Source organism: Halobaculum sp. D14, assembly GCF_051195135.1.
Classification (GTDB): domain Archaea; phylum Halobacteriota; class Halobacteria; order Halobacteriales; family Haloferacaceae; genus JBNTKA01.
This window is the reverse complement of record NZ_JBNTKA010000004.1, coordinates 1-54,561: the sequence shown is the minus strand read 5'-3', so window position 1 is coordinate 54,561 and position 54,561 is coordinate 1. Positions and strand designations below refer to the sequence as shown.

The following is a 54,561-nucleotide window of genomic DNA, read 5'->3' as shown; positions in this document are numbered from 1 at the left end:
GGACTCGACCGCGGACGAGGAGCCGGGGAGCGACGCGGACGGGCCGGCCGGAGCGGACGCCGAATCCGCGTCCGCGGACGCCGCGTCGGCGTTCACGATCGACGAGTTCTACGACGCCGTCGAGGACGCCGAGCGACCCGTCCTGACGGCGTCGCAGGTGGCCCGCCGCGCCGAGCTGACGCAGGTGGAGGCGCGCGACGCGCTCGACGCGCTCTCCGACGACGGCGTCGTCGACCGCGTCGACGTCGAGACCGACCCGGTCGTGTTCTACCCGTCGACGTGGGGCGACCTCGCCGAACGCGAGCGGGTCATCCTGTTTCCGGACCGCCGCGAAATCGTCGTCGACCAGCCGACCCAGTACACCCGTGCGCGGCTCTCGCAGTTCGCCCACCTCGTCGACTCCACCGGGACGGACCCGGGGACGCGCGGCTACCTCTACAGGATTCGGCAGGAGGACGTCTGGGCGGCGCCGTTCGACGACCTCACCGAGTTGCTGGCGCGGATGCGGTCGGTGCTCCCGCGGCGGAGCCCGCACCTCGAATCGTGGGTGGAAGACCAGTGGAAGCGCGCCCGGCAGTTCACGCTCCGCACCCACGAGGACGGCTACGTCGTCCTCGAGGCCGCCCGCGAGGAACTGATGGGGAACGTCGCGCGGCAGAAACTCGGCGACGACCACCTCCGCGCGGACATCTCCGACACCGAATCGTGGGTGAACCGCGAGGAACTCGGCGCGGTCAAACGCATCCTCTACGAGGCCGGCTACCCGGTCAGCGACGAGCGCGACCTCGAAACCGGCGACCCGCTCGACGTCGACCTCGACGTCGACCTCCGGGCGTACCAGCGCGACTGGCGCGACCGATTCCTGGAGCAGCGCGCCGGCGTCTTCGTCGGCCCGCCCGGCTCCGGGAAGACCATCGCGGCCATCTCGGTGCTCGCGGCCGTCGGCGGCGAAACCCTGATTCTGGTGCCGTCACGCGAACTCGCCGGGCAGTGGAAGGCCGAACTGCTCGAACACACCGACCTCGACGAGTCGCAGGTCGGCGAGTACCACGGAGGCGAGAAGTCGATTCGGCCGGTGACGGTCGCCACCTACCAGACCGCCGGAATGGACCGCCACCGGTCGCTGTTCGACTCCCGGGAGTGGGGGCTCATCGTCTACGACGAAGTGCAGCACATCCCGTCGGACGTCTACCGGCGCTCGGCGGACCTCCAGACGAAACACCGACTCGGCCTCAGCGCCACGCCGGTCCGTGAGGACGACCGCGAACAGGAGATATTCACGCTCATCGGCCCGCCCATCGGCACGGACTGGGGCGCGCTGTTCGACGCCGGCTTCGTCCAGGAGCCGGAAGTCGAGATTCGGTACGTCCCGTGGCGGCACGACGACGCCGAAAACGAGTGGCGGAGCGCCGACCGGCGCGAAAAGCACCGCGTCGCCGCGCAGAACCCGGCGAAGGCCGACGAGGTCAGGGCGCTCCGCGCCCAGCACGCCGACGCCAAAGCGCTCGTGTTCGTCGACTACCTCGACCAGGGCGAGCGGCTCTCGGAGGCGCTCGGCGTCCCGTTCGTCTCCGGCGAGACGCCCCACCACGTCCGCCAGCGGCTGTTCGAGGAGTTCCGGCAGGGCGACCGGCGGACGCTCATCGTCTCGCGCATCGCCGACGAAGGCATCGACCTGCCGAACGCCGAACTCGCCGTCGTCGCGTCCGGGCTCGGCGGGAGCCGCCGGCAGGGCGCCCAGCGCGCCGGCCGGACGATGCGGCCCGCCGGCTCGGCGATGGTGTACGTTCTCGCGACCCGCGGCACCAGCGAGGAAGACTTCGCGCAGCGACAGATGAACCACCTCGCCGAGAAGGGCGTCCGCGTCCGCGAACGAACCGTCGACTGACGCGCGCTTCCATCGGCCACTTCCACGTCCGACGCGCCCTTCCATCGGCCACTTCCACGTCCGACGCGCGCTTCCATCGGCCCGTCGACTACTACGCCACCGGACGCGGCCCGAACCGACCGCATCCGAACGGCGTCACTCCTCGAACGTCGGCTCGTCCCACCGCTCGTCCGGGTCGACGGCGGAGAGCGCGTGCTCGATTTCGGCCTCGGAGAACTCCGCGTCGTGCAGCAGCATGTTGAGCCGCTGCCACCGCCGGCTCTGTTCGTCCTCGCCCTCCGGTCCGACGCGGGCGCCGTGCGTCTTGAAGAACTGGGCGCCGCGTCCGAGCCTGCTGCCTTCGCCGGTGTGTTTGTCGAACGCGACGTCGTACCCGCCGCCCGGCTCGAAGTCGCCGACCGGAAAGTCCTGTGCGGGCTCGCGTCCCTCCTCGCGGGCTTCGGCGCGCTCCGCCGCGGCGTTTCGGAAGAACTCGTCGGAGTTCGGCGACTCCCGCGACGACCGGGCTCGCGCGCACGCCAGCGCCGCGTGCACCGCGCAGATTCGGCCGCGCCACTCGCTCGGCTCCCAGCGCTCCGTCGCCAGTTCCTCGTACCGCTCCACCAGCAGCGCCGCGTCGTCGCCGGCGCGCAAGTCCTCCACGACGTAGAGGTTCAGCCGGTCCCAGAGGTTCCAGCCGAACCCGGAGCGCGCGAGTTCCCACGCCGCCCACGCCGCGACCTGCTCGTCGCTCCGACGCACCGCCTTCTGCAGCAGGCTCGACACCGCGAACCGGTTGTAGCCGCCGTCCGTCTCGTCGCTGTCTTTCGGCTCCCCGAAGTCGTTCGTCCCGTCGGCGTCCGGCTCGCGGTCCGAGAGCTCACCGTCCGCCCCGAACGTGACCTGCCGGCTCTCGTCGTCTGTCATGCCCGACCGTTCACGGCCGCGCCGATAAACCCCGCGACGGCAGCGTGGTTCGCCGTACCGAACCGGTGGTGAATGAGAATCCTTAAGTCCAGCAGCGGCGCAGATGGAGACAGACCGGCCTTAGCTCAGCCTGGTAGAGCAGCCGACTGTAGATCGGCTTGTCCCCCGTTCAATTCGGGGAGGCCGGACTCCCCTTATCCCCGAAGACGTCGTCGACCACGGCCCAGTATTGGATTCTGTCTGAACTGATTCATGTTCCCCGTTTAGCGACGCTTCGAGGACCCCGGTCGGGTCGGCTGTCGGTCAGCAGTGATGCTCGCTCTCAAGCCGATTCAGGACCGATTCGAGTTTGTCGAGGTCGACGCGCATGTCGAGCCCGTCGGGTTCGCACAGCAGGAACGCGTTCGTGAACCCGAGCGCGTCCGCGAGGACGGTGTAGCACGTGTTGATGTCCGACCCGTACAGCGTCACGACCGTGGCGTCCGTGGCGTAAATCATGTTCGTCAGCCCCGCGCCCATCGGCGCGACGATGTACTCCGCGTTCGCGAACAGCTGCACCTGCTCTTCGACCGACAGCTCCTCCAGAACGTACTTTTCGAACCCGCGTTCGGACAGGACCTCCATGAGCGCCGGTCGGTTCGTGACGCGGCGAGCATCCGCCTGTTCGCGCGAGATGAATATCCGGTTCCGCTGGTCCGTATCCGGCGACACCCGCCTCGTAATCTGCGTGGCGAGCCAGCGATACGCCTCGGGCGAGAAGACGAATCCTGTCTCGTCGGCCGTCAGCGACGTCTCCCTGCGGAGTGACGGGACGACGAGGCGGTCGACGTCGACCCGGCCGCCGCGCCACTGCCGCCACCGGTCCTCGTCGACGCCTGCAAGTTCCAGGGACTGACGCATCCACGTGGACATGTCCGGCGGAACGAGTACGTCGGGTTCGACGTCGAACTCCGCCTCGTATCGGCGGAGCCCTTCGAGTCGGAGGAGGTAGTCCGAGTACCAGTGATAGTATCCGTGCGTCCAGGGACCGACGAGTGACACGACGGTGTCGAGCCGCCGCTCGGCCGTCCGCCGCACCGGAAGTACCCCGTTCGTGGCCGCTCTGAGGACGCTGAGCGAGAACTGCTCGGGCGACCCGACCGAGTTCTCCAGCAGCGGGCCGTCGCCGGTCAGCGCCATCGCGTCCGGCCCGACCAGTTGGACGTCGCTGAACTCCGCCACGAACGGGCGGCTGATTCGGATTCGGCCGAGCTTTCGAGCCATCTTCTCGGGAGGGTCGTCCGGAGAAATCGGGTCGTCGAACGTGAACGCCTCCGCATCCCCGAACCGCCACACCCGTTGCGCGACCTCCTCGTGGTCGTCCCGTGTGACCGCCAAAGCACCGATGGCTGCGGTGGCCGCCCCGCTCCCGACGACCCTGTCGACGGAGCGTGCGGCGTAATACCGGAGCAGTTCGCTCATTGTCGCTCAGTTGGACGAGCCCCGATTATAGCTTTTCACCCGCAGCCGTGGACGGACTCTACGCGTCTCGCCCGGGGGAGGGAGCCGGATAATTCGGAGTTCGCGCAGGGTGGCGCGAGGTGGGTCGAGAGACGAGTGGGCGGGGAAGCGGAGCGGTGGAGGGTAGAGTGGCGGGGCTGCGAAGCCGCGGACGAGCGGTCGGCGCCCGTCATTCGGCCGGTATCCAGGACTCGTGGAGGTGCACCCACTCGACGCCGTTCGGTGCGGCTTCGGCGGGCCGGAACAGCGCGGTGGAGCGCCGGCCGGTCCGGTCGCCGTCGTCGCGCTGCCACTCCTCGTAGGTGAGGAGGCAGTGGTCGTCGCCGTCGTCGCGGACGGTGAGCCGCTCGATGCTGATTTCGAACGGGGGGACGGACCCGGACTTCGACGCGTGCGCGCTGCGGAGCGTCGAGAGCACGGAGTCCTTGTCGCGGCGCTCGCTGCGCGGCGTAATCAACCGAAAGTCGTCGGCGAGCGCGGCTTCCGGGTGGTCGAACGCGGTCTCGGGGAGGCGGCCCGCGAACCAGTCTTCGATGAAGTCGTGGAGCGCTTCGACCTCCGACTCGGCGTCGTCCGCCACTGACATATCGGCGCTACGGCCGGCTCCGTCATCAACGTACGCAATCCGTCGTCCGGCCGTGCGCATCGCCGCTGCGACCAATTTTATACCGGCGGCGACGCGACGTATACATATGGTACATGTAGCAGTTGTCGGTGGCGGCCCCGCTGGGCTGTCGGCAGCACTGTTCGCGGCGAAGAACGGCCTCGACGTGACGGTGTTCGACACCGACGAGACGTGGATGCACAAGGCGCACCTGTTCAACTACCTCGGCGTGGACTCCATCGACGGGAGCAGCTACATCGACGTCGCGCGGAAGCAGGCCGAACGGTTCGGTGCCGACCTGAAGCAGGGGACCGAGGTCACCGACGTGTCGACGGCCGACGGCGGATTCTCGGTCGCCGCCGGCGACGAAGAACTCGACGCTGACTACGTCGTGCTCGCGACCGGCGCGAACCGTGACCTCGCCGAGGACCTCGGCTGTGAGACGACCGACGACGGCGTCGTGGACGTCGACGTGACGATGGAGACCAGCGTCGACGACGCTTACGCCACCGGCGCGATGGTCCGGGCCGAGGAGTGGCAGGCGGTCATCTCCGCCGGCGACGGGGCTGCCGCCGCGCTCAACGTCCTGACGAAGGAGAAGGGCGAGCACTACCACGACTTCGACGTGCCGGCCGACGCGGACGCGGTCGCCGAGTCGCTGACGAACGAACTCGACGACTAAGCCGGTCGCCGGCCGTCGGTCGCACGGCATCGACCGTCGGCTCGTTCTCGCGAACGTTCAAATCAGATGGGGCGTCCAGTCGCCGGTGTGACCTGACGGTTCGACGGTCGGCGCTCCGCGGTTGTGCGGCACTGCCCCGACCGAGCAGCCCCTGCCGCCTGTCCGCTACCGCAAAGCCTACCGAGGAACCGGGATAGCAGCGCCTGTGTCCCGCCTCGTCGCCGCCGGTCGCCTCGAAGAGCGCGTCCCGCCGCACGTCGCGCTCGTCGTCGCGATACTAGCGGTTTCGACGAGCGCCGTCCTCGTCGAGTGGAGCCGCGCCCCGAGCCTGGTGAAGGCGCTGTACCGCGTCGTGTTCACGACCGCGTTCCTCCTCCCGGTCGCGCTGTATCGGTCGACGGACCGCGCGGCGTTCACCGAGATTCGGCCGCGCGACCTGGGGGTCGCCGTCGCGTCCGGGGTCGCACTCGCGATTCACTTCGCGTCGTGGTTCGAGAGCCTGCGGTGGACCAGCGTCGCCGCGAGCGTCACGCTCGTCCAAGCCCAGCCGCTGTTCGTCGCGGCCGGCGCGTGGGCGTGGCTCGACGAGCGCGTGACGCGCCGCACCGCGGCGGGCATCGCGGTCGCAGTCGTCGGGATGCTCGTCATGAGCGGCGGTGATCTACTCGCCGGCGCCGCGTTGACCGGGAAGCGGCCGCTGTACGGGAACGCGCTCGCGGTGCTCGGCGCCGTCACCGCGGCGGGCTACGTGCTCGCCGGCCGGTCGCTCCGACAGCGACTCCCGCTGCTGCCGTACGTCACCGTGGTCTACGTCACCTGCGCCGCGGCGCTGCTCGCGGCGACGCTGACCCGTGGGTATCCGCTGTTCGCGTATCCGCCCCGGGAGTGGCTGCTGTTTCTCGCCATGGCCGCGGGTCCCGGGCTGTTCGGCCACACCGTCCTGAACTGGGTGCTCGCGCACGTCGAATCGAGCGTCGTTTCCGTCTCTCTCCTTGGGGAGCCGGTCGGTAGCACGCTGCTCGCGGCGCTGCTGCTCGCGGAGTATCCGACGCCGGTGACGCTGCTCGGCGGCGCGGTCGTCCTCTTGGGCGTCTGGCTGACGGCGTCGGCTCGACGAAGTGCGGATGCGTCCGCGGAGTGACCGGGTTCACCGGGCGGATGTGCGCTATTCGAGCAGCTGCTTCGTCCGTCTGTGCCGGTCCCGGAACATCGGTTCGAATCCGACGACAGCGAGCGGGCTCACCGCGTCGCCGACCGGGCCTCCGGGAAGCGCGTACGTCACTTCGTCGACGATGATGGTCTCGCCGTCGACGCCGAAGAACCGGTGAGCGTGTCGCCAGTACGGGAACGGGCCGCCGTTCATCTCGTCGACGAAGTAGGCAGCGTCGTCGTCCCGCACTCGTTCGACGATTTCGGTTTTCCAGTGCTGCCGGGGACCGACGCCGAACGGTCGGATGCTGAGTTCGACCCGCGTTCCGGCGTCCAGCACCGACTCGGACCTGTCGGACTCGTCCACCTCCGGCGACTCGTCGTCTGCCGATTCGCGGTCGTTCGGCCGCTCGACGCCGTGAACCCGGAGGTTCATGAACGACGGAGTCAGCGCTTCGAGACCCGCTATCCGGGAGTGAAACGCCCACACCTCGTCCAGCGGCGCGGCCACACGCGTGGCGCGACGGTACGTGTTCACAGGGAGGTGTTCGCGGGCCGGATAGAAACAGTCACCGGCGGTGGACGCCCGGGTGCAGCCGTCGTGCCGGGTCAGTCTCGCCGGCGGCCGGCGTCGGTCGCCGCGTCGCGCGCGCCGAAGGCGAAGACGCCGAGGAGCGCCCCCGCGAGGCCGATCCCGCCGGCGAGCGTAAGCAGGTCTCGGAGGTCGGAGCCGGAGCCGCTCGCCGACCCTCCGCTTCCGCCGACCACGACGGCGCCTTTCATCCCCATCGCCTTGTGCGGGACGCAGGCGTACTTGTGGACGCCCCGTGACTCGAACGTATGCTCGAACGTGAACCCCGACTCGCCCGTGAGTTTGCTCTCGAAGCTCCCGTCGGCCGCGGCGACGTTGTGGCTGCTGCCCTTCCCGGTCCACTCCCAGACGACCGTGGTTCCGGGGTCGACGCGGACGGCCGCCGGACTGAACGCGAAGTTCCCGCCGTTTCCGGCGGCACCGACCGAAATCGTCACGCGCTGCTGGCCGGTCTTGTCGACGGTGCCGTCGAAGTTGCTGACGTTGCTGAACCAGTCCCCGTACTCTGCGGCGACCTGCTGTTCGGTCGTCTGCCCGGTCGCCTCTGCGGTCGAGTCGGCCGTCGTGGTGGCCGCGCTGCCGCCTGAGTCCGGGTTGCCGACGACGACGGCGCCTTTCATCCCCATCGCCTTGTGCGGGACGCAGGCGTACTTGATGATGCCCTCCGACTCGACGGTGTACGAGAACGTCGCGCCGGCTTCGCTGAGCAGGTCGCTCTCGAACGCGCCGGCTTCGTCGACGACGTTGTGCGGGCTTCCCTTCCCGGTCCACTTCCAGACGATTTTCGTCCCTGGGTCGACGCGGACGGCCGCCGGAGCGAACGCGAAGTTCCCGCCGTTTCCGGCGGCGCCGACGGTGATGGTCACGGTTTTCTGGCCGGTCTTGTCGACGGTGCCGTCGAAGTTGCTGACGTTGTCGAACCAGCCGCCGTAGTCGGGGCCGCTCTGGCTCTGTGCAGCTGCGGTGCCGGCTGCGCCGGTGAGGACGCCGGCGGTCGCGGCGCCGGCTGCGCCGCGGAGGACTGTACGCCGCGTGACGGGTCGGGTCTGTGAGGTCGTCATTGTCTCGAAATTAGTGTTGTCGTCGGTGGCAGCTGTCCGGTGGTAATTCGATTACTGCTGGTAGCCGGCGTACTCCATCAGTTTGCTGAAGATGTCGGTCTTCATCGCCTCCTTGTAGACGACGCCGGAGAGCATCCCGCCCGGGTAGGAGTTCCCGTTCATGACGTGGTTCACCTTGTGGCAGTGCATGAGGTAGATGCCGGGGTCGGCGTCGGCGGTGAACTCGATGGTGTGCCGCTCCGCCGGGGCGACGTTGGAGACGTCCATCTCGTGCTGGGCGGCCTCCGGAATCTGGCCGCCGTCCTTCTCGACCCGGCGGAACCGGTGGTTGTGGATGTGCAGCGGGTGGCTCATGTAGCCGCCGTTGACCCAGTGCACCCGGACGGTGTCGCCCTGTTCGACCAGAATCGGCGACCCCTTCTCGGGGTGGAGCGTCCGCGGCGCCACCTTGCCGTTGACGGTGAACACGTCGGGGTTGCGGTTCCGCGGACTGTAGGAGACGTTCTCGCCGGCCATCATCCGGTTGAGCCGCGAGTCCCACTCCTTGACCGTCATGAAGTACTCCTTGTCGGCCTCCTCGTACCCCTTCGGGTCGACGCGGAAGATGCCGTACATCCCCATGTCGATGTGGCGGTGGGTCTGGAAGTGGCAGTGGTAGAAGTGGGTGCCGGGGACGTTCGCGGGCACCGTGTACGTGTGTTTCTCACCGGGGGCGACGCTGATGCCGGTGGTGGTCGGGACGCCGTCGTCCTTCCACGCCTTCTGGACGCCGTGGAAGTGGACCGTGTGCGGCCGCTTCCCGTCCGTGTTGTCGAGCGTGACCTCGATGTCGTTCCCCTCCGTCGTTCGGAGAATCGGCCCGGGGACGCTCGGGTCGCGGTCGTCCGCCTGGAACGCCCACACCCGGGGCAGCTTCACGGGGCCGCCCATCGAGTCGAGCGGATGCGCCTCGTGGACCGCGGGCTGGGTTTTCAGCGTCACCTTGTTCCCCTGTTCGTCGACGTTGACGACCTCTGGCGGCGCGGTCGTCGGCAGGTCCGCCGACGTCTGGGCGGCGGTCGGCGAGTCGCTCGTCTTTGTGCTCGCGCGGCTCGTGGGCGCCTGACAGCCGGCGAGCGCCGCCGCGCCGGCGCCGCCAGTTGCCGCAACGAATTCGCGTCGAGATAGACCTGTTCCGGGTGCGCCGATGCGCTCTCTCATGGGACAGGTGGGTCTACACTACCGACTGAAATAGCGGGTCGGGCCAGTTCCTGCGGCGTGAGAAGGCAACCGAACATGTTCGCCTGCTGCCCCGGGAAGGGGGCGGCGAGGTTATCGCCGGAGGGCCGTCGATCCGACGACGCCGACGGCGGCGCCGAGGGTGAACGCGGGGTAGGTCGCGAGGACCATCGCGACGGGGAACGCGGCGGTGACGGCGACGGCGACCGTCAGGTTCGTCGAGGGGCGAGCGGTGTCTGCGTCGGTGCTGCTGAACGCGGGGGTGTATCGGAGCATCGTCTCTGGGGAGATGGGGTCGGTCGACGGCGGTACAACAGGGGTGGCGCGCCGTCACTCAGCGGGCGAGTGGTGCGACGCGCGCACTGCTGGTCCGGTCCGGCCGCCCGTCCGGGATGGAGCGGGCGAGCCGGCGCCAGCCAGCGAACAACGGAATCGTGGTGTGCACGTCGTCGTCACCTCCGCTTCAGTCGTCAGCGCCCCGTCACTTCAACGTGAGTATACCACGGTAACGAGGAACACGGGCGTCGCTCGTGCGGCGCGGTGCGGTGCGAGCGGACGGGACGCCACTGGCCGAACCCGGGTTCGACGGCGGACCACACCCTTTTAGGAGCGATGACACCGACCCCCCGGGTATGAGCGAGGACTCCGACGAGTTCCGGACGGAATCGGACAGTCTCGGCGAGATGCAGGTGCCGGCGGACGCCTACTGGGGCGCACAGACGCAGCGAGCGCTGGAGAACTTCCCCATCTCGGGCATCACGTTCCCGCGGCGGTTCGTCCGCGCGCTCGGCGTCGTCAAGAAGGCGGCCGCGCGCGCCAACAACGACCTGGGCCACCTCGACGACGACGTCGCCGCGGCCATCACGGACGCCGCGGACGAAGTCATCGCCGGCGACCACGACGACCAGTTCCCGGTCGACGTCTTCCAGACCGGCTCCGGCACGTCGTCGAACATGAACGCGAACGAGGTCATCGCGAACCGCGCCGCCGAACTCATGGGCGAGGCGGTCGGCGACCGCGTCGTCCACCCGAACGACCACGTGAACTTCGGGCAGTCGAGCAACGACGTCATCCCGACCGCGATGCACGTCGCCGCGCTCGAAGCCGTCGAGAAGGACCTGCTGCCGGCGCTCGAAGAACTCCACGCCGCCCTGGAGGAGAAGGAGTCGGAGTTCGACGGCGTCGTCAAGACCGGTCGAACCCACCTGCAGGACGCGACGCCGGTCCGGCTCGGCCAGGAGTTCGGCGGCTACCGCGCGCAGGTCCAGAAGGGCATCAAGCGCGTCAACGACGTCCGGTACCACCTCCGCGAACTCGCGCTCGGCGGCACCGCCGTCGGCACCGGCCTGAACACGGACCCCGAGTTCCCGGAGCTCGCCGCGGAGTACATCTCCGAGGAGACGAACACGCAGTTCCGCGAGGCGGACAACCACTTCGAGGCGCAGGCTGCCCACGACGCCATGTCGGAGGCGCACGGCGCGCTCCGCACGGTCGCCGGCAGCCTCAACAAGATCGCGAACGACCTGCGGCTGCTCGCCTCCGGGCCGCGCAACGGACTCGGCGAAATCGAGCAGCCCGAGAACCAGCCCGGCAGCAGCATCATGCCCGGGAAAATCAATCCGGTCGTCGCCGAGGCGGTGAATCAGGTCCACAAGCAGGTCGTCGGGAACGACGCCGCCGTCTCCGCCGGCGCCGCGGAGGGCCAGATCGACCTGAACCTCTACAAGCCGGTGTTGGCGCACAACTTCCTGGAGTCCGCGGCGCTGCTCGCGAACGCCAGCGGCGTCTTCGCCGACCGGTTCGTCGCGAAACTGGAGGCCAACGAGGAGCACTGTGAGACGCGCGTCGAGCAGTCGATGGCGCTCGCCACCGCGCTCAACCCCGCCATCGGCTACGACAAGGCCAGCGAGGTCGCGAAGACGGCGATGAAGTCCGGGAAGACCATCCGCGAGGTCGTCCTCGAGAAGGGCTACCTGACCGAGGAGGAGGCCGACGAGGTGCTCGACCCCGAGAAGATGACCCACCGCGGCATCCTCGGCGACGAGGAGTAACGCTCACCGGGCCCCGTTTTCCGGTCAGTCGTCGCTGTTCTCGTCACCGAACTGCTCGTCCGCGTCGACGGCGTCTCGCCACATCGTCTCCGGGTAGCGGTCGCCGCGGTCGGCGAGCAGAATCACGACCACGTCGTCCGCGTCGAGTTCTCCCCGTTCGGCCAGCCGGGCCGTGAGCGCGGCTGCTGCGCCCGACGACTCGCCGACGAGGAAGTCGCCGTCGACGCGGAGCCGGTCGCGAACCGCCGCCTCGTCGTGTCGGCCGGTGCGGTGGATTCGCGGGTCCTCGTCGGCGTAGCGGTCGCGGAGCCGCCGCCCCCAGTCGTGGGCGTCGTCGCCGCTGACCGTGTACTCGTCGTCGAGCAGCGCGCGCTCGAACGCCTCGGTCGGCTCGCCGTGCGCGCCGGGGCGGTGGCGGAGCCCCTCGATGCCGTGGACCGCCGCCGGTTCGAAGCCGACGGCGCGAGTCCCGTCCGGGAGCACGCGGGCGACGCCGGTGGCGGTCCCGCCGGTGCCGACGCCGAGCACCGCGGCGGTGACGTCGCCGTCGGTCTGCGCGACGATTTCCCGTCCCGTCCGCTCGTGGGCGGCCGGGTTCGCCGGGTTGACGTACTGGTTCGGGAAGTAGTAGCGTTCGCCGTGCCGGTCGCACAGTTCGCGGGTCCGCGATATCTTCGCGAAGTACGGCAGCGACGGGTCGACGAACCGGACGGTCGCGCCGGCGTCGCGGATCGCGGCGACCTTCCCGGCGCCGACGTCAGACCGGGCGACGATTTCGGCGTCGTAGCCGCGGGCGGCGGCGACGCGCGCCACCGCGGACCCGGTGTTTCCGCTCGACGGCTCGATGACCGTCGCGTCGCCGTCGAGGTCGCCGCGGCGCTCCGCCCGGTCCAGCATCGACACGGCGATTCGGGACTTGACGGTGCCGCCGAGCGGCGCGTCCGGGAAGTTCAGCCACTCCACCTTCCCGTACACCGTCGGCGCGACGCCGAGGTCCAGTTCGACGAGCGGCGTGTCACCGACCGCCGACACCTCGTACTGCGCCGGGCCGCTCATGGCTCCCGCATCGGCGTCGACCCGGAAATCGGTGTGGGCCGCCGACTCCCCCGCGGTCGCCGCGGCGTCCCGTCAGACACCGTCTTCGAGCCGTTCGTACCGCTCCTCGTACCGGGCCTTGCAGGTGGGGCAGCAGAACTGCCGGAGGTCGCCGCCGATTCGGGCGGTGACGCCCTCGCTGGTGACGGTGTTGCCGCACTCGGCGCAGCTCAGTTCGAACCCGGTGGCGTCGACGCTCGGCGTCCAGTCGACGTCGGAGACGAGGTCGACCGCGTAGTCGCGGACGCCGTCGTCGCCGACGACCGACTCCACCCACTCGTGGACCGCGTCGTGGTCGAGGCGGACGAACGCGACGACGTCGCCGTCGGCGGTCGTGAACAGGTGCTCCACCTCGTCGGCGTCCCGCAGCGCGTCGGCGGCGTCGTCGACGCGGTCGGGTCGCAGGTCGAATCGGAGCAGCATCGGGACGCCGCCGCGGAGCGTCGACCGGTCGACGTCGATGGTGAATCCGCGGATGACGCCGGCCTCCCGGAGCCGGGACACGCGGTCGGAGACGGCGGGCGGCGACAGGTCGACCGCGTCGCCGATTTCGCTGTACGGCCGCCGGCTGTCCTCCGCGAGCAGCCGGAGAATCCGGGCGTCTGTCTCGTCGAGGTCGCGCATACCGACGGTTCGACGGAGCCGCGGAAATGCGTTCCGTCGCGGGCGCCGCGACTCACACCCTTTTTGCCCCCGGCCGCCGCAGCACCGCTAATGACCGACCGCGACTACGACTCGCTGGGGCTGGTCGCCGGGCTGGAGATCCACCAGCAGCTCGACACGGCAACGAAGCTGTTCTGCGAGTCGCCGACGACGCTGCGGGAACCGGAGGAGGCCGACCGGACCATCACGCGCTACCTGCACCCGACGAAGTCCGAACTCGGCGAAATCGACGAGGCGGCGCTCGAAGAGTCACAGGTCGACCGCGAGTTCGAGTACCTCGCGTACGACACGACCTGCCTCGTCGAGGAGGACGACGAGCCGCCGCGGGAGGTCGACGGGGAGGCGCTCGACGTCGCGATGCAGATCGCGGACCTGCTCGACGCGACGGTCGTCGACCAGGCGCACGTGATGCGGAAAATCGTCATCGACGGGTCGAACACCTCCGGGTTCCAGCGGTCGATGCTGCTGGCGCGCGACGGCGAACTCGACACCGAGTACGGCCCCGTCGGCGTCGAGGACATGATGCTCGAAGAGGAGTCCGCCAAACGCGTCGAGGAGACCGACGACGGCGTCCGCTACTCGCTCGACCGGCTCGGGATTCCGCTGGTCGAAATCGGGACGAAGCCGGACATCTCGTCGCCGGCGCAGGCGCACGCCGCCGCCCAGCGCATCGGCATGCTGCTCCGGTCGACCGGCGCCGTCAAGCGCGGCCTCGGCACGATTCGGCAGGACGTGAACGTCTCCATCGCCGACGGCGCCCGCGTCGAAATCAAGGGCGTGCAGGCGCTCGACCAGATACGGGACCTCGTCGAACTGGAGGTCGACCGGCAGGTCGAACTGGTCGACGTCGCCGAGGAGCTCCGCGACCGGGACGCCGCCGTCGCCGACCCAGTCGACGTCACGGACGTCTTCGCCGACACCGACTCCGGCGTCATCGCCGGCGCGCTCGACGACGGCGGCGTCGTGAAAGCAGTGCGGCTCGACGGCTTCGACGGCCTCGTCGGCCGCGAGATTCAACCGGACCGCCGGCTCGGCACGGAGCTGTCGGACCACGCGAAGCGGCACGGCGCCGGCGGCGTGTTCCACACCGACGAACTGCCGGCGTACGGCGTCACCGCCGACGAGGTCGTGGCGCTCCGGGACGCCGTCGACGCCGACACCCGGGACGCGGTCGTGCTGGTCGCCGACGACCCCGAAACCGCCGAGCTCGCCATCGACGCCGCCGCCGAGCGCGCCGCCGCCGCCATCGACGGCGTCCCGGAGGAGACGCGCGCCGCGAACGACGACGGCACGACGCGGTACATGCGCCCGCTGCCCGGCGCGGCGCGGCTCTACCCGGAGACTGACGTCCCGCCGGTCGAACCGGACCCCTCCGAGGTCGAGAAGCCGGAGCTGCTCACCGAGAAGGTCGACCGCTACCAGGAGGAGTACGGCCTCGACGCCGGCCTCGCCGAGCAGGTCGCGTACGGCCGCCGGATGCCGCTGTTCGAGGAGGCCGTCGCCGAGGGCGTCGACCCGACGTTCGCCGCGACGACGCTGGAGTCCACCGTGACGGAGCTCCGCCGCGACGACGTCCCGGTCGGCGAACTGACCGACGAGCACTTCCTCGACGTGTTCCGGCTCGTCGAGGAGGGCACGCTCGCGAAGGAAGGCGTCAACGAGGTGCTGACGACGCTCGCCGAGCAGCCGTCGCTGACCGCCGAGGAGGCCATCGAGGAGGCCGGTCTCGGCGGCGTCACTGAGGAGGAGGTGCGTGAAGCCGTCGCCGAAGTCGTCGACCGGAACGCCGAACAGGTCGAATCCGAGGGGATGGCCGCCTTCTCCGCGCTGATGGGCGAGGCGATGGGCGCGCTCCGCGGAAAGGCCGACGGCGAAGTCGTCTCCGACGCGCTCCGCGACGAGATTCAGCGCCGGCTCTGAACCGCCCGCCCCACCGGATTCGCCGAGCAACTCGGTCGGTGCGTCGCCGGCTCGGCGCTCTGTGAACCCGTACCGTTTTATTCGCGACCCGTCGAGGGTCGGTGTGCGCGTCCAAGAGGAACTGGCGAACCCGTTCGGGATGGACGAGGGCTGTGAGAACTGCCCGGAACTCGCGTCGTGCCGCGACGACGTCGTCCACGGCTACGGCGACGCCGGCGGCGACGTCGTCGTCGTCGGCGAGACACCGACGGCGGCGGCGGAAGCGCGCGGCGTCCCGTTCACGGGCGACGGCGAGGGCCGGCGGCTCCAGCGGATTCTCGGCGACCTCGGGCTGTCGCGCTCGCCGCCGGACGCCGCGGAGCCGAACCTGCAGAACGTCTACCTGACGTACCTGACGCGGTGTCGCCACCCGGACCGGGCGGCGACGACGGAGGAGGAGCGCGCCTGCGAGCCGTACCTGAACGCGGAGCTCCGCATGATAAACCCCGAACTCATCGTGCCGGTCGGGCAGCGGGCGCTGGAGGCGCTCGCCGTCGAGTACACGACGCGGGCGCCGTCGGACTTCGACGCCGAGGCGGAGCACGCGACGACGGTGCGCGGCCGCGGCTTCGAACTGCTCCCGATGAAGGCGCTCGGCGACCTCACCGACGCGGACGCCGACGCGTTCGTCGAACACGTCACGGAGAACGTCTTCTCGCGCGACTACCGGCAGACGAAGGGGCGTCGGAGCCGCTGAGCCGCGGGACCGCCGAGCCGCCGAGGTACCGAGCCGCGAACCGCTGCACTGTCGGCGCCCGACCACCGAGGAGTCGTGGCCCGTTCGCTCGCCGCGATTTGAGAAACCCTTAGGCGGCCGCCGACGTTGCCTCCGGTATGACTGTTGTCGCCGTGCTCGCGGACCCGCCGCGGCCCGGACTCGTGCTCGACGGCCTCGTCGACTCGTCGCCGCTGTCCGCAGAACAGGCCGCGTCGCTGTACGGCGCGATGCTGAAGGACACGTTCCGCGCCGTCGAGCGCAGCGGCGGCGACCTGCTCGTCAACTTCCGGCCGGACGACCTGCTCCCCGACGAGCACGTCGCGGAGACGGCGAGCGAGGCGGCGCTCCGGACGCTCGCCGGCGACGCCCTCGACGACATCACGGACGCCCGGTTCGAACCGCAGGTCGGCTCCACGGAGTCGGCGCGCGCCGGCAACACCGCGACCCACCTGCTGCGGGAGGAGGACGTCAGGTCCGTCGCGGTCGTCCGCGGCACCGCGCCGCTTCTCACCCGGTCGCTCGTCGACTCGGCGGCGATGAAGCTCCGGACGAACGAGACCGTCCTCGGCCCGGCGACGCGCGGCCGCGTCTACTTCGCCGGGTTCACCGAGCCGGTCGACTTCGAGGACGCCTTGGGCGAGGACGAACTGGAGACGCTGACGGCGCGCAGCGCCGACGCCGGCAACGACGTCGAGTACCTCCCGCTGCAGGTCGGCGTCGCCGACGCGGCCGACCTCCGCGACCTCCTCCCGGTGCTGTGGAGCCGCCTCGACGCCGAGCGCGCCGTCCCCGAACACACCGCGACGGTCGTCCACGACCTCGGACTCCGGGTGCGGGACGGCGAAGTCGTCATCGACACTCCTTAGGTGGGGAGCCCCGAAGTCGGCGACGCGGTGGGATGGCAGAGTGGCCCATTGCGCCTGCCTTGAAAGCAGGTGGCGCAAGCCTCCTGGGTTCGAATCCCAGTCCCACCGACCCGCGTTTTCGACGCCGCCCACCGAGGCGGAGTCCGCCGCGAACCGACCGGCAGGCACGGAACGAATAACCGACCGGCAGGCACGGAACGAATAACCGACCGGCAGGCACGGAACGAATCGGTCAGTGGCGGGTCCGTGCGTGGCGCGCGTCGCTCGCGCTGCGTCGCGAGCGGTGCGCGCGAGGGATGAGCCCGGAGCGAGCACCGCGAGCGACGGGCGAATCGGCTGGGGAGGCCGCGCGAGCACCGCGAGCGCGAGCGGCCGCGGCGCGGACCGGACGGACACGCGCCGAGTCACGGCGGTCCGCGGAGCGCTCCCGCAGAGCACTCCCGCAGCGCAATCCCGCAACGCCCAAACGGCCGCCCCATGTACGTCCAGAGAAGAATGGAGCCGAAACGCGAGATGACGTCGGTCGACCTCACCGCGCTCGTCGGCGAGCTGCAGCGCTACGAGGGCGCGAAGGTCGACAAGGTCTACCTCTACGGCGACGATTTGGTGCGGTTCAAGCTCCGTGACTTCGACCGCGGCCGCGTGGAGCTGCTGGTGGAGACTGGCGAAGTGAAGCGGTGTCACGTCGCGGCGGCGGAGCACGTCCCGGACGCGCCGGGCCGCCCACCGGAGTTCGCGAAGACGCTGCGCGCACAGATCGGCGGCGGCGACTTCGTCGACATCTCCCAGTACGAGTTCGACCGCATCCTCACTTTCGAGTTCGAGCGGCCCGACCAGGATACGACGGTGGTCGCGGAGCTGTTCGGGGAGGGGAACGTCGCGGTGCTCGACGAGAACAACGAGGTGCAGCGCAGCCTCGAAACCGTCCGGCTGAAATCCCGGACGGTCGCGCCGGGTAGCCAGTACGAGTACCCCGGGAGCCGGCTGAACCCGCTCGACGTCCGCTTCGAGGCGTTCGAAGCGAAGATGCGCGAATCAGACACCGACGTCGTGCGGACGCTCGCGACCCAGCTCAACCTCGGCGGGCTCTACGGCGAGGAGTTCTGTACGCGCGCCGGCGTCGACAAGACGACCGACATCGACGACGTCACCGACGAGGAACTGCGCGCCATCCACGACGCGATGGAGCGGCTCGCAGAGCGGCTCCGCTCGGGCGACCTCGACCCGCGCGTCTACCTGGAGGACGGCGACGTCGTCGACGTGACGCCGCTGCCGCTGGAGGAGCGCGACGGCCTGGAGTCTGAGGCGTACGACGACTTCAACGCCGCGCTCGACGCCTACTTCCACCGGCTCGACCTCACCGAAGACGAGGACGTCGACGAGTCCCCGGAGTTCGAAGCCGAGATCGCGAAGCAGAAACGCATCATCGAACAGCAGGAGAACGCCATCGAGGACTTCCGCGAGCAGGCCGAACGCGAGCGCGAGAAAGCCGAGTTGGTGTACGCTCACTACGACCTCGTCGACGACGTGCTCTCGACGGTCCAGCGGGCGCGCGAGGACGGCCGGCCGTGGGACGACATCGCGGAGACGTTCGAAGCGGGCGCCGAACGCGGCATCCCGGAGGCCGAGGCCGTCGAAGACGTCGACGGCGCGAACGGCACCGTGACGCTCCGGCTCGACGACACGGCCGTGACGCTCGACGCCGCGAACGGCCCCGAGAAGAACGCCGACAGGCTGTATCAGGAGGCGAAGCGCATCGAAGAGAAGATGGAGGGCGCGAAGCAGGCTATCGAGAACACCCGCGAGGAGCTCGAAGCCGTCAAGCAGCGCCGCGAAGCGTGGGAGGCCGAGGAGGAGGAATCCGAGGCGGAGGCGCAGGCGGAGGCGGGCGAAGCGGAGGAAGAAGCTGTCGACTGGCTGTCGCGGTCGTCGGTCCCGGTCCGGAAGCAGGACCACTGGTACGACCGGTTCCGGTGGTTCAGGACCTCCGACGGCTTCCTCGTGCTCGGCGGCCGGAACGCCGACCAGAACGAGGAGCTCGTGAAGAACTACATGGACGCCGACGACCTGTTCTTGCACACGCAGGCGCACGGCGGCCCCGTCACGCTCGTCAAGGCGACCGCGCCCTCGGAGCCGGCGCAGGACGTCACCATCCCGGAGCGGAGCCGCGAGGAGGCCGCGCAGTTCGCCGTGTCGTACTCGTCGGTGTGGAAGGACGGCCGCGGCGCCGGCGACGCCTACCTCGTGACGCCCGACCAGGTGTCGAAGACCCCCGAGTCCGGCGAGTACATCGAGAAGGGCGGATTCGTCATCCGCGGCGACCGCGACTACTACCGCGACGTCCCGGCGCGGGTCGCCGTCGGCATCCAGGTGGAGCCGGAGACGCGCGTCATCGGCGGCCCGCCGTCCGCCATCGAACCGGAGGCGGAGACCACCATCGAACTGCAGCCCGGGCAGTTCGCGCAGAACGACGCGGCGATGAAGTGCTACCGGGCGTTCAAGTCCCGCTTCGCCGACGACTCGTTCGTCCGGAAAGTCGCGTCGGCCGACCTGATTCAGGAGTTCCTGCCGCCGGGCGGCAGCGACCTCCTCGGAGTGTAGCCGTGCTGTCCGAGGCGCTCCGCTACCCGTTCGGCGGCGACCGCGGCGACCGCGGCGACGCCGCCGAAACGCTCGCCGTCGGCTTCGGGCTCCACCTGGTCTCCGTCTGGGTGCCGGTGCTGCCGCTCGTCCCCGTGCTCGGCTACCTGCTCCGAGTGCTCCGGCCCGACGCGGCCGACGCGCCGCCGCGGTTCACCGACGTCCCGTCGCTGCTCCGCGACGGCGTCGTCGCCGCCGTCGTCGCCGCCGCGTACCTCGCGGTTCCGGTCGTCGGCCTCGCCATCACCGCCCGCGGACTGTTCCTCGGCGGCCCGGGCGCAGGCGTCGGCCGGCTCGGCGTCATCGTCGGCGGCGCCGCCACCATCCTGTTCGTCTGCTGTTTCACCTACCCGCTCCCCGCGGCGCTCGCCGCGGCGGCCCGCAGCGGCCTCCGCACCGCCTTCGACGTCCGGGCGCTGCTCGGCGTCGTAACGAACGCCCGGTACTTCTACGGCTGGAGCATCGGCGTCGGCGCGCTCGGCGTCGCGGCCGCGTTCGCGACGTCGCCGGCGCGCCCGGTCGCGCTCGTCGGCTACTTCCTGCTGTTTTACGCCGAGGTCGTCGCCGCGGCCGCGGTCCGCGACGCCGTCGGGGGAAAGCGTTTTCTCGGCTCCTGTTGACGGAGACGTATGTTCGAAGACGCTGTCAAGTTCCCCCTCGAAAGCGAGGACCGGGTGTCGACGCTCATCATCGGCGGCGTACTCACCCTGCTGAGCGTACTCATCATCCCGGCGTTCATCGTGCAGGGCTACCTCATCCGGGTGCTTCGGGCGGCGGCGACCGGCGAAGAGGCGGCGCCGTCGTTCACCGACTGGGGCGACCTGTTCGTCGACGGCCTGAAGCTGCTCGTCATCAACTTCGTCTACGGCATCGCCATCATGGTGCCGTTCGTCCTGGTCGTCGTCGTCATCGGCGGCGGCGCCGCGTTCGCCGAGAGCTCCGGCGGCGTCGCCGCGCTCGGCGTCGTGACGCTGCTGCTGTTCGCGCTCGTCACAGTCGTCGCGCTCGTCATCTCGTACGTCATCCCGGCTGCGCTCACCAACTTCGCGCTCGAAGGCTCGCTGAGCGCCGCCTTCGACGTCGACACAATCAAGCAGGTCGCGCTCACCAGCGACTACTTCGTCGGCGTCCTGCTCGGCGTCGTCCTCGGCGGCGTCATCGGCACCATCGCGTCGCCGCTCGTGTTCCTCCTCGTCGGCATCCCGCTGCTGTTCTACGGGCAGGTCGTCACGTACTACTGCTTCGGCCGCGGCTTCGCCGACGCCCGCAGCGGGGCCGGCGCCGGTGCCGCAGGCGGCCCGGTGGCGGACGCGCAGCGCGACGCGTACTGAACGGTCGGGCATTCTTCCGGGGTTCCACGTCGCAGGCGCCGTGTTCGGCGGGCGTCTGAGAAGGCCTTTGTAGCCGCCCGCCGGAGGGTTCCGCATGCGCATCGAAGGCCGCGGACGCGGCGAGGAGGGCCGCACGCGCCTCACGGTCGTCCCGGAGACGACCGACGACCTCTGGCACCTCTCGCACGTCCTCGAACCCGGCGACCTCGTCGAGGCGGACACCACGCGCCGCATCCAGCGCGACGACGAGGCGCTCCGGGACACCGGCGGCGAACGCGAACACATCCACGTCACCATCGAGGTCGAGGACGTCGAGTTCGCCCGGTTCGCGAACCGGCTCCGCGTCGGCGGCGTCATCGTCGACGCCTCCCGCGAGGACCAGCTCGGCCACCACCACACCATCAACGTCGAAGAGCGGAAGGAGCTCACCATCGAAAAGGAGTTCAAGCCCGATCAGCTCGAGCGCGTCCAGGGGGCCGAGGAGGCCACGGGCGCGCCGGACGTCGCCATCGCCACCGTCGAGGAGGGCGCAGCCTACATCCACACCGTCCAGCAGTACGGCACCGAGGAGTACGCCAGCTTCACGAAGCCGACCGGGAAGGGCGACTACGCCCGGCCGCGCGAGGAGCTGTTCGAGGAGCTCGGCGAGGCGCTGTCCCACCTCGACCCCGACGCCATCATCCTCGCCGGCCCGGGGTTCACGAAGAACGACGCCCGCGACTACGTCGCCGAGGAGTTCCGCGACCTCGACGACCGAATCACGGTCGTCGACACCTCCGCCGCCGGCGACCGCGGCGTCCACGAGGTCCTGAAGCGCGGCGCCGTCGCCGACGTCCAAGAGGAGACGCGCATCGCCCGCGAGGCCGAACTCATCGACGAACTCACCGAACGCATCGCGGAGGGCGCGAAGGCGACGTACGGCGTCGAGGAGACGATGGAGGCCGCCGAGTTCGGCGCCGTCGAGACGCTGCTCATCCTCGACGAGCGCCTCCGCGCCGAACGGCAGGGGGAGGGCGACTGGGACGTCGACGCCAACGACCTCATCGAGGAGGTCGAACAGAAAGGCGGCGACGTCGTCGTGTTCTCCGCGGACTTCGCGCCCGGCCAGCAGCTGTCGAACCTCGGCGGCGTCGCCGCGCTCCTCCGCTACCGGCTCCAGTAGCCGCAGGGCCACGGCCGGCAGCCGACACCAGGATTCCTCACGTTCCGGGCGTCTCGGCCCGACGACGCCTCGCGTCCAGCGATGTCCCGGCGTCGTCCGCGCGGCCGTCGCCGTTCGCCGCGTCCCAAACCTACAAGCGCCCCGTCTATAAGGAACGACCATGTTCTACCAGCGGCTGGAGCGTCGGCACCTGATGTGGGCGGTGCTGGCGTTCGGGTTCCTGTTCGTCAACTTCTTCCGGAACTCGACGGCGGTGCTGACCGGCGACCTCGCCGCGACGTTCGACGCGACGGCGGCCGAACTCGGACTGTTGCACTCGTCGTTCTACTACATCTACGCCGCCGCACAGCTCCCCGCGGGGCTCGTCGCGGACCGCTACGGGCCGCGGCGCGTCGTCGGCGCGGGCCTCGTCGGCATGGCGGTCGGCGTCGGCGTGTTCGCCGCGAGCGACTCGCTGGCGGTCGGCTTCCTCGGCCGCTTCCTCGCGGGGCTCGGCGGCAGCGTCATCTACGTCGCCGTCCTCCGGTTCTGCGCGAACTGGTTCGCGCCCGAGGAGTTCGCGACGATGACCGGCTTCACCATCGCCGCGGCGGGGCTCGGCGGCGTCCTGGCGACGACGCCGCTCGCGGTCGCCGCCGGGATGGCCGGGTGGCGGTCGGTGCTGTTCGCCGCCGCCGCGACGATGCTGCTCGTCGCGGTCGCCGTGTTCGTCGGCGTCGAGGACCGGCCGGAGGCCGCGGACGCCGTCGCCGGCGGGCAGGTCGCGGGCGACGACCGAACCGCGGCGGGGCTCGGCGAGGTGCTCGCGGGCGCCCGGCGCGTGCTCTCCGACCTCGACACGTGGCTGATGGGCGTCATGCTGTTCCTCGTCATCGGGCTGAACTTCACGGTCGTCGGGCTGTGGGGCGTCCCGTACATCGTCCACGTGTACGACGCCTCGGTGGCGACGGCGGCGACGGCGGTGCTCGCCGCCAACGTCGGCTTCGCGCTCGGCTCGCCGGCGTTCGGCGCGCTCTCGGACCGAATCGGCAGCCGGACCGGCGTGATACTGGCCTCCTGCGTGGTCTTCCTCGCCGCCTACGGCGTCGTGTTCGTCACCGTGACCCCGCCGCTGGTCGTCGTCGCCGCGGTGCTGTTCGTCGCCATGTTCGTCTCCGGCGGCGCCATGGTCGCCTACACAGTCGCGAAAGAGCGGCACGCCGACGACAGCGGCGCCGCGACGGGCACCGTGAACGGACTGGCGTACGCCGGCGCCGCCGTGTTCCCCGGCGTCCTCGGCGCCGCGCTCGACGCCTACTGGACCGGGAAGGTCGTCGACGGGGCCCGCATCTACTCCGTCACCGGGTACCGCGTCGCCTTCGGCATCGTCACCGCCGGCGGCGTCCTGGCGGTCGCCTGCGCGCTCGCGCTCCACGTCCGGGAGCGACGCCGCTCCTGACCTGCCTCTGCGGGCGCGGCACGGGTTCGATGCCGCCGCGCTCTCCGCCGGCTACGTGGTCGAGTCGCCGAGCCCCGACAGCCCAACCGCGGCGCGCACGGCCGACGCGACAGCGAGGACGACGCCGAGCGCGACGGCGACGCCGAGCGTCGCCGCGAGGATTTCACCGCCGACCTCCGGGTCGGCGCCGTCGGCGAGCACGGCCGCCGCGGAGCCCAGAACGACGCCGACGCCGACGACGAACACCTCCGCGCCGGCTAGTACCAGTTCGACCGCTGACGGGCGGCTCCCGGTGTCGTAGTACGTTACGAGGCCGTGGACCGCGCGGAGGAGGACGAGTCCGGCGAGCACCGCTTCGCCGCCGAGCAGCGCGAACAGCGCGGCGCCGACCGTCGAACCGGGCGCCGTCGCGCCGGGGCCGAACACGCCGACGTAGCCGACCGCGGCGGCGACGAGGACGGCGGCCGCGACGGCGCCGGACGCTGCCAACAGCGGCTTTTCGCGGGCGGCGGCGCCGACCCGCGTCGAGAGCGTCGAAGGCACAGTGGCGTCTCGGCGGCCGCAGTGAAGTGTGTTCTTGCCGCCCGGCGCCACGCCGCGGTCGACTCGGACTGTCGGTTCGGCCCGTCGACTACTGGCCGGTGAGCGCCTGGCTCGCCGGCGAGACGTCGATCGTGGAGCCCAGCCCTTCGTCGACGGCTTTCTCGTACAGCAGGTACGCTGCGGCCGCGGTTTCGACGCCGGTGCCGCCGGAGTCGAACACCGTGATTTCGTCGTCGCTCGTGCGGCCCGGTTCGACGCCGGCGACGACCTCGCCGAGTTCCGCGTGCACGTGGTCCTCGTCGACGACGCCGGCGTCCAGCGCGGACAGGAACGACCCGGCGTCGTGGGTCGCGCGGGCGCGGAGGTCCGGGACGTACGTGGCGCGCTCGATGGTGGTGTGGTCGAGTTCGCGCTTGTCGGGGTCGTACTGCCCCATCGCGGTGACGTGCGTCCCCGGGTCGAGGAGGTCGCCGTCGAACACCGGTTCGTCGGCGTTCGTCGCCGTGACCACGATGTCGGCGTCCTCGACGGCGGCGGCCGGCGACGCGACCGCAGCGACCGCGGCGTCCAGTTCCGTGTTGAGTTCGCCGGCGAACTCCTCGCGGTGCTCTTTCGTCGGCGAGTACACCCAGACCGTTTCGAGGTCGCGGACCTCGGCGGTCGCCTTCAGTTGGCCGCGCGCCTGCGCGCCGCTGCCGAACAGCGCGAGCGACGTCGCGTCCTCGCGGGCCAGCGCGTCGACGCCGACCGCCCCGGCGGCGCCGGTCTTGTACGGATTCATCGAGGCGCCGTCGAGCAGCGCCAGCGGCTCGCCGGAGTCGGCGTCGAACAGCGGCGACATGAACCAGGCGTCGCGGGCGCCGAACCCCGCGGAGTACATGTATCCGCCCATCGCCCCGGTGTCGGGCAGCACGGCCGCGTACGTCGTCAGCATCCCCGGCGGCTCGTCGTTCACCAGCTTCGTCCGCGGCTCCGCCGGCGCGCCCTCGCCGACCTGTCGGTACGCGTCGCGGACCGCGTCGACGTACTCCGCGGGCGTCGCCAGCCCGTCGACGTCGTCGCTCGATAAGTACAGCGTTTCAGTCACGCGTCGGCGTTCGCCCGGGAGGGATAAAAGCGGGACGCCGACAGAGACGGCGGCTCGACGCGGCGCGGAGTCGACCCGGGAGCGACTCCGCGGCCGACTGAGGCTCCGACTCGGGCGGCGCGGCCGCGGTCGACCGAACGACGGAGTCGGGACTGGTCGGGTGAGCGGTCGGCGAAGAAATGCAGCGGTCGTCGAGTCGGTGGTCTGCTGGCCGTTCAGTCCGCGTTGGGTGCCGGGCCGGAGGCGGCGTTCGTGGTGCCCGACGCGGTCGACCCGGTCGACGCGACTGGGCCACGAACGAACATGGCGTGACCGATGAGCAGCGCGGACGCGGCGCCGCCCACGGGCACGGCCGCCCGGACAGGCAGCCCCGCGAGCGCCAGAACTGCGGTGATTCCGAGAAGCGCGGCGGGGATGAGGCCGAGAACGTAGTCGTGGTATCCAGTCATAATCCATGTAGTTCTACTACCCCCGGTAATATAATAGTTTCCCATACCCGCCTGGTACGTCCTCTACGAATGACGAAATGGATTCTCATAAGTTATGAGGAGGTACGGCTCCGCGGAGGCTCGAAACAGGCGATACGCCGACCGCTCAGACGCGACGATTTTGTGAATCACAAAACCCCGCGTCGGAACCGGTGCGACAGAACGACGCGAACCGCCCCCGGGACGGGTCGCTATCCACGGCTTTCGGTGGTGAGAACAGCGAAACCAGCGAATGCGGTCGAAAGAGGGTTTGCGGCTCGGTCCGACGCTACCGCGGCGACGAGAGCGCGAGCGCGGCGACGCCGGCGAGCACCGCGGCCGCGCCGCCGACGGAGAACGCCGCCGTCCAGGAGGTGACGCCGACGAGCCAGCCGACGAGCGCGCCGCCGAAGACGCCGCCCCACATCTTCCCGGAGTACAGCAGCGCGTAGTTCGCCGAGGAGTGCTCGTGGCCGTAGTAGTCGCCGACCACGCTCGGGAACAGCGTGTACTGCGGCGACCAGAAGAACGTCGCGACGACGACGGCGGCGACGAACGGGAGCGCCGCGCCGCGCTGGGCGAAGTAGACGACGCCGAACACGCCGAGACCGCACAGCGTGAACGACGCCGCCATCGCCCGTTCGCGGTCGACGCGGTCGGAGAGGTCGCCGACGACCAGTCGCCCGATGCCGCCGGCGATGGGCAGCACCGTCGCGCCCGCGGTCGCCGTAATCGCGTTCAGTCCGAGCGCGTCCGCGAACGAGACGACCTGCGCGGTCAGCATCAGCCCCGCGGCGGAGACGCCGATGAACATGGCGTACATCACCCAGAACTGCCACGTCCGGAGCATCTCCGTCGACGTGAACTGCTCGCCGGTCGCCGAGACAGCGCCGTCGTCAGCGCCCGTCTCCGCGTCGCCGTCGGCCTCACCGTCGCCGGCACCTTCCCCGGCGTCGGTGGCTTCGAGCCAGTCGGTCGGCGGGTCGCGAAGCACGAGCGCGCCGACGAGGACGCCGACGCCGATGACGAGTCCGAGGTTGAACAGCACGTCCGCGTACGACCCGACGTCCGCGTTCGCGCGGACGTACGGGACGACGAGCGCCGACCCGCCCGCGAACGCCATCGTGCCGACGCCGGTCGTGAGGCCGCGGCGGTCCGGGAACCACTTCAGCGCCGTGTTGACGGCGACCGTGTAGACGATGCCGACGCCGACCGCCCCGAGGATGTAAAACAGATAGAGCTGCCAGACCTCGGTGGCGACGGAGAGGCCGAGGTAGCCGCCGCCGGCGAGGACGCCCGCGAGCAGCGTCAGCCGCCGCGGCCCCGACCGGTCGCGGATCCAGCCGACCGGGAACTGCGACCCGGACTGGAACACGACGAACAGCGTGAACACCAGCCCGATGGCCTCCGGCGAAATGTTCAGCGACTCCGCGAGCGGCGACTGAATGGACGACCACACGTACTGGTACGGGCTGACGAGCGCCATCATCACCGCGGCGGCGACGACCTGCCACCACCGCGAGAAGCCGAGAATCTCGCGCGCCCGGGCCGCGTGGTCGACCGACGAGTCCGTGCCCATGCCTTCAGGTTCGTGGAGAGCCAATTCAGCGTTCCGTCTCACGCCGGACGCGACCCGTCAGATACCAGAGCACGGTGCTAGCTGGCCGGAGTCCGGGTATCCGAACGGTTTGTCCCGGCGGCCGGTGCTTCGTCGTGTGCGACGACCACTCGGATACGCGTCGTTCGTCCTCGCCGTCGCGGCGACGCTCGCGTCGGTCGGGATTCGGGCGACGACGCCGCTGGCGTCGCTCGGGCTGCCCGCCGTCGCCGGCGTGACCCCCGATTCGGCGGCGGCGACGCTGCTTCTCGCCGCCGCGGTCGTGCTGGCGACGAACGGCGCGTACTTCCTCGTGTCCACCGTCGCGACGCGGGGAGCCAGCACCCGCCGGCGGCACGAACTCCGGAACGCGCTGCGGCTCGCGTTCGGCGCGCTCGCGCTGCTCGGCGTGCTCGGCGTGCTCACCGACCAGTGGGTCGGCGTGCTGGTGTCGCTCGGCGTCGTCGGGTTCGCCGTCACGTTCGCGCTCCAGCAGCCGCTCCTGTCGCTGGTGGCGTGGTTCTACATCACGGTGAAGCGGCCGTACCGGATCGGCGACCGCGTCGAAATCGACGGCGAGAAAGGCGACGTCATCGAGGTCGACTTCCTCGTCACGACGCTGTGGGAGATCAACGGCTCGCTCGTCTCGACGAACCAGCCGTCCGGCCGCGTGGTCACGGTCCCGAACAGCAAGGTGCTGAGCTCCGACATCGTGAACTTCGGCGGCGCCGGCTTCCCGTACGTCTGGAACGAACTCGCGGTGCAGGTCGCCTACGAGACCGACCTGGCGTTCGCCCGCGAGACCATGGTCGGCGTCGCCGACGACTACCTCGGCGACGAGATGGCGGCCGCAATCGAACACTACCGCCGCCGGCTCTCGGAGACCGCGGTGGAACTCGAAGTCGCCGAGCGGCCGTCAGTCAACGTCGTCCAGACGGAGTCGTGGGTCGAACTTCGGCTGCGCTACCTCACGCGGCCGCGCGGCGCCACGAACGTCCGCAACGAACTGTACGAGCGAATCCTCGACGAGTTCAACGACAACCCCGACCGCGTGAGCTTCCCGCTCGGCCGGAACCGCTGACGGGGGAGCCGATTCGTCGAGGCCGTCACGGCGGGACCGGCGCGCACGTCCGCCGCACGCTTTTGTCACTCCGTAACACACCGAAGCCATGGCTCGGGACACGACGGCGGTGCTGAGGCGGCTCCGCGTCCTCGGCGTCGGCGTCGCGGCGTGCGTCGGCGGCGGCCTCCTGTACGTGCCGCGCGGCGTCGCGGAGACCGCGGGGCCGCTCTCGCCGCTGTCGTACCTGCTCGCCGGCGCCGCCGCCGTCGCTGTCGCCGCCGCGTACGCCGTGCTCGCCGCCGCGTTCCCCGGGGACGGCGTCGTCTACCGCGCCGTCTCACGGACGTGGGGGTCACGCCGACTCGGGGTGCTCGCGTCGTGGCCGTCGCTGGCGGCGTACGTCGCGCTCGTGGCGCTGCTCGCCGACTGGCTCGGCCACCTCGCGCCGCTCCCGGCGACCGCCGGGTCGTACCTCTACGAGTCGATGGCCGTCCCGCCGGTGCTCGTCGACCTGCTCGGCGTCGCGCCGACGCCCGCGCTCGCCGACGGCGTCGCCGTCGCGGTCTGCGTCGCCGGCTGGCTCGCGCACGCGGTCGGTCGTCGCCGCGCCGTCTCCGTCGTCGCCGCGGTCGCGGTCGGCGTCGTCGCGGCGCTGACGCTCGGGCTGCTCGCCGCGTTCGTCCCCGGCGTCGGGGAGTTCACGCTGCGCAGCTTCGAGCCGGTGCTGCCGACCGCCGACCTCAGAGCCGACCCGGTCGGGCGGCTCGTCGCCGGCGCCGGCGCCGCTGTGTTCGCGTTCGTCGGCGTCGAAGCGGCCGCCCACGCGGCGGCGGCAGTCACCGCCACCCCGGAGGCTACCGATGGGAATCCGGCCGGCGGCGCGACCACGGGGACGGCCGCTACGGGCGTCGTCGCCGCCGCTGGCGTCGTCGCGGTCGTGGTCACGCTGACCGCGACGGTGGCGCTCGGCGTGATTCCGTGGGTCCGACTCACGCTCGCGGACGTCCCCGCGGCGGACGCGATGGCGGCGTACCTCCCGGTCGACCCGGTCGCGCTGACCGGCGCCGTGAGCGTCCTTGCGGCCGGGGCCGGCGTCGTCGCGCTCGGCGTCCCCGCGGGCCGGACGCTCGCCGGGTACGCGGAGCTGTATCCGCCGCTCGGTCGCGGCCCGAGCGATCCGCCGGTCGTCTCGCTCGGGGTCGTGTACGCCGTCGCCGCCGCGCTCTGTCTCGTCGACGTGACCGGTGCGGCGCTGTACCTGGCGGTTCCCGGAATCGCCGTCGCGGCGCTCGCCGTCGCAGTGACCGCGGCCGCGCTTCCGTGGCTCCGCCCGGACCGACTACCCGCCGTGCCGTGGCTTCGGTCGCGACGTCGACACGTCGGACTGGGGGCCGTCGCGGTCCCGGTCGCCGGCTGGCTGTTCGTCGCCGCGCTCACGCTCGACCCGGCGACGACGCTCGGCCGGACACTCCACAGCGTCACGCTCGCGCAGTTCGACTTCGAACTCGTCGCCGACACCGCCGTCACCGTCGCGCTCTGGTTCGCCGTCTGGGAGTTCGTCGGCGTCGTCGCGACGTTCGTCCTCGACGACTACCGCGACGCCGGCGGCGTCGACCTCCCGCCGCTCCGTGCCGCCCCCGGCGGAGCCGACACCGGTGCGGACCCCGACGAGGACAGCGACTCGGCTGCCGAGGCAGACACCGACGCGGCCGTCGGTGCCGACTCGGGCGGCGCCGACGGCACCGGCGAGCCGCGGTGACCGACAGACTCCCGAGCCGCCGGAAGCGACACGGATTTCTCCCGGGCCGCTGAACTCGGCGCCGTGACCGAAGGCGACGACGTGACGTATCCGGTGGCGTCGACCGCGGGGTTCGAGTCGGTCGCAGACCGCATCACTGCGGCGCGGGTGCGCGGCGAGCGCGTCCTGCTGACCGCCGAGTGCGAAACCGAGTACGACGGGAAGGCGGTCGCGGAACTCACCGCCGGCGACCGCGACGTCATCGTGAAACAGGACGGCGGGCTGACCGTGCACGCCCCGACCGGGACGAAGCCGCAGAACTGGCTCGGCAGCGGCGCGACCCTCTCGACGCGCGTCGTCGCCGGCGCCGAACACCCCGGCGACAACGACGAACCGCGGCTGCTGCTCCGCGGCCGCGACGGCTCCGGCGGCAGCGTCGACGAACTCGACGTGTACGTCTCGACGGTGTACCACCTCGACGCGCGGCGGCTCGCGGACCACGGCGCGAAGGACATCTCCGGCGTCGAAGCCGACCTGAAAGCGGCGCTGCTCGCGGACCCCGACGACATCGAGCCGGGGTTCCGCGTCGAGGAGGACGAGTACGACACCGGCGCCGGCCCGGTCGACATCGTCGGCCGCGACGCCGACGGCACGCGGACGCTCGTCGAACTGAAACAGCGCGCCATCGACCCGGAGGCCGTCCACCAACTCCGCCGGTACTGCGAGGCGAACACGCCCGACGGCGCCACCGACTCGGTCCGCGGCATCGTCGTCGGCCCCGGAATCAGCGACGACGCCGCGGCGCTCGCGGACGACTACGGCTACGACTTCGTCGAACGCGACCCGCCCAGACAGATCAGCCGCGACACCGCCACGCTCGACGAGTTCCTCTGAAAACGGCCACTCGGCGCCGAGCGTCCGAGCGGGCCGGGCGGGTCGTCTCTACTGTCCGCTCTTTCACCTGGTTCAGGAGCGCCGGCAGCGGCACTCGACGAGCGCGCGCTTCGACCGGAACCGGCCGCCGCAGTCGACGCACGTCACCGCGCTCTCGCCGGCGTCCGTCGTCACGCTGTGCCCACCGAGGTCGAAGGGCCGGGTGACGGTCCGCGGCCGGATGCGGCCCGGTATCTGCCGGTCGCTGTGCGCCGAGAGGTCGGCGCGGAGCCGAATCGTCTCCACGTCCGCGTCGCTCCACCGGTCGGCGGCGACGGCGGCGTCCCAGTCCGCCACCTCGGTCCAGCCGGTGACGAGCACCGGCGACGCCGTCTCGGTGTCGCTGACGACGACGACGAACCGCACGCCGGACTTGACGAGCGCGAACCGCCAGCCGTCGGTGCTGTTCCACCGGAGCTGCCCCCGCCGGATGGTCTCGCCGACCACCGGGAGCGAGATGTACCGGCCGGGCTGGCGCAGCCGCTCGCGGAAGTGGTCCGTCTGCGCGTACGCCCCCGGGTCACGCGTCGGGGGAGTGGAGACGTCGCGAACGCCGCCCGCGGGAGAATCCGGGGTCCGGGTGCGGGAGGGTGCGTCCGTGAACGACACGCCGCGACCGGTTTGCTCCGACGCGCTCGCGTCGGGACCGCCCTGTCGGGAAGCCACTATACCGGGGATTAGCAGTTCTCGTATAAACCCTTTACCCCCGTTCGTGCGCCGTGTTCCGCGTCAGCGACGACCGGTTTCCAGTTTCTCGGTGGCCCGACGCCGACTCGGTCGTCGACGGGCCCAGACGCGTCGAATCACGGCCCGCTGCACGGATACGGACTGCGAGGTCTCTGGAGAAAACGGAGCGGAATCTGCCGAAGAACGCCCTCGACCGGTTTCCGGGCGTGCTCACCGCCTATTCACGAACGCGAACCGTCGGTGAGCGCGGAGGGCCGTGTCTGCTCGCGGCGGAGCGGCGGTCGGGCGGCGTGAGTTAGCCGAGCAGGCCGAGCGACTCGATGCGTTCGACGATTTCCTCGACGGCCTCCTCGGCGTCGTCGGTGCGCTTGCCGCCCGTGATGACGATTTTCCCGGAGCCGAACAGCAGAATCACGACGTCCGGTTCGTCCATCCGGTAGACGAGCCCCGGGAACTGCTCGGGTTCGTACTCGACGTCCTCGAGGCCGAGGCCGATGGCGAGCGCGTTCAGGTTCAACTGGTGGCCGAGGTCGGCGGAGGAGACGATGTTCTGCACCGTGATGTCGGGGTCCTCCTCGACCGGAATCGACAGGCCCCGGAGCTTCTCGAAGATGATGCCGAGCGCGTCGTGGACGTCGTCGATGCTCTTCGCGCCGGTGCAGACGATCTTGCCGGAGCGGAAGATGAGCGCGGCGGCCTTCGGGTCCTGCGTCCGGTAGACGAGCCCCGGGAAGTTGTCGGGGTTGAAGTCGGCGCCGGGGAGGTCCTCCGCGAGCGCTTCGAGGTCGAGCTCCTGCCCGATCCCGGTCGATGCCACCACGTTCTGAATCTCGATTGAGTCTGCAGGGTCCGTCATGCGTCGTCTTTCCTCACCTCTGCTTATAAACCGATGGTTTATAAAGCCGGGTGCTCCGGTGACGGCTACCCGCCGTCGGTTGCCGGCTCCGACCGGTCACCGGCCGGCTCGTCAGCCAGCGACGCCACCTGACGCTCCAGTTCGGAGCGCGAACACCCCGCCAGCGACGCCGCGCGCGCCACCGGCACGTCGAACCGGGCGCACGCCACTGCCGCGCCCCGGACCGCCGCGCTCTCGGCTTCACCCTCCGGAAGCCCGAAGTCCCCCGGCTCCGGCGGCGCCGGCGGCGACTCGGTCCCGACCGACCCGAGCCGCTCGCGCAGCGCGACCCACGCGCTGAGCGTCGTGTACAGCGCGGTCACCACGGGGTCCGGGTCGCTGTCGTCCGCTCGGGACGTCCGACGGCGAAGCGGTTCGAGCGCCCCTGCGAGCGCCAGCGCCCGGCGCGCGTCGCCGGCAGCGAGCGCGTGCTCGACGGCCGCCTCCTGGACGGTTTCGAGCGCCTCCGTCGCCTCGACCGCACTCCGTTCGGACGTCATCACCGGCGATGCGGCCGCTGCACGGAAAAGTCCACGTCACCAGATGTCGCGGCCATCCATACTTTTATCATCGACGGACCGGTACTCAATATAGAATGGGCACCGACGGGTCCGACCGGGCGGAGGGATTCATCCACGGGGATACGTCCGGTCTCGCGGCTGCGGCCGGGGCCGCCGGCGGCGCGCACGTCGCGATCCTCGCAGCCGACGCCGTCGACGAGTGGCACCACGCGCTCGCGTCGACGCCGAACCCACCCGCCTACAGGCATCTGGTGAGCGTCGACGACGTCGTCCGCGGCGCCACCGCCGGGGGAGCGGAAGTCGGAGCGGACGGACAGGCCGGGATGCGGGGCGCACAGCGCCTCGCCGGCGGCGTGTTCCTCTCCGCCGTGGAAACCCCGACGGAGTCCGCCGCCGACCTCGCTTCGTTTGTCCGAGGAGCGTTCGAGCACGCCAGCCAGGACGCCGGGTCGCTCGTCGTCGACGACGTCGGCGCGGTGCTCGGCGAGACAGCCAACCCCGACGCCGCGCTCGAAACGCTCCTGACCGCAGCGGCCGACCTCGGCGCCGAAGTTCACACGGGAGTTCCGAGCGACGACTGGGCGGCAGCGCTGCTCTCTCGGCACCTCTCGCCGAGCGACGACGACGCCGAACGGGCGGTGTCTGCGGCCGCGCTCGAACACCTCCGCAGCGTCGACCCCACCAACTTCGGCTACCTCCGCCGGCACTGGCGGGAGGCGCGTAGAGGGCTCGAAGCGGTCGAAATGAGCTACCCGCAGGCGAAGCAGGTGCACGCCGCGATTCCCGACCCGGAGACGACGCCCCGGACCCTCGGCGCCGCGCTTCAGGCGTTCGTCACGCTCGGCGCGCTCGACGTCTGGGGCGACACGGTCGCCGCGAACCGGTACGACCTCACCGCCTACGACCCGGTCCGCGCGAACGCCATCGGCGACGCACTCGACGCGCACCCCGAATAGACGCCCCGTCAGGCCGGTCCGTCAGTCCCGTTCTCCGTCGACCCTCGGCGCCGACAGCGTGTGCCCCGTGACGTCGCCACCGGGCTGCATCGTCACCGTCCCGAGCGTCACGGTGTCGCCGGCCTCCGCCACCGCGTCGATTCGGCCCAGCGTCTCTCGCCGGTCCAGCACGTCCCAGGTCACGGCTTCGATGCGCTGCTGGAACGAGTCCGGGTCGCTCCACCCGGAGTCGATGTCGGACGGGACGTGGACGACGAACCGGAACTCCTCGTCGGTCACCTGTACGCCGACCCCGAACGTGTCGCCCGCCGAGCCACCGTCAGCGGCGTCCCCGTCGCTCGTCATCCTCCCCCCTGACGCTCTTCGGCTCCGCCCCGATGCCGCATCTGTCCTCGAGTCGGGAGCGGTCTGACCGAACGTAGCGGGCGGTACCCGTTCTGCTCAGAGCGACTCATCTGGGTCGTGCGTGGCCGCCATCCGGGTCGCCTCGGTCTCGTACCGCGCGCGCTGCTCCTCGTCGTCGACGCTGCCGAGTTCCGCGTCGGGGACGACGACTGAAGCCCGCGTCGGCCGGTCGTCCGCGAAGCTCGTGAGCGCCCGCTCCTTCCGGAAGTACCGTTCGCCGTCGGTCGTCGCGTACACGAGGATGATCAGGTTCAGTTCGTCGTCCCCGTAGGTCCGTTCGACCAGCCAGAGCCGCGTCTCGTCCTGCCTCGTCGGTTTCCCGCCGGTATCGTCTGCTGTACTCATAGTTGCGGGTAGTCGGCCAGCGCTGAAAGAGGCGTCGGACGGCGTGGTAACACGGCTCGATGAGCCGCGCCGGCGGGACGAGTCCCGCGTAGTTTCAAATGCGGTGACGAGCCAGCCGGGGTATGTGAACGTCGCCGCGGAGCGTCCAGCGGTCGTGCGACACGGCGCTCCGCGGGCGGTCTCTGTCGCCTGTCAGCCCACTCAGTCGTCCACCATCGACGCCGACAGCTCCTCCTCAGCGTCGCCCTCGGCGCCGTCAGCGGCGCTCGGGCCGCCGGTCACGTCGGCGTCCCGCCAGGTGCCGCGCTGGTACCAGAGGTACGCGAGGACCGCGCCGATGACGTTCGACACAGCGAACCCGATCCAGATGCCGGTGTAGTTCATCGGGGCGAACGGCAGTCCGACGTTGCCGGGTCGGACCAGCGCGTACGCCACCGGGATTCGGATGAAGCCGAGCATCAGCACCGAAATCGCGGCCGCGGTGAGCGTCTTGCTCGCCCCGCGGAAACTCCCGGTGTACGCTCGCATGACGCCGATGAAGCCGAACGTCGGCGCCACGTACCTGAGGAACTGCGTCGTCACCTCGACGACCTCCGGGTCGTCGGTGAACACCGCCGCAATCGGCGCGGCGGCGACCCAGACGACGACGCCGACCGCCGAGAGGACGCCGAACGTCACCAGTCCCGCGAGCCGCGCGGCCTCGGCGGCCCGGTCGGGTTTCCCGGCGCCGAGGTTCTGCCCGGTCATCGTTTCGACGCCGCGAGCCACGGCGATGGCGGGCAGGAAGATGACGGAGAACACGCGGACGCCGATGCCGTAGCCGGCGACGACCGTCGTCGAGAAGAACCCGACGATGACGAGCATCAGGTTCACCGACAGCGACCGGCCCGTCCCTTCGATGGACGCCGGGACGCCGATTCGGACGATTCGGCGGGCGTACGAGAGGTTCGGCACCATGTCGTCGAGGTGGATTTCGACGCCGCGCTCCCCGCGGAACATGATGGCGAGGCCGACGACGAACGCGACCGCCCGCGAGAAGATGGTCGCGTACGCCGCGCCGCCGACGCCGGAGCCGGTGTACCCGGTGAGCGACAGCAGCGTGGCTTCGAGGCCGCCGAGGCCGAGCATCGTGAACAGCGGGTTCGCCTGGAACCCGAAGATGAGGAATGGGTCGAGGATGATGTTGAGGACGACCGTGCCGAGCATGACGAGCATCGGCGTGATGGTGTCGCCGTAGCCGCGCATCAGCGAGATGAACACGAAGAAGCCGAACATGAACACCAGCCCGGCCGCGATGATCTCCATGTAGGACGTCGCGAGCGGCAGCACGTCCGGCGACGCGCCGAGCAGCCCGAGGAACTCGCCGACGAAGACGTAGCCGACGCCGCCGAGCAGCAGCGCGGCAATCGCGGCGAACGTGACTGTCTGTGACGCCGCGTATTCGGCTTCCGCCTCCTCTTCGGCGCCGGTGTGCTGGGCGACGAGGACGCTGCCGGCGACGGAGACGCCCATGCCGAGCGAGATGAGCAGGAACACCATCGGGAACGCGAACGAAATCGCGGCGAGCGCCTCGGTGCTGTACTGGCCGAGCCAGAACGTGTCCGCGAGGTTGTAGGCGGTCTGCAGCAGGTTCGTGATGACGATGGGGAGCGACAGGTAAAACAGCGGCTTCCCGATGCTGCCCTCGGTCAGTTCGAACTCCTCTCGCCCCTTGAACACCGACGAGAGACGGCTGCGAAGCCCCATTCAGGCAGTCACCTCGTCGGTGCCCTGACCGCCTTCGTCGCCGTCGTTCGCGTCGTCGTCCGTACCGGATTCAGTCCCGCCGTGGTCTGCGACTGGAACCTCGACGTCGTCTGCGAGCAGCGACTCGACGTAGTCGACGAGGCCGTCGCGGAGCGCGTCCACCTCGGACCCGACGGCTGCCGACCTGGTCCACGTGCCGTGGATGTACGTGAGGACGTGGTTCGCGACGTGGTCCGGGTCCGTGTCGTCGGGGAACTGCCCGGCGTCGACGCCGGCGGCGACGAGCGAGCGCACCTCGCTGTGGAGGTGGCCGTCGAAACTGTCGAGCGCCTCGCGGTAGCCGTCGCGGTACGGCGCCTGCGCCTTGATTTCGAGGAACGCCGTGTTGAACTGCTGGTCCGTCCCGTCCGCCGGGGTTTCGAGCACCGTCTCGAGCAGCCGAATCAGCTGCTCGGCCGGCGTGTCGCCCCCCGGGTCGGCGACGCTGTCCGTGAAGTCCTCGTTGAGGTACGCGAGGAACTCTCGGAACAGCTCCGCCTTCCCGTCGAAGTGGTAGTGGAGCGTCGCTTTGCTCTTGTCCGTCTCGTCGGCGATGTCCTGCATCGTGAGGTCGGCGTACCCGTGCTCGCAGAGCGCGCGGTACGTCGCCTCCATGAACGCCGACTCTGTCTCTGAATCCTGGCTCATCGAATGGGGGCTGCGACTCGGGGCCGCGTTACCGAAGCTTGACTGGCCGGTCAGTCAAGTGTTTCGCATCGAAACGGGCACGGGAGTCGGTACCGCACGCGGGAGCGGCGAGTCGCCATCGGCTATATAATCGCCCGGGCTGAATCGGACGTATGGACCTGACAACCGTCCCCCCCGGCTCGCTGGGTGCCGCACCCATCGGCGACGCCGACCTACACGTCCGGTCGGAGTACCACGACGACCCGGCCGAGTCCGCCTCCCGTCTTTTCGCCCGACTGCACACCTCGGCGCGCCGGGCCGAGCGACAGACCGGAACCACCGCCGCGTGACACACCCGATGGAATCCAGGCACTTCCTGTTCGTCTCAGCCGACGCCGCACTGATCACCGACCTCGCGTGGCAAGTCCACAAGGAAGGCCACGACGTGAAATACTACATCGAAGCCGAGAGCGACGAGGAGATCGGCGACGGCTTCGTGCCCAAGGTCGACGACTGGCGCGCGGAGGTCGAGTGGGCCGACGTCGTCATCTTCGACGACATCTGGGTCGGCTCCGACATCGGTACCGGAGCGCTCGCCCAGGAACTCCGCGAGGAGGGGACGGCCGTCGTCGGGGGGACGCCGAACACCGATCACCTCGAAGAGGACCGCGGATACGCGATGGAGGTTCTCGAAGAGCACGGCGTCAACACCGTCGAACACCACATCTTCCACGACTTCGACGCCGGCATCCAGCACGTCCAGGAGAACCCGGCACCGTACGTCATCAAGCCGCTTGGAGAGGTTCAGAACGTCAAGCGGCTCCTTTACGTCGGGAATGAGGATGACGGTAGTGACGTTGTTGAGGTGCTGAAAGCCTACAAGAAGGCATGGGGGCACCGAATGAAGGGATTCCAACTGCAGCGGAAAGTTGAGGGCGTTGAAGTCGCTATCTGCGGGTTCTTCAACGGCAACGAGTTCATTGACCAGGTCAATTTTAATTTTGAGCATAAGAAATTATTCCCAGGGAACATCGGGCCCCAGACCGGCGAGATGGGGACGTCGATGTTCTGGGCCGGCCAGAACAAGTTATTCAAGGAGACCTTCGGCAAACTGGAAGACTGGCTCGCGAACGAGGGCTACGTCGGGAGCATCGACATCAACTGCATCGTGAACGAAAACGGCATCTACCCGCTGGAGTTCACGCCGCGGTTCGGGTACCCGACGATTGCGCTGCAGGAAGAGTCCATCGAGTCATCCACTGGCGAGTTCTTTTACGACCTCGCCCACGGTAACGACCCTGACCTGGAGGTGCACAACGGCTACCAGATCGGCGTACGGATCGTCCTGCCGCCGTTCCCGTTCGACGACGAGAAGACGTACGACGAGAACTCGCGGAACGCGGCCGTCGTGTTCGAGACGGACAGCCGAGAGGGAATCCACCTCGAGGACGCGAAGAAGGTGGACGGCCAGTGGCGCGTGGCCGGCGACAACGGGATGCCCATCGTCGTCACCGGCAAGGGCGACACGATGCAGGCGGCGCGCGAGGAGGCGTACGGCCGAATCGACGACATCGTCATGCCGAACATGTACTACCGGGACGACATCGGGGAGCGCTGGGTCGACGGCGACGGCGACCGCCTCCAGGCGTGGGGGTACCTCGGACCGCAGTTGTAGCGGCGATTCAGAACCCGCTCGGTGGCCGGACCGGGTCGGTGGCCGGACCGTTCGGCTTGACGCCACAGTTTTCGCCGGAGGCGGCGGTAGGTTTCATCGAAACGAACAGGATGGTTCGACTCGTACCGACCCCGTATAGTGATGGTTGCAGCTCAGAGCGGAACTCGGCGCGGCCGGCGGAGGGGTCAGTGACCGGGTCACGGAACCGGGAGCCGTTCCTCCCGCGGGCCGTCGTCGACGCGCTCCCGTGCGGCTTCGCGACGTTCAGCGCCGACGGGTCGCTGTACGACTCGAACGAGGCGTGGGAGAACGCGGCTATCGACTCGGGAATCCCGGTTCCGGAACCGGGCGGCGCACCCTACCTCGACAGCATCGGCGACGCCGCCGACCCCGACGTGCGGTCGCTCGCCGACAGAATCGACGACCTCCTCGGAAGCGACGACGACCGGGACGTCCGCGTCGAGGTCGACGCGGTCCCGTTCGCGGTCGTGCCGTTCACCCACGACGGAGCGCGGTACGTCACCGTCCTGGAGTCGGCGGGGCAGAGCGAGTCCCGCGTCGCGGTCGACCTCCGATTGAAACAGCGGGCCATGGACGAGGCCCCGGTCGGAATCACGATTTCGAACCCGCGGCTCCCGGACAACCCCGTCATCTACGCCAACGCCGCCTTCGAGCGCATCACCGGCTACCCGCTCGACGAGGTCCTCGGGCGGAACTGCCGGTTTCTACAGGGGGAGGGCACCGACGAGGCCCCCGTCGCGGAGATGCGGGCGGCCGTCGACGAGCGCCGCTCGGTGACGGTGGTCGTCCGCAACTACACGCGGAGCGGCGAACCGTTCTGGAACGAAGTCACCATCTCGCCGCTGAACGACGGCGACGGGAACACGACGCACTTCGTCGGCTTCCAGAAGGACGTCACCGACCGGGTCGCCGCCGAGCGGGAACTTGAGCGGGAACGCAACCGGCTCGCCGTCCTGAATCAGATCGTCCGGCACGACATCCGCAACGACATGTCGGTGGCGCTCGGCTGGGGCGAGATTCTCGGGTCGCACGTCGACGACGGCGAGGCCGAAGACGCGCTCGAACGGGTGTTGAACGCCGCGACCCACACGAAGAACCTGACCGGAGCCGTCGGCGACCTCGCGGAGATTCTCGGCGCGGACGACCCGGAACTCACCGAGGTGTCGCTCCGGGACACCATCGACAGCGAGGTGACGCACGTCCGGTCGAACTTCGACTACCGCGCCGGCCCGCTCACCGTCGACGTCGGCGACGTCCCGGACGTCGACGTCGAAGCGACCGCGCTGCTGTCGTCGGTGCTCGGGAACGTCCTCGACAACGCCGTGTTCCACAACGACTCCGACGACGTCCACATCGACGTGTCCGTCGAGGAGCGGCCCGAGACCGTGGTGGTCAGAATCGCGGACAACGGCCCCGGAATCCCCGACGACCGGAAACGGGACGTGTTCGGCCGCGGCGAGAAGGGCCTCGAAAGCGCCGGCAGCGGACTCGGGCTGTACCTCGCCGACAACCTCGTCGAGACGTACGGCGGCTCCATCTGGGTCGTCGACAACGAGCCGACGGGCGCGGTGTTCTGCATCGAACTTCGTCGTGCCGACGGAGGGGCCGCATGACGCTCGAACAGTTCGTCGACGAGCCCGACGGCCCGGCGCGGTCGCTCGTCGTCCTGAACCGGGCGGCGCCCGACCCGATTCAGACGATGCTCGCGAACGCCTTCGAGGGGACGCCGGTCTCCGTCTCCGAGTCCGCCGTCCCGGACGCCGACGACGACGTGGTGGTGCTCGTCGAGGACGGCGAGGTGCTCGCGAGTTCGACGCTGACCGAGCTCCAGAACTCGCTGCTGCTGGTGAACTCGGACCTGTACATCACCGGGATGAAGTCGCTCGACCGGTTCGAACTCCCGGACGTGCTCGCGGGGCTCGACGACATCCCGTTCACGCTCCGCGGCTACCCGGAGTCGAACAAGGAGAAGCTGCTGTTGGTCCTGATTTCGCGGTACATCGAGCGGCTGGCATGGGAGTCCGGCGCCGGGAAACTCCGGTCGTCGTTCCAGCGGCTCTCCCGAATCAACGACGAACGCGGCACCCGAACCGTCTACGACCAGATCGCCGACTCGCCGGTGGACGTCCACCTGTACGGGGTGCCGGACTGGACGCCGCCGCCCGAACTCGGCGTGACGATGCACGGCGGCTACGACGAGGACTTCCGCGACTCGTGGTTCGTCGTTCACCGCACGGCCCCGGACCGAGGCGAGGCCCGGAACAGGGACGAAACCCGGAACGGCAACGCCGCCGGCAACGACGTCGGCGACGACCTCGGCAACGCCGCTGGCAACGCCGCCGGCGGCGACGCGGCGCTGGTGGCGCTCGAAGTCGAGCCGCGGCGGTGGCGCGGCTTCTGGACGTTCGACGAGTCGCTGGTCGCGGACATCGACCGGTACGTCCAGCGGGAACTGTGAGCGGGGCGGCGGCGCGCCCCGCCGGCTTCGAGACGGGCCGCGTCGTCGACCGCGGCCGAAACGCCGAAGCGGCGGGAGGCGGAGGGACGAACGCATGAGCGACTTTCTCGACGTCCCGGACGCGGCTGACACGGGCACGTTCGACCTGGGCGGCGAAACGACGGTGAACAGGCTCGGGTTCGGCGCGATGCGGCTCTGCGGCGACGACGTCATCGGCGCGCCCGACGACGAGGAGACGGCGCGGGAGGTCGCGCGGCAGGCCGTCGACTACGGCGTGAACTTCGTCGACACGGCCGACTCGTACGGCCCCGGCGTCAGCGAACGCCTCCTCCGCGAGTCCGGCGTCGTCGACGACGCGGTCGTCGCGACCAAAGCCGGGCTGCTCCGCGAGAGCGGCGGCGAGTGGCTGCCGCACGGCGACCCCGACTACGTCCGGAACCAGGTGCTCGTCTCGAAGGACCGGCTCGGCGTCGACACCATCGACCTCTACCAGTTCCACCGGCCCGACCCGGAGACGCCGTTCGCCGACAGCGTCGCGGCGTTCGCGGAGCTCAAAGACGAGGGCCACGTCGACCACGTCGGCCTGTCGAACGTCACCGTCGACCAGCTGGACGAGGCCCGCGAACAGGTCGACGTCGCGACGGTCCAGAACCAGTACAACGTCGCGAACCGCGAGGACGAAGCGGTGCTGCAAGCCTGCGAGGACGCCGGTATCGGCTTCATCCCGTGGTTCCCGATGGCCGGCGGAGACCTCGGCGACGCCGCCGCCGCCCTCGACGACGTCGCCGCCGAGACCGACGCCACACCGCGGCAGGTCGCGCTCGCGTGGCTCCTCCACCACTCGGACGTGACGGTGCCGATTCCGGGGACGTCGTCGCCGGAGCACCTCGCGGAGAACGTCGCCGCCGCGTCGCTGTCGCTGACCGACGAGCAGGTCGCGCGGCTCACCGACGCCGCGTAACTCCGCCCGGAGCCGGGCGGCTGGAAACGGGTGGTCAGTCGGCCGGTCGGCCGGTCTGCTACTCGATGCGGCGCTCGCCGTTCAGAGCGACCGCCAGCGGCTGAGGTCGCGGCTGACGACGACGACGGTCGCGGCCAGCGCCAGCACGGCGACGGCCGTGACGGACATCGACGGGTCGAGCGCGACACCGTATATCAGTGCGAGCAGCGCCGTGGCGGCGACGACCATCACGACCAGGTACCGGAGCAGCCAGTCTTCCGCTTCGCGTTCGGCCATGTTCGACTCTCCCGCGTCGGGCATAAAAAGCGCGTCGGCATCAGCCGAGCCGAGCGTCGCCGCGCCGGTCACAGCGGCGCCGGCAGCGACGACGCGAGCGACTCGGCGGTCGGCAGCAGTCCCCACAGCAGCAGCGTCGCCGACGCGGCCAGCGCGACGTAGTCCGCGCGGCGCAGCCGGAGCGGCGGCGGCGTCGGGTTCCACGACAGGCAGCGCGCCCGCAGCGCGAGCGCGAGCGAGTCCGCGCGGCCGAGCGCCCGGCGGAGCCCCGCGACGCCGACGATGCGGACCCGGTCGCGGACCGGTCGCTCCGTCCCGAGCCGCGCCTGCATCGCCGACCGTACCCGCCTGACGTCCGCCTGCAACACCGGCAGGAACCTGAACACGAGGCTCACGCCGACCGCGAGGAACCGGCCGGGCCGCCCCGGGACGAGCCACGCGACGGCCGCCTCCGAGTCGCGGACCGGGGTCGTGCGGACGTACGCCGCCGCGAGCGCCAGCAGCAACACGGTCCGGTAGCTCGCGAGCAGCGGCGGCACGGCGTCAGCGGGGACGACCCACGGCGCCGACAGCCGCAGCGACTCCAGCGCCGGGCCGACGAGCAGAAACGGCAGCACGGCGCGGAACTCCGCGAGCGCGTCCGGCGGCGAGAGCCGGCACGCTGCGAGCGCCGCCGCGACGACGACGGTGAGCGCGGCGAGTCCGCGCGGCGTCGTGTGCGCGAACGCCGCGACGACGACGCAGCTCTGTGCGACCAGTTTCGTCCGCGGGTCGAGCCGGTGACCGACCGAGTCGCCGGGGTCGTAACTCAGCATCGGTCCCGCTCCCGCGGCGACGTGTCCCCGTCCGGCTCCGCCGGCGTCGTCGCTGCCGGCCGCCTGACGCCGAGGCCGTCCAGTCGGTTCAGCGCGTCCGCCGGCGGCGCGTCGACGGCGACGCTCCCGCCGTCCATGACGACGACGCGGTCCGCGAGCGACGCGACGTCGCGCAGGTCGTGGGTGACGACGACGACGCCGGTGCCGTCGCGGTTCAGCGCGGCGAGCCGGTCGAGGACGGAACGGCGCGCCGGCTCGTCGAGCCCGGTGAACGGCTCGTCGAGCACGAGGTGGGTCGGCCGCATCGCGAGCGCCCCGGCGATTGCGGCGCGCTCCCGTTCGCCGCCGGAGAGCCGGTCGATGCGCTCGTCGCCGCGGCCCGCCATGTTCACTGCGTCCAGCGCGTCGCCGACGCGAGCGTCCACCTCCTCCCGGGGCAGCCCGAGGTTCTCGGGGCCGAACGCGACGTCCGCGGCGACGGTCGCCGCGACGAAGCAGTCGCGCGGCTCCTGAAACACCATGCCGACGGCGGTCCGCGCCGCGACCAGGTCGTCCGTCACCGGCGTCCCGTCGACGCGCACCTCGCCGCCGTCCGGGGTGAGGAGGCCGTTGAAGTGGCGGACGAGCGTCGTCTTCCCGGAGCCGTTCGCGCCGGCGAGCACGACGAACTCGCCGTCCGGGATGTCGAGCGAGACGTCGTCCACGGCGACCGCGTCGCCGTAGCGGTGCGTGAGGCCGCGAACGGAGAGCATCTGCGTCGGTGCCCCGTTCGGTTACCGCGCCGCGACGGCGTCGCTCCTGACGACGGCGACGGTGGCCGCCACCTTCAGCGCCTCCGCCGGGATGAACGGGACGGCGGCGGCGAGCAGCGCCGGGACGAGCCCGACGTTGCCGACGACAGCGTAGCCGACCGTGCCGAACGCGTAGATGACGACGGTCGCGACCGTCATCCCGCCGACGAGGCGCGCGAGCGACGCGTCGGCCGGATTCTTCAGGTCGCCGACGCCGTGGACCGCGGCGCCGACGATGGCGGCGGCGAACGGGTACGACCAGAGGTAGCCGCCCCACTGACCGAACAGCGAGTCGAAGCCGGCGGTGCCGTACGCGAACACCGGGGCGCCGACCGCGCCGGCGACGACGTACAGCGCCAGCGACACGTACCCCCATCTCGGGCCGAGGTAGGCGCCCGCGAGGAACACGCCGAGCACCTGCAGCGTGAACGGCACCGAGGTCACCGGGAGCTGGAACGATACGTACGCGAACACGCCCGTCAGCGCCGCGAACAGCGCCGCGCGGGCGAGGTTGCCGACGACTTCGTCGCCGACGAGGTCGACGTCCTCCGTTGACGTGCTCATCTCGACAGCCCGTAAACCAACATTCACAAAGAGGTTTACGGACTCGCCGTCGGACCGGACGCTTCCCGAGACGGGCACGCAGTACGTCCGTGTCGCCGACGCGTTTTCGTCGCCGACGCGTCCGCGTCGGTAGCGCGACCACGTCGCGGTCGCCTACCGGCGCACGCCGTCGACGTCGCGCGAAGTAATCAACTGAACAGTATTATCAGTGATGGGGACGCACCTCGTCGCATGACAGACGACGGCGGGGGCCAGCCGCCCCCCGAGACGGTGTTTTCCGCGCTGGGCAACGAGACGCGGCTCGAAATCCTGTTCACGCTGCACGGCCGCGCGTCCGGCTGGAGCCGCAGCGACGACGCGGTGCCGTACTCCGAACTCCAGAGCGCCGTCGGCGAGGACGACAGCGGGAAGTTCAACTACCACCTGAGCCGGCTGACGGACCACTTCGTGGAGAAGCGCCCGGGCGGCTACGCGATTCAGTACGCCGGCAAGAACTTCGTCCGCGCGGCGCTCGCGAGCTACGGCGTCGAGGAGTCGTCGTTTGGGCCAACCGAGGTCGACGCCGCCTGCTTCCGCTGCGGCGGCGACGTCGTCGTCGAGTACAACGGCGAGCGGCTCATGACGCGGTGTGCGGACTGCCCCGGGGCGTTCGACCTCGACTACACGCCAGACGGGACGCTCAGCGCCGTCCCGGTACAGCCCGGCGGCATCGCCGACACCGACCAGAACCGGCTGCTCGAACGCATTCACGCCCGGTTCTGTCACCGCGCCCGGACCTACGTCGACGGCGCCTGCCCGCGCTGCGGCGGCGAGATGGACCGCGACCTCGTCGGCTGCGCCGACCACGACGGAAGCGACGGGCCGTGTCCGAACTGCTCGACGTCGATGGCGGCGTACTTCGACTGTCAGTGTTCGGTGTGCGGCCAGAGCGGCCTGATTCCGCCGGTCGTCGGCCGGTCCGACCGCGACCCGGTCGCCGCCGCGCTCCGGGAAGCGGGCGTCGACGGCGCCGGCTGGCCGCTGTTCGCCGAGGGAATGGCGTGGAGCGACTCGTACGACCCGGACGCCAACCGCGTCGTCTACGACCCCGACGCCGTCGACTACCGAATCGGCGTCGACGCCTCGGCGACGCTCGCGAAACTGTGACGCCGGCGACCGAACAGGAAGCCGCAGCGACGCGTGAGGAGGGCTGGACGTGGTTCGGTGCGTTCGTCAGTACGTCTCCGCCAGCGTCTCGAACCGTTCGAGGTCGTGGCCGTACAGCACGTCGGCGTCGTGTCGGCGCTCCAGTTCGCGGAGCGTCTCGAGGCTGTCGCGCCACGCCGGTTCGCTCCACACCAGCCCCGGGCCGAGCGAGACGGACTCCGCGTAGTTGGCGTGGACGTAACACTCGTCTCCGGCGACGAGCAGCGTCCCGTCGTCCGTCTCGATTTTCGCGCCGAGGACGCCCGGCGTGTGGCCGGGGAGGTGGACGAGTTCGAAGCCGTCGGCGAGCGTGTGTCGGTCGCGCTTGACGACCTGCCAGTCGATGTCGCCGTCGAAGTCGTCGGCGAGGTACGCCACGGAGCCCTCGGCGGTCTTCGCCGAGTAGAAGGCGTACTTCAGTTCGTCCTCGTGGACGTACACCGGCGTTCCGGTCCCCTCGAACGCGGAGAGGCCGCCGGCGTGGTCCATGTGGAGGTGGCTCATCACGACCGCGTCGATGTCGCCGAAGTCGTAGCCGGCCGCCGCGAGGTCGGCCTCCAGGCCGTGGTCGTCGGCGTCGTACGCCTCGAAGGTCGCGTACAGCGGCTCCGGCCACGACTCTGCGGCGTCGACGGGGCAGCCGGTGTCCCACAGGTACGTCGCCTCCGCGGTTTCGACGACGGCGTTCCAGACGACGAAGTCGATGCGTTCGTGTTCCGGTTCCGGGTCGGCCGCCGTCGCCATGGCGTCGCCGTCGACGACGAATCCGCGGTCGGCGCGGACCCGGCCACGGTCGACGAGCGTCACGTCGGGCATGCGTTCGGCTCCGTCCGGAACGGACTTAAAACGAGGCGGCCGTGTCGGCGTCGGGAGAGCCGACGGACGGCCGCGTCCAGTGATTCGTTCGGCGGCGCCGCGACGGCCCGCGCAGGCGCCGCGGTTCAGCCGAGGTGCTCGGTGAACCACTCGGCCGCGTACTCGGCGACCTGGTCGAGTTCGCCGGGGCCCTCGAACAGGTGGCCGGCGCCCTCGATGACTTCGAGCCGCTTCTCGCAGCCGAGTTCGTCGTACACGTCGCGGTTCAACTCCAGCACGTCGGGGTCGTCGCCGCCGACGATGAACAGGCACGCCGCGGTCACGTCGTCGGCGACGGGCGAGGCGAGGTCGACGCGGCCGCCGCGTGAGACGACGGCGTCCACCGGCGCGTCGGCCTCGACGGCGGCGCGGAGTGCGGCCGCCGCTCCGGTGCTCGCGCCGAAGTAGCCGACTGGCAGGTCCGCGACTGCGGGCTCTCCGCGCACCCAGTCGGTGGCGGAGACGAGCCGCTGGACGAGCAGCGAGACGTCGAAGCGGTTCTCGCGGACGACGTCCTCCTCCTCGGTGAGCAGGTCGAACAGCAGCGTCGCGTGCCCGGCGTCGTTCAGTTGGGCCGCGACGGCGTTGTTCCGCGGGCTCTTCCGACTGCTGCCGCTGCCGTGTGCGAACACGACGAGCCCCTGCGGGTCGTCCGGGACCGACAGGGTTCCGTCGAGCGTCACTTCCTCGATGGGGATTTCGACGAGTTCGCCGACGATTCCGGGGTCGCTGTGACTCATGGGGGAGTCTGCTCCGGGGGCGTGGAAAAGCGCCGTGGCCGATTCGGCGGCCCGTCGACGTCGGGGCTCGGAAACAGCGGCACTCGCCGGCTCCGGCGCCGGTCAGCCGGACTGTTCGGGCGGCTCGCCGTGGAGGTACTCGATGGCCTCCTCGTCGCTCACCTGCCCGAACTCGTCGTAGAACTGGCCGACGGCGCGGAAGTTCGTCGGCCGCTGCAGCGCGATGACCTCGTCGGCTTCGCGCTCGAGTCGGTCGAGCGTGTCCGGCGGGCCGACCGGGACCGCGAGGACGACGCGCGCCGCGCCGGAGTCGCGAAGCATCCGGAGACACGCCGTCACGGTGGCGCCGGTCGCGACGCCGTCGTCGACGAGCACCACGGTTTGTCCGGTCAGGTCGGGCGCCGAGCCGGTCCGGTACGTCTCGGCCTTTTCGCGCGCGGTCTCGGCGGCGCGGTCGCGCTCGATTTCGACCTCCTCCTCGTCGAGGCCGAGCCGGTCGATGGCCTCTTCGTTCCGCCAGACGCTGCCGTCGACCGCCGCCGCACCGATGGCGTACTCGGGGTTGTTCGGCGCGCCCATCTTCTTCGCGACGGCGATGTCGAGCGGGACGCCGAGCGCGTCCGCGACGGGCCGGGCGACCGGGAGCGCCCCGCGCGGAATCCCGAGGACGATGTCGGCGGTGACGCCCTCACTCTGCAGCCTGTCCGCGAGCTGCTCGCCCGCGTCGGTCCGATTCTTGAACATCCCTCGGGAGAACTATCCGCGAACGGACGAAAAAGTCTGTTCGCCGCCCGGACCCCACCCGCCCTGTCTGCCGCCATGCCAGCCGACGTGACTACCGCCGTGACAGCCAGTAGCACTATCCGTCGCGGCGGCGAAACGCCGGCGACACCGATGTCTCTGAGCGGCCGCTCGACGTGGGAGGAACCGGCCGAAGTGGACCGCGCCGCCAGAAACGTCGCCGCGCTGAGCGAGACGCTGTCCGGCCCGGCGGACCTCGACGGCCTCGCCCGCCGCCTCGCCGACGAGGACGTCGTGCTCATCGGCGAAGCGTCGCACGGCACCTCCGAGTTTTACCGGTGGCGCGCCCACCTGACCGCGCGGCTCATCCGCGAACACGGCTTCGACTTCGTCGCCGTCGAGGGCGACTGGACGAGCTGCTACGAGGCGAACCGGTTCGTGAAGGGGCTGCCCGACTCCGGCGAGACGGTCCGGGAGGTGATGGACGCCTTCGGCCGGTGGCCGACGTGGATGTGGGCGAACTGGGAGATGGTCGAGTTCTTCGAGTGGCTCGAACTCCACAACCGCGAGTTCGCCTCCGACGACGTCGGCTTCTACGGCCTCGACGTGTACAGCCTGTTCGAGTCGATGGACGCCGTCGTGGAGTACCTGGAGGAGACGAACCCGGAGGCCGCCGAGCACGCCCGGGAAGCCTACCGGTGTTTCGAGCCGTACGGCACCGACGCGCAGGAGTACGCGCGGTCGCTCCGCATGGTCCCGGCGTCGTGCGAGGAGGACGTCGTTGACGTCCTGACGGAGCTGCGCGAGGAGGCCGCCGCCGCGGAGCCGACCCACGACGAGGACGCGTTCAGCGCCGAGCAGAACGCGCTCGTCGCGAAGAACGCCGAGGCGTACTACCGGGCGCTCGTCTCGGGCGACACGGACTCGTGGAACGTCCGCGACGAGCACATGGCCGACACGCTCGACCGGCTCGTCGAACACCACTGCGGCGACGCGCAGGCGGTCGTCTGGGCGCACAACACGCACGTCGGCGACGCCCGCGCGACGGACATGGAGGGGAAGGGCCGGCTCAACATCGGCCAGCTCGCCCGCGAACGCTTCGGCGACGACGACGTGAAACTGGTCGGGTTCGGCTCGTACGAGGGCAGCGTCGTCGCCGGCGACGAGTGGGGCGCCCCGATGGAGACGATGGACGTCCCGGCCGCGAAAGACGGCAGCTACGAGGACGTGTTCCACCGCGCCGGCGGCGACGACCGCCTGCTGTACACCGACCGAATCGCGGACGACGACGCGCTCTCGGAGCCGCGCGGCCACCGCGCCATCGGCGTCGTCTACCACCCGCAGTGGGAGTCCGGCAACTACGTCCCGACCGACCTCCGCCGGCGCTACGACGCGTTCATCCACGTCGACGAGTCGCAGGCGCTCCACCCGCTCGAACTCCACCCGGACCGCGAGCGCGTCCCCGAACTCTACCCGACCGGCCTCTGACCGCCCGCGGCCGCCGACGTTCGATTCACTGCTCTCGAACCGCGTCAGCCACCAGCCTCGCCTCCGCCTTCCGGACGTGCTCCGCGACGGTTCCAGTCGCGAGCCCCAGCCGTTCGGCGACGTCTTCGAGCGTCGCGCTCCGCGGCTCGTCGTAGTACCCGGCCTCCAGGGCGGCCGAGACGACGCGGCGCTGTTGGGCCGTCAGTCGCTCCGTGGCCGAGAGCCTGGCGCCGCTCCCCGCCGTGACTCGACGGACCTCCGCGTCGACGCCGTTCGGAAGTCGGTCGAGTAACTCCTGCAGCGCTCCGGTCCGCCCGACCAGCTGCAGGTCGGCCGACCGGTCGGTTCGGAAGACGACGGGCGGCACCGTGACGACGTCTTCGCCGTCGTAGACGTCGAATATCCCGCCGGCCGCCTCCGCCACCGCGTCTTCGACCAGCACCGCGAACTGGCCGGAGCCGCCCGCCATCGACACCGTTTCGTACGACTCGACGTTCGGCGTCGCGTCCAGCGTCGCCGTGTACGGGTCGCGGGGCCCAGTCACCTGAAACACCATCAGCCCGGTTCCGCGCGACGTGACGTTCCACTGCAGCAGCCGCGTCGGCCCGTACCGGTCGTCCTCGGAGACGAACGCGTGCATCGGGTGGATGGCCGCGTCCTCGAACCGCAGCCGGACTGAGAGTGACCGCACGCGGATTCCTGGCTTCGGTTCCGACTTAAAGGCGCCGCGTTTGTGCGGCACCACGCCCTCGCTGCTGGCGAGGAAACCTGAGGAGAGACGCCGACTATGAGCTCACAGCACCACCGCGAGACGCAGCCGCCGCAGACCGAGTCCCTCGAGGCGACGCTCGACGACCTCCTCGAACAGGTCGCCGTCGGCCGCGACGACCACGTGCACGCCCCGGCGGTGACGGTTCGCCCCGACGCGGTTCAGGAGACGCTGCGGACGCTGCGCGACGAGGCGGGGTTCGACCACTGTTCGTGCGTCACGGCGCAGGAGTACGAGGACCGATACGAGACCATCTACCACCTGAAACAGTACGACGACCCGACGACCGAGGTGAGCGTCGTCGTCCCGACCGCGAAGTCCGACCCGGTCTCCGAGAGCGCCGAACCGGTCTTCCGAACGGCGGACTGGCACGAACGGGAGGCGTACGACCTCGTCGGCATCGAGTACGAGGACCACCCGAACCTCGAACGGCTCCTCCTCCCGGAGACGTGGCAGGGCCATCCGCTCTCGCTGGACTACGACCAGAACAGGCCGCAGGTCGTTCCGTTCGCGGAGAACGCGAACCCGATCGCTGACGACGCGCGCGACGGCGACGCGATGCTCATCAACGTCGGTCCGCACCACCCTGCCACGCACGGCGTCCTCCACCTGGAAGCCGTCCTCGACGGCGAAACCGTCGCGGACGTCACCCCCGACATCGGCTACATCCACCGATGTGAAGAGCAGATGTGCCAGTCGGGCACGTACCGACACCAGATCATGCCGTACCCCGACCGGTGGGACTGGGGCGGCGGCGGACTGCTGAACGAGTGGGCGTACGCCCGCGCCGCCGAAACGCTCGCGGACATCGAGGTACCGGAGTACGCGCAGGTCATCCGGACGCTGAGCGCCGAACTGTCGCGGATTCTCTCGCACATGCTCGCCGTCGCAGCCTACGCGCTCGACGTCATCGGCGACTTCACGGCGACGTTCATGTACGGCATCCGCGAGCGCGAAGAGGTCCAGAACCTGCTGGAGGACCTGACCGGCCAGCGGCTCATGTTCAACTACTTCCGGCTCGGCGGCGTCGTCTGGGATCTCCCGGAGCCGCGCGACCAGTGGCTCGACGACGTCCGCGAGTTCGTCGACCGCCTCCCCGAACGCGTCGCCGAGTTCCACGACCTGCTGTCGGCGAACGAACTGTTCCAGAAGCGGACCGTCGACACGGGCGAGATCGCGCCGGAGGTCGCGAAATCGTACGGCTGCACCGGGCCGGTCGCTCGCGGCTCCGGCATCGACTACGACCTGCGCCGCGACGACCCGTACGGCTACTACGACGAACTCGACTGGGACGTCGCCGTAAGAGACGGCTGTGACAACTTCGCCCGGCTGCTCGTCCGGCTCCGCGAGATCGAAGAGTCCGGCAGAATCGTCGAGCAGTGCGCCGACCTGCTCGAAGACTGGCCGGAGGCGGACCGAACAATCCAGTCGAACGTCCCGCGGACGCTCCGCCCGGACGACGACGCCGAAGTGTACACTGCCGTGGAGGCCGCCAAGGGCGAACTCGGCATCTACATCCGGTCGGACGGGACGGACGAGCCGGCGCGGTTCAAGATTCGCGGCCCGTCCTTTTCGAACTTGCAGGCGCTCCCGGAGATGGCTGAAGGCGAGTACGTCCCGGACCTAATCGCGTCGCTCGGTAGCCTCGACACCATCATGGGGGAGGTGGACCGGTGAGATGAGCGGGTCGGCACTGTTCCGTGACGACGCCGATGACGTGACGTGCATCGCCTGCGGGGAGACTGTGCCGCGCGGGGACGCACGGGAGTACGACAAGCACGGCGACCGGTTCACGCGAGACGGCAAGCGGTTCGAGTACCTCTGTAAGCCCTGCGACCGGGAGCGTTCACGGCAGCCGCGGTCCGGACTCGAATCGACGCTCGTCGACGCCGGCGCGGGCCGCGTGCCCACAGCGGAGTTCCTCAGCCGCTTCGTTCGGCTGACCGACGGCGACGGCCCACCCACGGAAGACTGACCGAGACCCGTTCACTCTCGGTCCTCCCGTCCACGGTCAACCGGGCTGCTGACGGCCCGAGTCACCGCGGTTGAACCCGAAGCGACTGCGGGATTTCCGGTTCAGTCGTCGCCTTCGCCGCCGGAGCGCTGGGTTTTGTACAGCGAGTAGCCGATGATCGAGAAGCCGACGGCGGACAGCGCGTTTTCGATGATGAGCGCGTCGGTGGTGTTCACGAGCAGCGCCTGGTCTGCGACGCCGGCGAGCAGCGAGCCGAACGTGACGACGCCGAAGCCGACCGCGAGGTACCTCAGGCCGCTCCAGCCGGTTTTGCGGGCGGCGGTGGATGCCGTGTAGGTGATGAAGCCGCCGATGACGAGCGTCACGGTCTTGAAGGCGACGACGATGAGCGGGACGTTTCCGGACATGCTCACAGTTCCTCACTCATGCGTGACCAGAACTGCGCGAGCCGCTGGTCTGGCTGTTTCGGTTCGCGCACGAATTCGCAGTCGAAGCCGCCGTCCTCCGCGAGCAGCACCATGACGCCCTGAACGTCGCGCTGATACGTGGTGACGTGATGTCCGTCCGCGCGGAGCTCCGTTCCGGTCTCGACGAGGCCGGCGTCGGCGAGCGCTTCGAGTTTCCGGTACGCCGTGGTCTGGGCCAGCCCGCACTCCTCGGCCACCGCCTTCGCGCTCTTGGCGGTGTCGAGCGTCTCGAGAATCGCCCGGCAGTCGGGGTCGGCCATCGTTTCGAGCACCGGCTGGACCGCGGTGTCGGCTTCGGAGTCCTCACTCATCGGTGTGTCACCGGCGCGTCGTCGGCGGGAGTCCGTTGTCCGTGGCGGCGATGGTCGCCGCGGTGAACCGGCGGTTCGTCCGGGAGGGCGCCGGACCGCTTCGACGGGGGAGGGCTGTCGGGGACATCGGTGGTCTGGAGCAGCCGTGCGGGACGCTGCCTGCGCGTCTGTTCCTGGGGCCGACTATATAAATGACGCTGTGACGCTTTCCAGGGTCTGGAAAGCATCCAGTCGTTTGTTTGAAGCGGCGTGTCACCGCCCTCCTGTGATGAACTGGTCCCCATCCAGACGGCGAGCGCTCCAGGGAATCGGTGCCGCCGCCCTCACCGCGGCCGCGGGCTGTGTCTCCGCGACCGCGACGCCGCGGTCCAGCGACGAAGACGAGACGGAGCAGGAACGCTCCGGCGCCGCGACGGACACCCCCCTCGAAGACTGGCTCGCGGACGCGAACGGCTACGACGGCACGCCGAGACGGTACGGCCCCGGGTCCCGGCCGCGAATTGCGGTCGGCGAACCGCTCGACGACGGACTGGCGTTTGCACCGCCGGTCATCGAGGTGCCGCCCGAGACGGTCGTCCACTGGGACTGGACGGGCCACGGCGGCCAGCACAACGTCGTCGCGCTCGACGGGACGTTCGACAGCGGCCGGACGAACGCCCAGCCCGGAACCGGCTACCACTACTACTTCGACGAACCGGGCGAGCACCGCTACGTGTCCGAACCCCACCGCTCCGACGGCATGAAAGGCGCCGTCCTGGTGAGGGAGCCGCCGAAAACCGGGTATCCGTCGGTCGACGACTGGGTCGTCGACGCGAGCAACTTCGACGGAACCGTCGTCGACGAGACGGGCGTCGACGCGGCGACCATCCGCGTCGGGGCGCCCGGGAACGGCGGCCGGTTCGCGTTCGCGCCACCGGTCCTGAAGGTGTCGACCGGAACCACGGTCCGCTGGCGCTGGACCGAGCCGGCAACCCCGCACAGCGTCCAGTTCCCGGAACACGACGTCGGGACCGACGCGGTGTTCACCGAACCCGGCGTTCACCTCAGCCACACCTTCCACGAACCGGGGACGTACCGGTACGCCTGCGGCCCGCACCGCTCGCTCGGCATGAAAGGCGCCCTCATCGTCGAGTAGGATGCCCGGGGACACCGACTCGGCACCCGACGGGGCCGACGACGCCGCGAGCAGCTCGGAAAACCGCTCTGAGCCCACAGCCGCGACGGACGGCGGAACGGGTATCGTGGCGCCGGACGACGAGACTCCGACGTGGCGCGAGCGGAAGGAGCGTTCACAGGG

56 protein-coding genes, 2 tRNA genes and 1 pseudogene (1 of these 59 only partly in view) are annotated in these 54,561 nt (G+C 70.3%); 29 read left to right on the top strand and 30 right to left on the bottom strand.

The genetic code is table 11. From position 1 onward, the window contains the following. On the top strand, positions 1-1,888 hold the 3' portion of the coding sequence (locus ACQUST_RS13370; protein WP_435129519.1) for a DEAD/DEAH box helicase. Its footprint begins 56 nt before the window's first position; 1,888 of the gene's 1,944 nt are visible here — the last part of the coding sequence; its start codon lies beyond the left edge, outside the window; its stop codon occupies positions 1,886-1,888. Between the two features lie 135 nt (positions 1,889-2,023). On the opposite strand, the gene ACQUST_RS13365 is transcribed toward ACQUST_RS13370, so the two are convergent. Continuing rightward, the gene (locus tag ACQUST_RS13365; RefSeq protein WP_435129517.1) at positions 2,024-2,794 is read right to left on the bottom strand and encodes a hypothetical protein; all 771 of its coding nucleotides are present in this window, start codon (positions 2,792-2,794) and stop codon (positions 2,024-2,026) included. A 114-nt stretch (positions 2,795-2,908) separates the two neighbouring features. Between ACQUST_RS13365 and ACQUST_RS13360 the strand changes: the two genes are divergently transcribed. Next, positions 2,909-2,982, top strand: a tRNA-Tyr gene (locus ACQUST_RS13360). A gap of 115 nt (positions 2,983-3,097) precedes the next feature. Here ACQUST_RS13360 and ACQUST_RS13355 read toward each other — a convergent pair. Both ACQUST_RS13355 and ACQUST_RS13350 read right to left on the bottom strand, forming a co-directional pair. Beyond that, entirely contained in the window at positions 3,098-4,255 is a 1,158-nt protein-coding gene (locus ACQUST_RS13355; protein ID WP_435129514.1) for a glycosyltransferase family 61 protein, read from the bottom strand. 208 nt (positions 4,256-4,463) lie between these two features. Beyond that, positions 4,464-4,880 carry a hypothetical protein gene (locus tag ACQUST_RS13350; protein WP_435129511.1) on the bottom strand — a complete coding sequence of 139 codons (417 nt, stop codon included), beginning with the start codon at positions 4,878-4,880 and terminating at the stop codon, positions 4,464-4,466. Positions 4,881-4,986: 106 nt separating this feature from the next. Here ACQUST_RS13350 and ACQUST_RS13345 point away from each other — a divergent pair, with 106 nt between their 5' ends. Both ACQUST_RS13345 and ACQUST_RS13340 read left to right on the top strand, forming a co-directional pair. Continuing rightward, positions 4,987-5,580, top strand: a complete 594-nt coding sequence (locus ACQUST_RS13345) for an NAD(P)/FAD-dependent oxidoreductase (protein ID WP_435129509.1) — start codon at positions 4,987-4,989, stop codon at positions 5,578-5,580. A 205-nt stretch (positions 5,581-5,785) separates the two neighbouring features. Then, positions 5,786-6,721: a DMT family transporter gene (locus tag ACQUST_RS13340; protein ID WP_435129506.1), complete on the top strand. Its 936-nt coding sequence runs from the start codon at positions 5,786-5,788 to the stop codon at positions 6,719-6,721. A 24-nt stretch (positions 6,722-6,745) separates the two neighbouring features. Here the strand turns inward: ACQUST_RS13340 and ACQUST_RS13335 are convergent, their stop codons facing one another. The 4 genes from ACQUST_RS13335 to ACQUST_RS13320 all read right to left on the bottom strand — a co-directional run bounded on the left by ACQUST_RS13335 (position 6,746) and on the right by ACQUST_RS13320 (position 9,876). Next, positions 6,746-7,240: an SRPBCC family protein gene (locus ACQUST_RS13335; RefSeq protein WP_435129503.1), complete on the bottom strand. Its 495-nt coding sequence runs from the start codon at positions 7,238-7,240 to the stop codon at positions 6,746-6,748. A gap of 98 nt (positions 7,241-7,338) precedes the next feature. Continuing rightward, positions 7,339-8,382: a halocyanin domain-containing protein gene (locus tag ACQUST_RS13330; protein ID WP_435129500.1), complete on the bottom strand. Its 1,044-nt coding sequence runs from the start codon at positions 8,380-8,382 to the stop codon at positions 7,339-7,341. 51 nt (positions 8,383-8,433) lie between these two features. Continuing rightward, complete coding sequence (locus ACQUST_RS13325) at positions 8,434-9,582, bottom strand: multicopper oxidase domain-containing protein (RefSeq protein WP_435129497.1); 1,149 nt, start codon at positions 9,580-9,582, stop codon at positions 8,434-8,436. A 111-nt stretch (positions 9,583-9,693) separates the two neighbouring features. Then, positions 9,694-9,876 carry a hypothetical protein gene (locus ACQUST_RS13320; protein WP_435129494.1) on the bottom strand — a complete coding sequence of 61 codons (183 nt, stop codon included), beginning with the start codon at positions 9,874-9,876 and terminating at the stop codon, positions 9,694-9,696. A 356-nt stretch (positions 9,877-10,232) separates the two neighbouring features. Here ACQUST_RS13320 and ACQUST_RS13315 point away from each other — a divergent pair, with 356 nt between their 5' ends. Beyond that, entirely contained in the window at positions 10,233-11,651 is a 1,419-nt protein-coding gene (locus ACQUST_RS13315) for a class II fumarate hydratase (protein WP_435129491.1), read from the top strand. 24 nt (positions 11,652-11,675) lie between these two features. On the opposite strand, the gene ACQUST_RS13310 is transcribed toward ACQUST_RS13315, so the two are convergent. Continuing rightward, entirely contained in the window at positions 11,676-12,707 is a 1,032-nt protein-coding gene (locus ACQUST_RS13310; RefSeq protein ID WP_435129488.1) for a pyridoxal-phosphate dependent enzyme, read from the bottom strand. Positions 12,708-12,779: 72 nt separating this feature from the next. Further along, positions 12,780-13,370, bottom strand: coding sequence for an AsnC family transcriptional regulator (locus ACQUST_RS13305; protein ID WP_435129485.1), 591 nt, complete (start codon positions 13,368-13,370; stop codon positions 12,780-12,782). Positions 13,371-13,460: 90 nt separating this feature from the next. Between ACQUST_RS13305 and gatE the strand changes: the two genes are divergently transcribed. The 9 genes from gatE (at position 13,461) to ACQUST_RS13260 (ending at position 23,523) form a co-directional block, all read left to right on the top strand. Further along, positions 13,461-15,329, top strand: coding sequence for a Glu-tRNA(Gln) amidotransferase subunit GatE (gene gatE, locus ACQUST_RS13300; protein ID WP_435129483.1), 1,869 nt, complete (start codon positions 13,461-13,463; stop codon positions 15,327-15,329). Positions 15,330-15,468: 139 nt separating this feature from the next. Continuing rightward, positions 15,469-16,065, top strand: a complete 597-nt coding sequence (locus ACQUST_RS13295; RefSeq protein ID WP_435129784.1) for a uracil-DNA glycosylase — start codon at positions 15,469-15,471, stop codon at positions 16,063-16,065. Between the two features lie 137 nt (positions 16,066-16,202). Next, on the top strand, positions 16,203-16,952 hold the full coding sequence (locus ACQUST_RS13290; protein WP_435129480.1) for a hypothetical protein: 750 nt from the start codon (positions 16,203-16,205) through the stop codon (positions 16,950-16,952). 26 nt (positions 16,953-16,978) lie between these two features. After that, positions 16,979-17,060 (top strand) — tRNA-Ser (locus ACQUST_RS13285). A 387-nt stretch (positions 17,061-17,447) separates the two neighbouring features. Beyond that, positions 17,448-19,553, top strand: a complete 2,106-nt coding sequence (gene rqcH / locus ACQUST_RS13280) for a ribosome rescue protein RqcH (RefSeq protein WP_435129477.1) — start codon at positions 17,448-17,450, stop codon at positions 19,551-19,553. Positions 19,554-19,555: 2 nt separating this feature from the next. Further along, the gene (locus tag ACQUST_RS13275; protein WP_435129474.1) at positions 19,556-20,212 is read left to right on the top strand and encodes a DUF4013 domain-containing protein; all 657 of its coding nucleotides are present in this window, start codon (positions 19,556-19,558) and stop codon (positions 20,210-20,212) included. Positions 20,213-20,221: 9 nt separating this feature from the next. Then, positions 20,222-20,923 carry a DUF4013 domain-containing protein gene (locus ACQUST_RS13270; RefSeq protein WP_435129472.1) on the top strand — a complete coding sequence of 234 codons (702 nt, stop codon included), beginning with the start codon at positions 20,222-20,224 and terminating at the stop codon, positions 20,921-20,923. A 94-nt stretch (positions 20,924-21,017) separates the two neighbouring features. After that, on the top strand, positions 21,018-22,085 hold the full coding sequence (locus ACQUST_RS13265; protein WP_435129469.1) for an mRNA surveillance protein pelota: 1,068 nt from the start codon (positions 21,018-21,020) through the stop codon (positions 22,083-22,085). A 160-nt stretch (positions 22,086-22,245) separates the two neighbouring features. Continuing rightward, positions 22,246-23,523, top strand: coding sequence for an MFS transporter (locus ACQUST_RS13260; protein ID WP_435129466.1), 1,278 nt, complete (start codon positions 22,246-22,248; stop codon positions 23,521-23,523). 51 nt (positions 23,524-23,574) lie between these two features. Here the strand turns inward: ACQUST_RS13260 and ACQUST_RS13255 are convergent, their stop codons facing one another. The 4 genes from ACQUST_RS13255 to ACQUST_RS13240 all read right to left on the bottom strand — a co-directional run bounded on the left by ACQUST_RS13255 (position 23,575) and on the right by ACQUST_RS13240 (position 27,199). Further along, positions 23,575-24,066 (bottom strand): hypothetical protein, encoded by a 492-nt coding sequence (locus ACQUST_RS13255; RefSeq protein WP_435129463.1) that lies wholly within the window; start codon positions 24,064-24,066, stop codon positions 23,575-23,577. Between the two features lie 88 nt (positions 24,067-24,154). Further along, entirely contained in the window at positions 24,155-25,153 is a 999-nt protein-coding gene (locus ACQUST_RS13250; RefSeq protein ID WP_435129460.1) for an ornithine cyclodeaminase family protein, read from the bottom strand. 215 nt (positions 25,154-25,368) lie between these two features. Further along, on the bottom strand, positions 25,369-25,602 hold the full coding sequence (locus ACQUST_RS13245) for a hypothetical protein (protein WP_435129457.1): 234 nt from the start codon (positions 25,600-25,602) through the stop codon (positions 25,369-25,371). Positions 25,603-25,909: 307 nt separating this feature from the next. Next, on the bottom strand, positions 25,910-27,199 hold the full coding sequence (locus tag ACQUST_RS13240) for an OFA family MFS transporter (RefSeq protein ID WP_435129454.1): 1,290 nt from the start codon (positions 27,197-27,199) through the stop codon (positions 25,910-25,912). A gap of 136 nt (positions 27,200-27,335) precedes the next feature. On the opposite strand from ACQUST_RS13240, the gene ACQUST_RS13235 reads away from it, so the two are divergent. From ACQUST_RS13235 to ACQUST_RS13225, 3 genes are all read left to right on the top strand, one after another. Further along, positions 27,336-28,298, top strand: coding sequence for a mechanosensitive ion channel family protein (locus ACQUST_RS13235; RefSeq protein WP_435129452.1), 963 nt, complete (start codon positions 27,336-27,338; stop codon positions 28,296-28,298). A gap of 88 nt (positions 28,299-28,386) precedes the next feature. Continuing rightward, positions 28,387-30,039 (top strand): hypothetical protein, encoded by a 1,653-nt coding sequence (locus tag ACQUST_RS13230; RefSeq protein WP_435129449.1) that lies wholly within the window; start codon positions 28,387-28,389, stop codon positions 30,037-30,039. A 63-nt stretch (positions 30,040-30,102) separates the two neighbouring features. Continuing rightward, a complete protein-coding gene (locus ACQUST_RS13225; protein ID WP_435129447.1) occupies positions 30,103-30,912 on the top strand; it encodes an endonuclease NucS domain-containing protein in 810 nt (269 codons plus the stop codon). Positions 30,913-30,984: 72 nt separating this feature from the next. Here the strand turns inward: ACQUST_RS13225 and ACQUST_RS13220 are convergent, their stop codons facing one another. The 3 genes from ACQUST_RS13220 to ACQUST_RS13210 form a co-directional block, all read right to left on the bottom strand. Continuing rightward, the gene (locus tag ACQUST_RS13220; protein ID WP_435129444.1) at positions 30,985-31,617 is read right to left on the bottom strand and encodes a hypothetical protein; all 633 of its coding nucleotides are present in this window, start codon (positions 31,615-31,617) and stop codon (positions 30,985-30,987) included. A gap of 316 nt (positions 31,618-31,933) precedes the next feature. Beyond that, positions 31,934-32,494, bottom strand: a complete 561-nt coding sequence (locus ACQUST_RS13215; RefSeq protein WP_435129441.1) for a TATA-box-binding protein — start codon at positions 32,492-32,494, stop codon at positions 31,934-31,936. Between the two features lie 65 nt (positions 32,495-32,559). Then, positions 32,560-33,033 carry a hypothetical protein gene (locus ACQUST_RS13210; RefSeq protein ID WP_435129439.1) on the bottom strand — a complete coding sequence of 158 codons (474 nt, stop codon included), beginning with the start codon at positions 33,031-33,033 and terminating at the stop codon, positions 32,560-32,562. A gap of 95 nt (positions 33,034-33,128) precedes the next feature. Between ACQUST_RS13210 and ACQUST_RS13205 the strand changes: the two genes are divergently transcribed. After that, positions 33,129-34,010, top strand: a complete 882-nt coding sequence (locus ACQUST_RS13205) for a hypothetical protein (protein ID WP_435129437.1) — start codon at positions 33,129-33,131, stop codon at positions 34,008-34,010. 21 nt (positions 34,011-34,031) lie between these two features. Here the strand turns inward: ACQUST_RS13205 and ACQUST_RS13200 are convergent, their stop codons facing one another. From ACQUST_RS13200 to ACQUST_RS13185, 4 genes are all read right to left on the bottom strand, one after another. Further along, positions 34,032-34,355: a hypothetical protein gene (locus ACQUST_RS13200; RefSeq protein ID WP_435129434.1), complete on the bottom strand. Its 324-nt coding sequence runs from the start codon at positions 34,353-34,355 to the stop codon at positions 34,032-34,034. Positions 34,356-34,451: 96 nt separating this feature from the next. After that, complete coding sequence (locus ACQUST_RS13195) at positions 34,452-34,760, bottom strand: hypothetical protein (protein WP_435129431.1); 309 nt, start codon at positions 34,758-34,760, stop codon at positions 34,452-34,454. Between the two features lie 201 nt (positions 34,761-34,961). Further along, the gene (locus ACQUST_RS13190; RefSeq protein WP_435129428.1) at positions 34,962-36,506 is read right to left on the bottom strand and encodes an MATE family efflux transporter; all 1,545 of its coding nucleotides are present in this window, start codon (positions 36,504-36,506) and stop codon (positions 34,962-34,964) included. Further along, positions 36,507-37,193, bottom strand: a complete 687-nt coding sequence (locus tag ACQUST_RS13185) for a TetR/AcrR family transcriptional regulator (protein WP_435129425.1) — start codon at positions 37,191-37,193, stop codon at positions 36,507-36,509. Positions 37,194-37,345: 152 nt separating this feature from the next. Between ACQUST_RS13185 and ACQUST_RS13180 the strand changes: the two genes are divergently transcribed. From ACQUST_RS13180 to ACQUST_RS13160, 5 genes are all read left to right on the top strand, one after another. Next, the gene (locus ACQUST_RS13180; protein ID WP_435129422.1) at positions 37,346-37,522 is read left to right on the top strand and encodes a hypothetical protein; all 177 of its coding nucleotides are present in this window, start codon (positions 37,346-37,348) and stop codon (positions 37,520-37,522) included. An 8-nt stretch (positions 37,523-37,530) separates the two neighbouring features. Then, positions 37,531-38,847, top strand: a complete 1,317-nt coding sequence (locus tag ACQUST_RS13175; protein ID WP_435129420.1) for a phosphoribosylamine--glycine ligase — start codon at positions 37,531-37,533, stop codon at positions 38,845-38,847. A 188-nt stretch (positions 38,848-39,035) separates the two neighbouring features. Next, positions 39,036-40,481 carry a PAS domain-containing protein gene (locus ACQUST_RS13170; RefSeq protein WP_435129417.1) on the top strand — a complete coding sequence of 482 codons (1,446 nt, stop codon included), beginning with the start codon at positions 39,036-39,038 and terminating at the stop codon, positions 40,479-40,481. Beyond that, entirely contained in the window at positions 40,478-41,326 is an 849-nt protein-coding gene (locus tag ACQUST_RS13165; protein ID WP_435129414.1) for a DICT sensory domain-containing protein, read from the top strand. Before ACQUST_RS13170 ends, ACQUST_RS13165 begins: the two co-directional genes overlap by 4 nt. Before the next feature lie 94 nt (positions 41,327-41,420). After that, on the top strand, positions 41,421-42,287 hold the full coding sequence (locus ACQUST_RS13160; RefSeq protein WP_435129411.1) for an aldo/keto reductase: 867 nt from the start codon (positions 41,421-41,423) through the stop codon (positions 42,285-42,287). Positions 42,288-42,368: 81 nt separating this feature from the next. Here the strand turns inward: ACQUST_RS13160 and ACQUST_RS13155 are convergent, their stop codons facing one another. The 4 genes from ACQUST_RS13155 to ACQUST_RS13140 form a co-directional block, all read right to left on the bottom strand. Continuing rightward, complete coding sequence (locus tag ACQUST_RS13155; RefSeq protein WP_435129408.1) at positions 42,369-42,563, bottom strand: hypothetical protein; 195 nt, start codon at positions 42,561-42,563, stop codon at positions 42,369-42,371. Positions 42,564-42,631: 68 nt separating this feature from the next. Further along, positions 42,632-43,378: an energy-coupling factor transporter transmembrane component T family protein gene (locus ACQUST_RS13150; protein WP_435129405.1), complete on the bottom strand. Its 747-nt coding sequence runs from the start codon at positions 43,376-43,378 to the stop codon at positions 42,632-42,634. Continuing rightward, the gene (locus ACQUST_RS13145; RefSeq protein ID WP_435129402.1) at positions 43,372-44,130 is read right to left on the bottom strand and encodes an energy-coupling factor ABC transporter ATP-binding protein; all 759 of its coding nucleotides are present in this window, start codon (positions 44,128-44,130) and stop codon (positions 43,372-43,374) included. The genes ACQUST_RS13150 and ACQUST_RS13145 overlap by 7 nt, the downstream gene beginning before the upstream one ends. Before the next feature lie 21 nt (positions 44,131-44,151). Then, positions 44,152-44,733 (bottom strand): biotin transporter BioY, encoded by a 582-nt coding sequence (locus ACQUST_RS13140; RefSeq protein WP_435129399.1) that lies wholly within the window; start codon positions 44,731-44,733, stop codon positions 44,152-44,154. Between the two features lie 231 nt (positions 44,734-44,964). Here ACQUST_RS13140 and ACQUST_RS13135 point away from each other — a divergent pair, with 231 nt between their 5' ends. Next, entirely contained in the window at positions 44,965-45,879 is a 915-nt protein-coding gene (locus ACQUST_RS13135) for a winged helix-turn-helix domain-containing protein (RefSeq protein ID WP_435129396.1), read from the top strand. A gap of 66 nt (positions 45,880-45,945) precedes the next feature. On the opposite strand, the gene ACQUST_RS13130 is transcribed toward ACQUST_RS13135, so the two are convergent. From ACQUST_RS13130 to ACQUST_RS13120, 3 genes are all read right to left on the bottom strand, one after another. Next, positions 45,946-46,734 (bottom strand): N-acyl homoserine lactonase family protein, encoded by a 789-nt coding sequence (locus tag ACQUST_RS13130; RefSeq protein ID WP_435129393.1) that lies wholly within the window; start codon positions 46,732-46,734, stop codon positions 45,946-45,948. Between the two features lie 125 nt (positions 46,735-46,859). Next, positions 46,860-47,513, bottom strand: a complete 654-nt coding sequence (locus ACQUST_RS13125; RefSeq protein WP_435129390.1) for a dienelactone hydrolase family protein — start codon at positions 47,511-47,513, stop codon at positions 46,860-46,862. 102 nt (positions 47,514-47,615) lie between these two features. Beyond that, positions 47,616-48,257, bottom strand: a complete 642-nt coding sequence (locus ACQUST_RS13120; RefSeq protein ID WP_435129387.1) for a phosphoribosyltransferase — start codon at positions 48,255-48,257, stop codon at positions 47,616-47,618. A 150-nt stretch (positions 48,258-48,407) separates the two neighbouring features. On the opposite strand from ACQUST_RS13120, the gene ACQUST_RS13115 reads away from it, so the two are divergent. After that, positions 48,408-49,742, top strand: a complete 1,335-nt coding sequence (locus tag ACQUST_RS13115) for an erythromycin esterase family protein (RefSeq protein WP_435129385.1) — start codon at positions 48,408-48,410, stop codon at positions 49,740-49,742. Positions 49,743-49,767: 25 nt separating this feature from the next. On the opposite strand, the gene ACQUST_RS13110 is transcribed toward ACQUST_RS13115, so the two are convergent. Beyond that, complete coding sequence (locus ACQUST_RS13110; protein WP_435129383.1) at positions 49,768-50,433, bottom strand: helix-turn-helix domain-containing protein; 666 nt, start codon at positions 50,431-50,433, stop codon at positions 49,768-49,770. Between the two features lie 96 nt (positions 50,434-50,529). Here ACQUST_RS13110 and ACQUST_RS13105 point away from each other — a divergent pair, with 96 nt between their 5' ends. Together ACQUST_RS13105 and ACQUST_RS13100 are read left to right on the top strand one after the other, a co-directional pair. Further along, positions 50,530-52,188, top strand: a complete 1,659-nt coding sequence (locus ACQUST_RS13105) for an NADH-quinone oxidoreductase subunit D (RefSeq protein WP_435129380.1) — start codon at positions 50,530-50,532, stop codon at positions 52,186-52,188. Between the two features lies 1 nt (position 52,189). Beyond that, complete coding sequence (locus ACQUST_RS13100) at positions 52,190-52,486, top strand: DUF7562 family protein (protein WP_435129377.1); 297 nt, start codon at positions 52,190-52,192, stop codon at positions 52,484-52,486. A 101-nt stretch (positions 52,487-52,587) separates the two neighbouring features. Here the strand turns inward: ACQUST_RS13100 and ACQUST_RS13095 are convergent, their stop codons facing one another. Next, complete coding sequence (locus ACQUST_RS13095; RefSeq protein ID WP_435129374.1) at positions 52,588-52,893, bottom strand: DUF7521 family protein; 306 nt, start codon at positions 52,891-52,893, stop codon at positions 52,588-52,590. 2 nt (positions 52,894-52,895) lie between these two features. Further along, positions 52,896-53,264 (bottom strand): helix-turn-helix domain-containing protein, encoded by a 369-nt coding sequence (locus tag ACQUST_RS13090; protein ID WP_435129371.1) that lies wholly within the window; start codon positions 53,262-53,264, stop codon positions 52,896-52,898. 268 nt (positions 53,265-53,532) lie between these two features. On the opposite strand from ACQUST_RS13090, the gene ACQUST_RS13085 reads away from it, so the two are divergent. After that, a complete protein-coding gene (locus tag ACQUST_RS13085) occupies positions 53,533-54,399 on the top strand; it encodes a halocyanin domain-containing protein (RefSeq protein ID WP_435129368.1) in 867 nt (288 codons plus the stop codon). A gap of 1 nt (position 54,400) precedes the next feature. Next, a pseudogene (locus ACQUST_RS13080) lies at positions 54,401-54,561 on the top strand (cytochrome bc complex cytochrome b subunit); the annotation flags it as partial.

Excerpts from the sequence above, each read along its gene's own strand:
- ACQUST_RS13365 (WP_435129517.1), bottom strand. The coding sequence starts at position 2,794 with ATGACAGACGACGAGAGCCGGCAGGTCACGTTCGGGGCGGACGGTGAG.
- ACQUST_RS13355 (WP_435129514.1), bottom strand. The coding sequence starts at position 4,255 with ATGAGCGAACTGCTCCGGTATTACGCCGCACGCTCCGTCGACAGGGTC.
- ACQUST_RS13350 (WP_435129511.1), bottom strand. The coding sequence starts at position 4,880 with ATGTCAGTGGCGGACGACGCCGAGTCGGAGGTCGAAGCGCTCCACGAC.
- ACQUST_RS13345 (WP_435129509.1), top strand. The coding sequence starts at position 4,987 with ATGGTACATGTAGCAGTTGTCGGTGGCGGCCCCGCTGGGCTGTCGGCA.
- ACQUST_RS13330 (WP_435129500.1), bottom strand. The coding sequence starts at position 8,382 with ATGACGACCTCACAGACCCGACCCGTCACGCGGCGTACAGTCCTCCGC.
- ACQUST_RS13325 (WP_435129497.1), bottom strand. The coding sequence starts at position 9,582 with ATGAGAGAGCGCATCGGCGCACCCGGAACAGGTCTATCTCGACGCGAA.
- ACQUST_RS13320 (WP_435129494.1), bottom strand. The coding sequence starts at position 9,876 with ATGCTCCGATACACCCCCGCGTTCAGCAGCACCGACGCAGACACCGCT.
- ACQUST_RS13315 (WP_435129491.1), top strand. The coding sequence starts at position 10,233 with ATGAGCGAGGACTCCGACGAGTTCCGGACGGAATCGGACAGTCTCGGC.
- ACQUST_RS13310 (WP_435129488.1), bottom strand. The coding sequence starts at position 12,707 with ATGAGCGGCCCGGCGCAGTACGAGGTGTCGGCGGTCGGTGACACGCCG.
- ACQUST_RS13305 (WP_435129485.1), bottom strand. The coding sequence starts at position 13,370 with ATGCGCGACCTCGACGAGACAGACGCCCGGATTCTCCGGCTGCTCGCG.
- gatE (WP_435129483.1), top strand. The coding sequence starts at position 13,461 with ATGACCGACCGCGACTACGACTCGCTGGGGCTGGTCGCCGGGCTGGAG.
- ACQUST_RS13295 (WP_435129784.1), top strand. The coding sequence starts at position 15,469 with ATGGACGAGGGCTGTGAGAACTGCCCGGAACTCGCGTCGTGCCGCGAC.
- ACQUST_RS13290 (WP_435129480.1), top strand. The coding sequence starts at position 16,203 with ATGACTGTTGTCGCCGTGCTCGCGGACCCGCCGCGGCCCGGACTCGTG.
- rqcH (WP_435129477.1), top strand. The coding sequence starts at position 17,448 with ATGGAGCCGAAACGCGAGATGACGTCGGTCGACCTCACCGCGCTCGTC.
- ACQUST_RS13270 (WP_435129472.1), top strand. The coding sequence starts at position 20,222 with ATGTTCGAAGACGCTGTCAAGTTCCCCCTCGAAAGCGAGGACCGGGTG.
- ACQUST_RS13265 (WP_435129469.1), top strand. The coding sequence starts at position 21,018 with ATGCGCATCGAAGGCCGCGGACGCGGCGAGGAGGGCCGCACGCGCCTC.
- ACQUST_RS13260 (WP_435129466.1), top strand. The coding sequence starts at position 22,246 with ATGTTCTACCAGCGGCTGGAGCGTCGGCACCTGATGTGGGCGGTGCTG.
- ACQUST_RS13245 (WP_435129457.1), bottom strand. The coding sequence starts at position 25,602 with ATGACTGGATACCACGACTACGTTCTCGGCCTCATCCCCGCCGCGCTT.
- ACQUST_RS13240 (WP_435129454.1), bottom strand. The coding sequence starts at position 27,199 with ATGGGCACGGACTCGTCGGTCGACCACGCGGCCCGGGCGCGCGAGATT.
- ACQUST_RS13230 (WP_435129449.1), top strand. The coding sequence starts at position 28,387 with ATGGCTCGGGACACGACGGCGGTGCTGAGGCGGCTCCGCGTCCTCGGC.
- ACQUST_RS13215 (WP_435129441.1), bottom strand. The coding sequence starts at position 32,494 with ATGACGGACCCTGCAGACTCAATCGAGATTCAGAACGTGGTGGCATCG.
- ACQUST_RS13210 (WP_435129439.1), bottom strand. The coding sequence starts at position 33,033 with ATGACGTCCGAACGGAGTGCGGTCGAGGCGACGGAGGCGCTCGAAACC.
- ACQUST_RS13205 (WP_435129437.1), top strand. The coding sequence starts at position 33,129 with ATGGGCACCGACGGGTCCGACCGGGCGGAGGGATTCATCCACGGGGAT.
- ACQUST_RS13200 (WP_435129434.1), bottom strand. The coding sequence starts at position 34,355 with ATGACGAGCGACGGGGACGCCGCTGACGGTGGCTCGGCGGGCGACACG.
- ACQUST_RS13195 (WP_435129431.1), bottom strand. The coding sequence starts at position 34,760 with ATGAGTACAGCAGACGATACCGGCGGGAAACCGACGAGGCAGGACGAG.
- ACQUST_RS13190 (WP_435129428.1), bottom strand. The coding sequence starts at position 36,506 with ATGGGGCTTCGCAGCCGTCTCTCGTCGGTGTTCAAGGGGCGAGAGGAG.
- ACQUST_RS13185 (WP_435129425.1), bottom strand. The coding sequence starts at position 37,193 with ATGAGCCAGGATTCAGAGACAGAGTCGGCGTTCATGGAGGCGACGTAC.
- ACQUST_RS13180 (WP_435129422.1), top strand. The coding sequence starts at position 37,346 with ATGGACCTGACAACCGTCCCCCCCGGCTCGCTGGGTGCCGCACCCATC.
- ACQUST_RS13175 (WP_435129420.1), top strand. The coding sequence starts at position 37,531 with ATGGAATCCAGGCACTTCCTGTTCGTCTCAGCCGACGCCGCACTGATC.
- ACQUST_RS13165 (WP_435129414.1), top strand. The coding sequence starts at position 40,478 with ATGACGCTCGAACAGTTCGTCGACGAGCCCGACGGCCCGGCGCGGTCG.
- ACQUST_RS13160 (WP_435129411.1), top strand. The coding sequence starts at position 41,421 with ATGAGCGACTTTCTCGACGTCCCGGACGCGGCTGACACGGGCACGTTC.
- ACQUST_RS13155 (WP_435129408.1), bottom strand. The coding sequence starts at position 42,563 with ATGGCCGAACGCGAAGCGGAAGACTGGCTGCTCCGGTACCTGGTCGTG.
- ACQUST_RS13150 (WP_435129405.1), bottom strand. The coding sequence starts at position 43,378 with ATGCTGAGTTACGACCCCGGCGACTCGGTCGGTCACCGGCTCGACCCG.
- ACQUST_RS13145 (WP_435129402.1), bottom strand. The coding sequence starts at position 44,130 with ATGCTCTCCGTTCGCGGCCTCACGCACCGCTACGGCGACGCGGTCGCC.
- ACQUST_RS13140 (WP_435129399.1), bottom strand. The coding sequence starts at position 44,733 with ATGAGCACGTCAACGGAGGACGTCGACCTCGTCGGCGACGAAGTCGTC.
- ACQUST_RS13135 (WP_435129396.1), top strand. The coding sequence starts at position 44,965 with ATGACAGACGACGGCGGGGGCCAGCCGCCCCCCGAGACGGTGTTTTCC.
- ACQUST_RS13130 (WP_435129393.1), bottom strand. The coding sequence starts at position 46,734 with ATGCCCGACGTGACGCTCGTCGACCGTGGCCGGGTCCGCGCCGACCGC.
- ACQUST_RS13125 (WP_435129390.1), bottom strand. The coding sequence starts at position 47,513 with ATGAGTCACAGCGACCCCGGAATCGTCGGCGAACTCGTCGAAATCCCC.
- ACQUST_RS13120 (WP_435129387.1), bottom strand. The coding sequence starts at position 48,257 with ATGTTCAAGAATCGGACCGACGCGGGCGAGCAGCTCGCGGACAGGCTG.
- ACQUST_RS13115 (WP_435129385.1), top strand. The coding sequence starts at position 48,408 with ATGTCTCTGAGCGGCCGCTCGACGTGGGAGGAACCGGCCGAAGTGGAC.
- ACQUST_RS13105 (WP_435129380.1), top strand. The coding sequence starts at position 50,530 with ATGAGCTCACAGCACCACCGCGAGACGCAGCCGCCGCAGACCGAGTCC.
- ACQUST_RS13100 (WP_435129377.1), top strand. The coding sequence starts at position 52,190 with ATGAGCGGGTCGGCACTGTTCCGTGACGACGCCGATGACGTGACGTGC.
- ACQUST_RS13095 (WP_435129374.1), bottom strand. The coding sequence starts at position 52,893 with ATGTCCGGAAACGTCCCGCTCATCGTCGTCGCCTTCAAGACCGTGACG.
- ACQUST_RS13090 (WP_435129371.1), bottom strand. The coding sequence starts at position 53,264 with ATGAGTGAGGACTCCGAAGCCGACACCGCGGTCCAGCCGGTGCTCGAA.
- ACQUST_RS13085 (WP_435129368.1), top strand. The coding sequence starts at position 53,533 with ATGAACTGGTCCCCATCCAGACGGCGAGCGCTCCAGGGAATCGGTGCC.